At 63.2% G+C, this 57340-nt stretch carries 51 protein-coding genes and 1 pseudogene (1 of these 52 cut by a window edge); 31 read left to right on the top strand and 21 right to left on the bottom strand.

Translation table 11 applies throughout. The annotated features are described in order from the left end of the window. Positions 1-818 carry the 5' portion of a DUF72 domain-containing protein gene (locus V7773_RS16835; protein WP_072346380.1) on the bottom strand. 109 nt of this gene lie to the left of the window's left edge, so only the first 818 of its 927 coding nucleotides appear in the window; it begins with the start codon at positions 816-818; the stop codon falls past the left edge of the window. A 258-nt stretch (positions 819-1076) separates the two neighbouring features. Here V7773_RS16835 and V7773_RS16830 point away from each other — a divergent pair, with 258 nt between their 5' ends. Next, positions 1077-3149: a mechanosensitive ion channel family protein gene (locus V7773_RS16830; protein WP_092225543.1), complete on the top strand. Its 2073-nt coding sequence runs from the start codon at positions 1077-1079 to the stop codon at positions 3147-3149. Positions 3150-3304: 155 nt separating this feature from the next. On the opposite strand, the gene V7773_RS16825 is transcribed toward V7773_RS16830, so the two are convergent. Then, a complete protein-coding gene (locus tag V7773_RS16825) occupies positions 3305-7618 on the bottom strand; it encodes a DEAD/DEAH box helicase (protein WP_336074215.1) in 4314 nt (1437 codons plus the stop codon). Between the two features lie 329 nt (positions 7619-7947). Here V7773_RS16825 and V7773_RS16820 point away from each other — a divergent pair, with 329 nt between their 5' ends. Both V7773_RS16820 and V7773_RS16815 read left to right on the top strand, forming a co-directional pair. Beyond that, on the top strand, positions 7948-8832 hold the full coding sequence (locus V7773_RS16820; RefSeq protein WP_053188636.1) for a sugar nucleotide-binding protein: 885 nt from the start codon (positions 7948-7950) through the stop codon (positions 8830-8832). Then, positions 8825-9754 carry an NAD-dependent epimerase/dehydratase family protein gene (locus tag V7773_RS16815; RefSeq protein ID WP_063324158.1) on the top strand — a complete coding sequence of 310 codons (930 nt, stop codon included), beginning with the start codon at positions 8825-8827 and terminating at the stop codon, positions 9752-9754. The genes V7773_RS16820 and V7773_RS16815 overlap by 8 nt, the downstream gene beginning before the upstream one ends. A gap of 182 nt (positions 9755-9936) precedes the next feature. Here V7773_RS16815 and V7773_RS16810 read toward each other — a convergent pair whose 3' ends face one another. From V7773_RS16810 to V7773_RS16790, 5 genes are all read right to left on the bottom strand, one after another. Continuing rightward, complete coding sequence (locus tag V7773_RS16810; protein WP_063324159.1) at positions 9937-10635, bottom strand: OmpW/AlkL family protein; 699 nt, start codon at positions 10633-10635, stop codon at positions 9937-9939. Between the two features lie 260 nt (positions 10636-10895). Beyond that, positions 10896-11414 (bottom strand): DUF3299 domain-containing protein, encoded by a 519-nt coding sequence (locus V7773_RS16805; protein WP_013694320.1) that lies wholly within the window; start codon positions 11412-11414, stop codon positions 10896-10898. A gap of 11 nt (positions 11415-11425) precedes the next feature. Continuing rightward, the gene (locus V7773_RS16800; RefSeq protein ID WP_336074212.1) at positions 11426-12691 is read right to left on the bottom strand and encodes an ABC transporter permease; all 1266 of its coding nucleotides are present in this window, start codon (positions 12689-12691) and stop codon (positions 11426-11428) included. 1 nt (position 12692) lies between these two features. Further along, entirely contained in the window at positions 12693-13403 is a 711-nt protein-coding gene (locus V7773_RS16795; protein ID WP_336074211.1) for an ABC transporter ATP-binding protein, read from the bottom strand. Between the two features lie 157 nt (positions 13404-13560). After that, a complete protein-coding gene (locus V7773_RS16790) occupies positions 13561-14139 on the bottom strand; it encodes a DUF2796 domain-containing protein (RefSeq protein WP_063324162.1) in 579 nt (192 codons plus the stop codon). Positions 14140-14259: 120 nt separating this feature from the next. Here V7773_RS16790 and V7773_RS16785 point away from each other — a divergent pair, with 120 nt between their 5' ends. Then, the gene (locus V7773_RS16785) at positions 14260-14640 is read left to right on the top strand and encodes a hypothetical protein (protein ID WP_336074210.1); all 381 of its coding nucleotides are present in this window, start codon (positions 14260-14262) and stop codon (positions 14638-14640) included. Positions 14641-14675: 35 nt separating this feature from the next. Here V7773_RS16785 and trxA read toward each other — a convergent pair whose 3' ends face one another. The 3 genes from trxA to V7773_RS16770 all read right to left on the bottom strand — a co-directional run bounded on the left by trxA (position 14676) and on the right by V7773_RS16770 (position 16865). Next, entirely contained in the window at positions 14676-15548 is an 873-nt protein-coding gene (gene trxA / locus V7773_RS16780) for a thioredoxin (protein ID WP_072346362.1), read from the bottom strand. Between the two features lie 199 nt (positions 15549-15747). Beyond that, positions 15748-16404 (bottom strand): class I SAM-dependent methyltransferase, encoded by a 657-nt coding sequence (locus V7773_RS16775; protein ID WP_336074209.1) that lies wholly within the window; start codon positions 16402-16404, stop codon positions 15748-15750. Continuing rightward, positions 16401-16865: a YbaY family lipoprotein gene (locus V7773_RS16770; RefSeq protein WP_092225533.1), complete on the bottom strand. Its 465-nt coding sequence runs from the start codon at positions 16863-16865 to the stop codon at positions 16401-16403. The genes V7773_RS16775 and V7773_RS16770 overlap by 4 nt, the downstream gene beginning before the upstream one ends. Before the next feature lie 127 nt (positions 16866-16992). Here V7773_RS16770 and nrdR point away from each other — a divergent pair, with 127 nt between their 5' ends. From nrdR to V7773_RS16710, 12 genes are all read left to right on the top strand, one after another. Then, entirely contained in the window at positions 16993-17457 is a 465-nt protein-coding gene (gene nrdR / locus V7773_RS16765; RefSeq protein ID WP_013694316.1) for a transcriptional regulator NrdR, read from the top strand. Continuing rightward, the gene (ribD, locus tag V7773_RS16760) at positions 17454-18587 is read left to right on the top strand and encodes a bifunctional diaminohydroxyphosphoribosylaminopyrimidine deaminase/5-amino-6-(5-phosphoribosylamino)uracil reductase RibD (protein WP_063324167.1); all 1134 of its coding nucleotides are present in this window, start codon (positions 17454-17456) and stop codon (positions 18585-18587) included. The genes nrdR and ribD overlap by 4 nt, the downstream gene beginning before the upstream one ends. Positions 18588-18633: 46 nt before the next feature. Beyond that, complete coding sequence (locus V7773_RS16755) at positions 18634-19299, top strand: riboflavin synthase (RefSeq protein WP_041022468.1); 666 nt, start codon at positions 18634-18636, stop codon at positions 19297-19299. A 16-nt stretch (positions 19300-19315) separates the two neighbouring features. Then, positions 19316-20407 carry a bifunctional 3,4-dihydroxy-2-butanone-4-phosphate synthase/GTP cyclohydrolase II gene (gene ribBA, locus V7773_RS16750; protein ID WP_063324168.1) on the top strand — a complete coding sequence of 364 codons (1092 nt, stop codon included), beginning with the start codon at positions 19316-19318 and terminating at the stop codon, positions 20405-20407. A gap of 275 nt (positions 20408-20682) precedes the next feature. After that, positions 20683-21159, top strand: a complete 477-nt coding sequence (gene ribH / locus V7773_RS16745) for a 6,7-dimethyl-8-ribityllumazine synthase (RefSeq protein ID WP_003206025.1) — start codon at positions 20683-20685, stop codon at positions 21157-21159. After that, positions 21156-21656, top strand: coding sequence for a transcription antitermination factor NusB (nusB, locus tag V7773_RS16740; RefSeq protein WP_057713127.1), 501 nt, complete (start codon positions 21156-21158; stop codon positions 21654-21656). Before ribH ends, nusB begins: the two co-directional genes overlap by 4 nt. An 18-nt stretch (positions 21657-21674) precedes the next feature. Further along, the gene (gene thiL, locus V7773_RS16735; protein ID WP_336074207.1) at positions 21675-22640 is read left to right on the top strand and encodes a thiamine-phosphate kinase; all 966 of its coding nucleotides are present in this window, start codon (positions 21675-21677) and stop codon (positions 22638-22640) included. After that, positions 22637-23140, top strand: coding sequence for a phosphatidylglycerophosphatase A family protein (locus V7773_RS16730; RefSeq protein ID WP_003206020.1), 504 nt, complete (start codon positions 22637-22639; stop codon positions 23138-23140). The genes thiL and V7773_RS16730 overlap by 4 nt, the downstream gene beginning before the upstream one ends. Positions 23141-23151: 11 nt before the next feature. Continuing rightward, positions 23152-23910, top strand: coding sequence for a substrate-binding periplasmic protein (locus tag V7773_RS16725; protein ID WP_092225527.1), 759 nt, complete (start codon positions 23152-23154; stop codon positions 23908-23910). A gap of 110 nt (positions 23911-24020) precedes the next feature. Next, the gene (ribA, locus tag V7773_RS16720; RefSeq protein WP_030140454.1) at positions 24021-24638 is read left to right on the top strand and encodes a GTP cyclohydrolase II; all 618 of its coding nucleotides are present in this window, start codon (positions 24021-24023) and stop codon (positions 24636-24638) included. Then, on the top strand, positions 24635-25054 hold the full coding sequence (locus V7773_RS16715; protein WP_063324171.1) for a hypothetical protein: 420 nt from the start codon (positions 24635-24637) through the stop codon (positions 25052-25054). Before ribA ends, V7773_RS16715 begins: the two co-directional genes overlap by 4 nt. Then, positions 25054-25839 carry a cobalamin-binding protein gene (locus V7773_RS16710; RefSeq protein WP_442963490.1) on the top strand — a complete coding sequence of 262 codons (786 nt, stop codon included), beginning with the start codon at positions 25054-25056 and terminating at the stop codon, positions 25837-25839. The genes V7773_RS16715 and V7773_RS16710 overlap by 1 nt, the downstream gene beginning before the upstream one ends. A 65-nt stretch (positions 25840-25904) precedes the next feature. Here the strand turns inward: V7773_RS16710 and V7773_RS16705 are convergent, their stop codons facing one another. From V7773_RS16705 to V7773_RS16685, 5 genes are all read right to left on the bottom strand, one after another. Further along, positions 25905-27785, bottom strand: coding sequence for a TonB-dependent receptor domain-containing protein (locus V7773_RS16705; protein ID WP_336074205.1), 1881 nt, complete (start codon positions 27783-27785; stop codon positions 25905-25907). A gap of 146 nt (positions 27786-27931) precedes the next feature. Continuing rightward, positions 27932-29830, bottom strand: a complete 1899-nt coding sequence (dxs, locus tag V7773_RS16700) for a 1-deoxy-D-xylulose-5-phosphate synthase (protein ID WP_336074204.1) — start codon at positions 29828-29830, stop codon at positions 27932-27934. Between the two features lie 115 nt (positions 29831-29945). Next, positions 29946-30833, bottom strand: coding sequence for a (2E,6E)-farnesyl diphosphate synthase (gene ispA / locus V7773_RS16695; RefSeq protein ID WP_063324175.1), 888 nt, complete (start codon positions 30831-30833; stop codon positions 29946-29948). Beyond that, on the bottom strand, positions 30830-31072 hold the full coding sequence (locus V7773_RS16690; RefSeq protein WP_003185917.1) for an exodeoxyribonuclease VII small subunit: 243 nt from the start codon (positions 31070-31072) through the stop codon (positions 30830-30832). The genes ispA and V7773_RS16690 overlap by 4 nt, the downstream gene beginning before the upstream one ends. A 230-nt stretch (positions 31073-31302) precedes the next feature. Continuing rightward, the gene (locus tag V7773_RS16685; RefSeq protein ID WP_336074203.1) at positions 31303-32439 is read right to left on the bottom strand and encodes a Fic family protein; all 1137 of its coding nucleotides are present in this window, start codon (positions 32437-32439) and stop codon (positions 31303-31305) included. Between the two features lie 269 nt (positions 32440-32708). Between V7773_RS16685 and V7773_RS16680 the strand changes: the two genes are divergently transcribed. The 13 genes from V7773_RS16680 to V7773_RS16620 all read left to right on the top strand — a co-directional run bounded on the left by V7773_RS16680 (position 32709) and on the right by V7773_RS16620 (position 48896). Next, positions 32709-33497 carry a YfaP family protein gene (locus V7773_RS16680; protein ID WP_336074202.1) on the top strand — a complete coding sequence of 263 codons (789 nt, stop codon included), beginning with the start codon at positions 32709-32711 and terminating at the stop codon, positions 33495-33497. 30 nt (positions 33498-33527) lie between these two features. Beyond that, positions 33528-35237, top strand: coding sequence for a DUF2138 domain-containing protein (locus V7773_RS16675; protein WP_336074201.1), 1710 nt, complete (start codon positions 33528-33530; stop codon positions 35235-35237). After that, positions 35222-35917: a DUF1175 domain-containing protein gene (locus tag V7773_RS16670; protein ID WP_442963489.1), complete on the top strand. Its 696-nt coding sequence runs from the start codon at positions 35222-35224 to the stop codon at positions 35915-35917. The genes V7773_RS16675 and V7773_RS16670 overlap by 16 nt, the downstream gene beginning before the upstream one ends. Continuing rightward, positions 35914-40482 (top strand): alpha-2-macroglobulin family protein, encoded by a 4569-nt coding sequence (locus V7773_RS16665; RefSeq protein ID WP_336074230.1) that lies wholly within the window; start codon positions 35914-35916, stop codon positions 40480-40482. Before V7773_RS16670 ends, V7773_RS16665 begins: the two co-directional genes overlap by 4 nt. A gap of 1 nt (position 40483) precedes the next feature. Continuing rightward, positions 40484-42103, top strand: coding sequence for a DUF2300 domain-containing protein (locus tag V7773_RS16660; RefSeq protein ID WP_336074199.1), 1620 nt, complete (start codon positions 40484-40486; stop codon positions 42101-42103). Between the two features lie 3 nt (positions 42104-42106). Then, positions 42107-42937 carry a YfaP family protein gene (locus tag V7773_RS16655; RefSeq protein WP_336074198.1) on the top strand — a complete coding sequence of 277 codons (831 nt, stop codon included), beginning with the start codon at positions 42107-42109 and terminating at the stop codon, positions 42935-42937. A 369-nt stretch (positions 42938-43306) separates the two neighbouring features. Further along, positions 43307-43888: a YjfI family protein gene (locus V7773_RS16650; protein ID WP_086936714.1), complete on the top strand. Its 582-nt coding sequence runs from the start codon at positions 43307-43309 to the stop codon at positions 43886-43888. Between the two features lie 22 nt (positions 43889-43910). Then, positions 43911-44609, top strand: coding sequence for a PspA/IM30 family protein (locus V7773_RS16645; RefSeq protein ID WP_003205987.1), 699 nt, complete (start codon positions 43911-43913; stop codon positions 44607-44609). A gap of 265 nt (positions 44610-44874) precedes the next feature. Beyond that, positions 44875-45909 (top strand): ion channel, encoded by a 1035-nt coding sequence (locus V7773_RS16640; protein ID WP_092149766.1) that lies wholly within the window; start codon positions 44875-44877, stop codon positions 45907-45909. After that, on the top strand, positions 45896-46558 hold the full coding sequence (locus tag V7773_RS16635; protein WP_336074197.1) for a DUF2491 family protein: 663 nt from the start codon (positions 45896-45898) through the stop codon (positions 46556-46558). Before V7773_RS16640 ends, V7773_RS16635 begins: the two co-directional genes overlap by 14 nt. 15 nt (positions 46559-46573) lie before the next feature. Further along, the gene (locus V7773_RS16630; protein ID WP_063324186.1) at positions 46574-47002 is read left to right on the top strand and encodes a DUF350 domain-containing protein; all 429 of its coding nucleotides are present in this window, start codon (positions 46574-46576) and stop codon (positions 47000-47002) included. A 19-nt stretch (positions 47003-47021) separates the two neighbouring features. Beyond that, positions 47022-47726, top strand: coding sequence for a DUF1190 domain-containing protein (locus V7773_RS16625; protein ID WP_092225509.1), 705 nt, complete (start codon positions 47022-47024; stop codon positions 47724-47726). 12 nt (positions 47727-47738) lie between these two features. Beyond that, positions 47739-48896, top strand: a complete 1158-nt coding sequence (locus tag V7773_RS16620; RefSeq protein ID WP_336074196.1) for a glutathionylspermidine synthase family protein — start codon at positions 47739-47741, stop codon at positions 48894-48896. A gap of 211 nt (positions 48897-49107) precedes the next feature. Here V7773_RS16620 and V7773_RS16615 read toward each other — a convergent pair whose 3' ends face one another. The 6 genes from V7773_RS16615 to V7773_RS16590 form a co-directional block, all read right to left on the bottom strand. Next, on the bottom strand, positions 49108-50040 hold the full coding sequence (locus V7773_RS16615) for a phosphatidate cytidylyltransferase (protein WP_063324189.1): 933 nt from the start codon (positions 50038-50040) through the stop codon (positions 49108-49110). A 1-nt stretch (position 50041) separates the two neighbouring features. After that, positions 50042-50662, bottom strand: a complete 621-nt coding sequence (locus tag V7773_RS16610; protein ID WP_072346316.1) for a lysophospholipid acyltransferase family protein — start codon at positions 50660-50662, stop codon at positions 50042-50044. 202 nt (positions 50663-50864) lie between these two features. After that, positions 50865-51320, bottom strand: coding sequence for a hypothetical protein (locus tag V7773_RS16605; protein WP_336074193.1), 456 nt, complete (start codon positions 51318-51320; stop codon positions 50865-50867). Beyond that, positions 51310-52653, bottom strand: a complete 1344-nt coding sequence (locus V7773_RS16600) for a phosphatase PAP2/dual specificity phosphatase family protein (protein WP_336074192.1) — start codon at positions 52651-52653, stop codon at positions 51310-51312. Before V7773_RS16600 ends, V7773_RS16605 begins: the two co-directional genes overlap by 11 nt. After that, the gene (locus V7773_RS16595; RefSeq protein WP_336074191.1) at positions 52653-54410 is read right to left on the bottom strand and encodes a bifunctional alpha/beta hydrolase/class I SAM-dependent methyltransferase; all 1758 of its coding nucleotides are present in this window, start codon (positions 54408-54410) and stop codon (positions 52653-52655) included. The genes V7773_RS16600 and V7773_RS16595 overlap by 1 nt, the downstream gene beginning before the upstream one ends. Positions 54411-54421: 11 nt before the next feature. After that, positions 54422-55045, bottom strand: a complete 624-nt coding sequence (locus tag V7773_RS16590; RefSeq protein ID WP_063324194.1) for a CDP-alcohol phosphatidyltransferase family protein — start codon at positions 55043-55045, stop codon at positions 54422-54424. Between the two features lie 454 nt (positions 55046-55499). Here V7773_RS16590 and V7773_RS16585 point away from each other — a divergent pair, with 454 nt between their 5' ends. After that, the gene (locus V7773_RS16585) at positions 55500-55958 is read left to right on the top strand and encodes a GNAT family N-acetyltransferase (protein WP_336074190.1); all 459 of its coding nucleotides are present in this window, start codon (positions 55500-55502) and stop codon (positions 55956-55958) included. Positions 55959-56092: 134 nt separating this feature from the next. After that, positions 56093-57340, top strand: a pseudogene (locus V7773_RS16580) (type IV secretion protein Rhs); the annotation flags it as partial.

Genomic DNA, 57340 nt, shown 5'->3' with positions numbered 1-57340 from the left:
ATGTCGTTGTCGAAATAGCAGAACACTTCCCGGCTTTTACGGGCCCGGGGTTTCTTGTCGGGGTCGATCAGCTGGGCGTCGGTGGGTTGTTTGCCGTGGCTCCAGGCCTCGATCCGCGCGCCCCAGCGCTTCAACGCCTCGTCGGTGTAGCCGCTGGCGTACAGCTGCTCGGCGCCGTGCAGGCGCAGGTAGACGAAATCGCTGGTGACGTCTTCACGATAGGGCCATTTGCCGGCCGTGTCGGCGATCACCAGGGCCACGTCGTAGCGCTTGAGCAGCGTGACGAAGTGCGGGTCGATAAAGCTCTCATGGCGGATTTCCACGGCGTGGCGCAGTGGGCGCTTTTTATCAGTGGTGGTGCTGGCGTGGCCGTCCAGGCGCGGCTCGTGCTCGCGGGCCAGGGCGGCGGCACCTTCGGTGTCGTGGGGCAGTTGCTTGAGGAAGTCTTCGAACAGCTCGGGGTCGAACTTGAAGCTGGGCGGAAACTGCCAGAGGATCGCGCCCAGCTTCTCCTTGAGCTCCAGCACGCCGGAGGCGAAGAAATTGGCCAACGGCTTGCGGATGTCCCGCAGGCGCTTGATGTGGGTGATGAAACGCGGGGCCTTGACGCTGAATACGAAGCCGGGCGGTGTCTCGGCGTACCACTGGGCATACCGTTCGGGGCGTTGCAGGGCGTAGAACGATCCATTGATTTCGATGCTATTGACCGCTCGCGAGGCGAATTGCAGTTCCCGTTTCTGGGCCAGCCCCTTGGGGTAGAAATCCCCCCGCCAGGGCGTGTAGCGCCAACCGGAAATGCCAATGTGGATCGCCGTCATGTATCCCTCCCGTGCCAATGACCTCGTGCAGCCTGTGTCTTTTGATGACTGTTGCGCGGCTCGGAAAGTTTCGATGGGGTGCCCGGCGGCAGTGAACCTGTGCCGAGGGATGCGCAGTAAGTCCCAAAAACAGGGCCGCTGCGCGCCCCAGCGGGAGCAAGCTCCCTCGCCACAGGGGTTGTATTGGCCTTGCGAGCGAACTTGCCGGCCCAATATTGATCAGTTCCTTACCGATCCCGTGTGAAGGAGCCTCGCGTCTTGTCTCGATTGAGCACTGTATTGCTGTTGTTCTTGCTGGCGCTGACCGGTACCAGCGCCTACGGCACCGCCGCTGTCCCTGGCACCTCCAAGCCCGATGAACCGCCCGCCGAACCTGCGCCGCTGGTGCAGGGCGGTTTATTGGGGGCCATCAGTTCGAGCATCGACGACGTCCAGGACAAGCTCGATCTCAACCAGAGCCTGGTGGATGCCTGGCGCCTGCGGGCGGACCGGGCGGCGGATGAGGTGGACCGGCTGGTGGACCAGACGTCCCGTTCGTCCTGGCGCGTGGCGGGGGATTTCCTGTTGTTGTCGAGCGTCTGGATCGGCGCTTTTGCACTGATCTGGTCGGGCGCGCGGCTGCTGCTGCGCCATCTGGGCCGGCGCCGCTGGTTGCGCACCCGCCAGCGCCTGCGCGACCTGCTCGGTTATCTGCTGCCGTACACCGCTGCGGCGTTGATCTGCCTGCCGCTGACCCTGTACGTCAGCCACTTCCTGCAGGTGTCGGTCGGTCGCGCCCTGGCGCTGTGCTTCGCCTACGCCACCAGCAGCGGCATTTTCTCCACCTCGGTGTTGCTGTGCGTGATCGTGATGTTCAACGCGGGTCACAAACGCCGGGCGGTGGCGATGATCCGGCGCTTCAGCCCCCGGCCATTGTTCATGATCGGTTTTCTCGCCGCCCTCAGCGATGCCCTGACCAGCCCGCAGATCGCCCGGCAACTGGGCGGCAACATCACCAGCAGCATCGCAGTGTTCACCGGCTTGTTTGCCTCGGTGATCTTTGGCTGGCTGGTGATTCGCATGCGCAGGCCCGTGGCGCACCTGATCCGCAACCGCCCGCTGGCCCAGCGCTTGAAGCAACCGGCCTTGCAGGAGTCGCTGCGGATTTTCTCCGGGCTCTGGTATTGGCCGATCCTGTTGATGGTGCTGGTGTCGGCGGTGAGCCTGATCGGTGTCGGCGAGGACAACCAGAAAGCCCTGCGTTGTGCGCTGTTCACCACCATCCTGCTGATCGCCACGGTGTTCCTCAGCACCGTGTTCCAACACGTCTTCAAGTCGCCCAAGGCCGAGGCCATCCAGCGCAACAGCGCCTACAAGGGCCGCCTGTTGAGCCTGCTGCACGCGTTGCTGCGCATCGTCATGGCGGTGGTATTCATCGAAGTCCTCGGACGGATCTGGGGCATTTCCCTGTTCGAGTTCGCCTCGCGCAATGCCATAGGCCGGGCGATCAGCGATTCCTTGAGCCGCATCGGCCTGATCTTCCTGATGACCTGGCTCACGTGGGTGGTGCTCGACACGGCGATCCAGGAAGCCCTGAAACCGCCGCTGAACAAGCGCGGGGCCCGCCAGCCCAGCACCCGGGTCAAGACCATCCTGCCGCTGTTGCGCAACGCGGCGAAAATCATCCTGGTGGTGATTTGCGCAATCACCACCATGGCCAACCTGGGCATCAACGTCGCGCCGTTGCTGGCCGGTGCCGGGGTGGTGGGGCTGGCGATCGGTTTCGGTTCCCAGCAACTGGTGCAGGACGTCATCACTGGGCTGTTCATCATTATCGAAGACACGCTGTCCATCGGCGACTGGGTCGTGCTCAGCTCTGGCCACGCCGGCACCGTCGAAGGCCTGACCATCCGCACCCTGCGCCTGCGCGACGGCAAGGGCTTCGTGCATTCGGTGCCGTTCGGCCAGATCAAGGCGGTAACAAACCAGTCCCGGCAATTCGCCTTTGCGTTTTTCTCCGTGCAATTCACATACGACACCGATGTCGACCAGGCCATCGAGCTGATTCGCGAAGCCGGGCGTTCGATCGCCGAAGATCCGTTCCTCAAGTTCAACCTGCAAGGGCCGCTGGATGTGTTCGGCGTGGACAAGATGGACCTCAACGGCGTGGTGCTCACGGCGCAGTTCCGCACCGTGTCGGGTGGGCAATATGCGGTGAGCCGGGCGTTCAACCAGCAGTTGAAGAAGCTTGTGGATAACCACCCGGCGGTGCACTTTGCGCAGACTTATCCACAGCAGGTGATGTTGCCCAAGCGGTTCGTGGAGGAGCCGAAAGAATCGGGGGAGTCGTGAGCTAATCGGTAACCCTGTGGCGAGGGAGCTTGCTCCCGCTCGGCTGCGAAGCAGTCGTCGCTTTGGGCGGATATTGCCGCGCACGGATGTATTGTTTGGGGCTGCTACGCAGCCCAGCGGGAGCAAGCTCCCTCGCCACAGGTGTGATGTGTAGGCTAATGGTGTTGGATCAGCTTATTCCGGATATCAGCCATCCCTTGAGCATCCAACTCCATCCAAAGATGCTGCTTGCCAGCAATCTGCGCCGCCACCGGCAAACCATCGCGATACACCAGCCGATTGCCCGCCAGCGCCGGCACTTTCGCCCCCGGCAGCAGGGTGCCGGCCAGGTTCAGCGGGTCGACGCCGCACACCGCCACCAGGCTGCCGTCGGTGGGGCGGCGGCGTACTTCGCGCAGCAGCGGGATGGCTTCGGGCAGGGCGAATTGTTCACCTGCCAGGCCGCTGACGAACCGCCCGCCACGAATCTCGCCCCGTGCCTCCAACCGATGAAAGGTGCGCAGCAGCTCGCGCCAGCTCGGCAACCAATCGGCCTCCCGCTCCAGCAAGCGCCAGAACACCACGCCGTAGCGGCGCAGTAGGGTCATGGCGATGTGTTCCAGGGTCTCGGGCGGTGTCGGCGCCGGGCGGTTGCCTTCCACCGGCGCGGGTTGGCTACGGCGCAGCAAGGCCCAGCGTCCTGCGTCGTCCATGCCGCCGACAAACGCTCCGCGCCCGCGCCGACTGCTGCGGGCCTGGCGTTTGCTGGCGGGGGTGATCAGCGCGCGCAGGCCGGCGAAACTGTCGGCATTCACCAATCCGGCGCCCACCAGTTCCTGCAAGGCGATTTCCAGTTCGCTGCGCAGCAGATGAGCCTCGTGGGCCAGTTCGTCGAAAAACAGCGCGCCGTGTTCGGCGAGGGCCTGATGGACTTTTTGTGTCTTGGGCGACAGCTCATCAAGGGCCGTTTGCCCGGCCAGGCTGCTCCACAACGCCACCTGGCTGCGCGGCAGCAATACCACCGGCGTGCTGCGTAGGGCGCTGGCGGAAGGCTTCTGGTGCGCACTCAGGCGCGTCCATACCCACTTGCCGCTGCGGCACAACTCATCGAGCCAACTGGGCGAATAGTCTTTGATCCGCGCCGGCAGCAGGTCGCTGTCCCAGGCTGACGCGGCGGCTGGAAAGCCTTCGAACTGACCCAGGATCGACGGCAGCACGGCATTGCCCCGACCTTGGCTGGACGATGACAGGTGTTGCCAGTCGAACAGGAAACGCATGAAATCCTGCAACATCACCGGCTCGATTTCCCGGCGCAGGCGCTTGACCGTGTAGCGATGAATGCGCGCCAGCAAATGCCGCTCGCACCATTCCTCCTGGCCGGTGCCCGGCGTGAACCGCCCACGCAGCACATAGCCTTGCTGCTCGAGTTGCGCCAGGGCTTGGGTGAGCTGCGGTGTCGACAACCCCAGCGGGTAGGCAATGGCCTTCAACGGCAGCGGGCCAAAGGCGCTGAGTCGGGCGCGGAGCACTTCCACCAGGGCCTCGTCGCCGTCCCAGGCTTCATCGAAACCGGCCAAGGGCGTCAGCGCTGGTTGCCATTGGGCCTGTGGATAAACCGCTTGCAGACACGTCAGCCGTTCCAGCGCCACCCACAAGCCGCGTTCGGCGCTGATCTGCACATGGCTGGCGCGTCCGCCCTCGGCCAGCGTCTGCAACCAATCCAGCCACGACGCGTGGGCGCTGGCCTCGCTGTCGGCGATGCAGGCCAGGCTCATCAAGGCTTCGTGCATCTCATCGAGATTGGTCGGCGTCGGCCAGGCTTCATCCCGGACCGACTGGATGGCTTCGGCGTCCAGGGCGCCGAGGTCGTCGGTGGCCTGTGGATCGCTCCAGCGCCGGTTGATCACCGCCTGGGTGCGCCGTTCTTCCAGCGGCGCGTCGTCGAGAAAGGTGTAGGGCCGGGCGCTGAGGATTTCCGCCGCCAGCGGCGAGGGCGCCGGCAGGTCGCGGCTGATCAGGCGAATCTGGCCGGCTTCCATGCGCCGCAACAGCGTCAGCCAACCTTCGCTGTCCATGGCTTCGTGCAGGCAATCGTCGAGGGTCTGTTCCACCAGCGGATGGTCGGGGATTTCCCGCTCGCCGGCGAGGTTTTCCAGGCAGGCGATCTGGTCCGGAAACACGCTGGCAATCAGGTCCTCGCTTTTCATGCGCTGGATCTGCGGGGCGACTTTGCGCCCGCCGGCGTAGCGCGGCAAGGCCAGGGCCACGCCAGCGTTCCAGCGCCAGCGCACGCCGAACAGCGGCGCATCCAGCACCGCCTGGACCAGGATCTGCTCGGCGCTGTGGCTGTTGAGGTAGCGCCACACTTCGTCCAGTTCGAAGCTGTGGCTGGTGGACAGCGAGAGCACGATGGCGTCTTCACTGGCGGCGGCCTGCAATTCGAAGTTGAAGGTGCGGCAGAAGCGCTTGCGCAAGGCCAGGCCCCAGGCGCGGTTGATACGGCTGCCGAAAGGTGTGTGGATGATCAGTTGCGTGCCGCCGGACTCGTCGAAAAAACGCTCCATCAGCAGCGTGTCCTGGGACGGCAGGGCGCCAAAGGCCAGGCGCGCGGGGGCCAGGTAATCCACCAGTTGTTCGGCGCTGGCCAGGTTCAGTTGCAGGGTGCCGGTGAGCCAATCGAGGGCCGGTTGCAGGTTGCCCGGCGTGGCGCCGAGCAGGTGATCGAGCTGGGCTTGCAGGCGCGCCACGGCCAGGGACAATTCGGCGCTGCGCCCCGGTGCTTCGCCGAGCCAGAACGGAATGGTCGGCGGCTGGCCCTGGGCGTCTTCGACCCGCACGCGGCCAGTCTCGACGCGAATGATGCGATACGACGTATTGCCCAACTGGAACACATCGCCGGCAATGCTCTCCACCGCGAAGTCTTCGTTGACGCTGCCGATGTTCAGCCCTTGGGGTTCGAGCAGCACGCTGTAGTCGGCATTGTCTGGAATGGTGCCGCCGCTGGTCACCGCCGTCAGCTTGCTGCCCCGGCGCCCGCGCAGGGTCCGGGTCACGGCATCGCGGTGCAGGTAGGCGCTGCGCACGCCCTGGCGGCCATTGAGGCCTTCGGCGAGCATCTGCAACAGCGCCCGGTAATGCCCTTCGTCCAGCTCGGCGTAGGGCGAGGCGCGGCGGAAGGTCTCCAGCAGCGCCTGCTCCGGCCATTCCTGGCAACTGACCTCGGCGACAATCTGCTGGGCCAGCACATCCAGTGGCGCCTTGGGAATGTGCAGGATGTCGAGTTCGCCACGGCGCACGCAGTCGAGCAGGGCCGCGCATTCGATCAAGTCGTCGCGGGTGGTGGCGAACAGGCGGCCCTTGGGCGTGCCACCGACCTGGTGACCGGAACGACCGACCCGTTGCAGGAACGCCGAGATCGAACGGGGCGAGGCGATCTGGCAGACCAGGTCGACATCGCCGATATCAATGCCCAGCTCCAGGGACGCGGTGGCGATCAGCACCTTCAGTTCGCCGCGCTTGAGGCGTTGTTCGGCGTCGAGGCGAAACTCCTTGGCCAGGCTGCCGTGATGGGCCGCCACGGCGTCCTTGCCCAGGCGCTCGCTCAGATGACGGCTCAGGCGCTCGGCCAGGCGCCGGGTGTTGACGAACACCAGGGTGGTGCGGTGTTCCCGGGCCAGCTCGGCGAGGCGGTTGTAGACCAGTTCCCACACGTCATTGGCCATCACCGCCGACAGCGGTACTGGCGGCACCTCTATGTCCAGGTCCCGGGGGCGGGCGTGGCCGATGTCGACGATTTCGCAGCTACGTCCCTCACCGACGAGAAAACGCGACACCGCTTCGATGGGCTTTTGCGTGGCGGACAGGCCGATGCGCATCAACGGTTCGGCGCACAGGGCTTGCAGGCGTTCCAGGCTCAAGGCCAGGTGGCTGCCGCGCTTGCTGGCGGCGATGGCGTGGATTTCGTCGACGATCACCGTGCGGGTGCTGGCGAGCATCTGCCGGCCGGAATCGGAACCGAGCAGCACGTAGAGCGATTCGGGGGTGGTCACCAGGATGTGCGGCGCGGTCTTGCGCATCGCCGAGCGTTCTTTCTGCGGCGTGTCGCCGGTGCGTACGGCGGTGGTGATGTGCAGGGGGGGCAGGTCCATCCGCCGCAGCTGTTCGGTGATGCCGGCCAGCGGGTTTTGCAGGTTGATCTGGATGTCGTTGCTCAAGGCCTTGAGCGGCGAGACGTAGACCACCAGCGTTTGGTCCGGCAGGCCGCCTTGTTCCAGGCCGCGGTGCACCAGGTCATCGAGCACGGCGAGAAAAGCCGTCAAGGTCTTGCCCGAGCCGGTAGGCGCCGCCACCAGGGTCGAACGACGCTGGCCGATCAACGGCCACGCTTGGGCCTGGGCGGCCGTGACCGCCGGGAATGTCTGGCTGAACCAGGCGCGAACGGCGGGGTGAAAGCCTGCCATGGCGTGGTCGGCTGCAAGGGGCAGATTCATAGGATCAGTGTATGCGGGCGAGGTGGGGAGGATGCAAGTACTGATACTGTGCCTGTGGCGAGGGGATTTATCCCCGCTGGGCTGCGAAGCAGCCCCAAACAAGCAAATGGGATAGATCTGACCCACCCAGGTGGCAATTAAAGGGGCTGCTGCGCAGCCCAGCGGGGATGAATCCCCTCGCCACAAGTCAGCTACCAGCCTTGTAAGATGCGATCCACACTTTACGGATGACGGTTGCGCACTAAACCCGCAAAATGCAACGATTCCGACAACGCCTGCGGGCGTGGTCGACCAAATTCTTGTGCCAATAGACTGGGCCTGCTGACTTTATGCGAATGCGCCTTATGTTACTGGGCGGCGGAAATGCCCTTGGGCAGGCGCTGATTCGCCTCGGTGCAGAAGAAGACATCGGTTTTCTTGCCCCCCGCCCGCCCGAAGACGGTTGGGATGCCGCGAGCCTGACGCAACTGCTCGACGACACCCGTCCGGACGCCTTGATCAACCTGGCGTACTACTTCGACTGGTTCCAGGCCGAGGCTGTCAGCGAGCAGCGCCTGGCCAGCCAGGAGCGCGCTGTCGAGCGCCTGGCCGAGCTGTGCCAGCATCACAACATCGTCTTGCTGCAACCGTCGAGCTATCGCGTGTTCGATGGCTCCCGCGCCACGGCCTACAGCGAGAAAGACGAGCCCGTGCCCCTGGGCGTGCGCGGCCAGGCGCTGTGGCGGATCGAGCAAAGCGTGCGCGCCACTTGCCCGCAACACGTGCTGCTGCGGTTCGGCTGGCTGCTGGACGACAGCGCTGATGGCATCCTCGGGCGTTTCCTGGCCCGGGCCGAACAGCCCGAGGAGTTGCTGCTGGCCGACGACCGCCGCGGTAATCCGACGCCGGTGGACGATGCGGCACGGGTGATCATCTCGGTGCTCAAGCAACTCGATTGCGCGGCGCCGCTGTGGGGCACTTATCATTACGCCGGGCACGAGGCGACTACACCGCTGGCGCTGGGCCAGGCGATCCTCACCGAAGCCCGTGCCCTGCATCCGCTGGCCATCGAGTCGCCCACCCCCCAGGCCCACGCCGCACGGCCGGACGCCGCGGAAGAACCGCAGCACGCGGTGCTGGCCTGCAAGAAAATTCTGCACACTTTCGGGATCAAGCCCCGCGCCTGGCGCGCGGCACTCCCGGGCTTACTGGATAGGTTTTATCGCCATGGCTGAAGGCCCTGTTTTAATCACCGGCGGCGCGGGTTTCATTGGCTCGCACCTGACCGACGCTTTGCTTGCCAAGGGACATTCGGTACGCATCCTCGATGATCTGTCCACTGGCAAGCGCAGCAACCTGCCGCTGGACAACCCCGCTGTCGAACTGATCGAAGGCGACGTCGCCGATGCCGCGCTGGTGGCGCGGGTCATGGCCGGTTGCAGCGCCGTCGCGCACCTGGCGGCGGTGGCTTCGGTGCAAGCTTCGGTGGACGACCCGGTGCGCACGCACCAGAGCAATTTCATCGGCACCCTGAATGTCTGCGAAGCCATGCGCCAGAGCGGTGTGAAACGGGTGCTGTTCGCCTCCAGCGCAGCGGTCTACGGCAACAACGGCGAAGGCGAGTCGATCGACGAAGAAACCCCCAAGGCGCCGCTCACGCCGTATGCCTCGGACAAACTGGCCAGCGAGTTCTACTTCGACTTCTATCGCCGCCAGCATGATCTGGAGCCGGTGGTGTTCCGCTTCTTCAACATCTACGGCCCGCGCCAGGATCCGTCCTCGCCGTATTCCGGGGTCATCAGCATCTTCAGCGAACGGGCACAGAAAGGCCTGCCGATCACCGTGTTCGGTGATGGCGAGCAGACCCGGGATTTTGTCTACGTCGAAGACTTGGTGGACTTGCTGGTGCAGGCCATCGAGAAGCCAGAGGTGGAAGTGGGGGCAGTGAACGTCGGCTGGAACCAGGCCACGACCCTCAAGCAGATGCTCCAGGCCCTGGCCGCCGTGGTGGGTGATCTGCCGCCGATCAGCTACGGCCCGGCGCGCTCCGGCGATATCCGCCATTCCCGGGCCGACAATCGCCGGCTGGGGCAGCGCTTCAGCTTTCCCCAGCAAACGCCGCTGAGTGTGGGGCTGGCGCGGCTGTTGGGCCGCTGAACGAAAAAGGCGCCTTTCGAGGCGCCTTTTTCATGAACTTGCTGGAGTGAACACTGTGGCGAGGGAGCTTGCTCCCGCTGGGCTGCGAAGCAGACCCAAAGTATTTGCGACCGCTTCGCGCTCGAGCGGGAGCAAGCTCCCTCGCCACAGGATGTGTTGTCAGCTGTTCATTGCGTTGCCATTTAGAACTTGTAACCCAACCCCACCATGTAGATCCATGGGTCCACGTCGACATTCACCTTGGCCCGGGTACCGCCGGCCACGGCGTTGTTGTCCACATAGGCGGTGGTGTCGATGTCGATGTAGCGAATCTGGCCGTTGATCATCACGTTGTCGGTCAGCATGTAGTCAGCGCCCACTTGCCACGCCATGCCCCAACTGTTGCTCGCGCGGAAATTGCTGAAGCCGTTGGCGCTGGCTTCGCTGCCGACGTGTTCGTCGTAGATCCAGGTGTAGTTGATACCGGCGCCGACATAAGGCTGGAACGTCGACTTGGCGTCGAGTGGGTAGTAGACCAGGCTCAGGGTTGGCGGCAGGTGCTTGAGGGTGCCGAGCTTGTTGTTGGCCGCGCCCAGGGCGGTGCCTTTGATTTTCACGTCGTGCTCGAACGGCGAGGCCGCCAGCAGTTCGATCCCCAGGTTGTTGGTGATCATGTAGGCGAAGTTCAAACCCAACTGCGTGTCGCTGCTCATGGTCGCCTTGCCGCCCAGGTCGGCGCCGGCCAGCGGGCCACGGTCGACCTTGACGCTGGAGCTGTCGGCTTCCGGATTGACGGTGATGGCACCGGCGCGAACGATAATATCGCCGGCTGTGTGGGCCTGGGCGAGTGGGGCGGCGAGCGCGAGGGCGGCGAGGGAAGCGCAGAGCAAGGACTTGTTCATGAGGGCTCCAGAGGGCATCGAAATTTGATGTCTCATGGTACGAAGCCGTCTGGCCCGGTCTTTTGACCCAGCTCAATGAGTCAGGGGGTGTTTAATTGACTCAGCTCAATAAAAGCGCTGATGAGAAAATTTGAGGGAACCATCGCGAGCAAGCTCGCTCCCACATCATTCGACCGCATGCTTTCTGAAGAAACACGATCAACTGTTGGAGCAAGCTTGCTCGCGATAGCTATCTGACTGACCGCACATCACGACCGGATTCACTCCGGCAGCTCATACACATAAATCTTCTCGGCCTCCATCTGATACCCGGCATCGGCCAGTTCACTGGTGGACGGCTTGACCTGCATCGGCCCTTCGACCCAGTACGGTTGATACAACTCGTCGAGCTTGACCCCGACTTCACTTTTCACATGCACGATCTGGTTGGACGGCGGTGGTGGTACGTGGATACAGGCGCCGAAATACGGCACCAGCAAAAAGTCGGTGGTGCGACCTTCCTCGCTGACTTCCAGCGGCACGATATAGCCCGGCAAACGAATCTGCTGGCCATCGAGGGCCTTGACCACCGGGGCGTTGGGCAAGTCCTGCTTGGCCGCAGGGGCGGACTCGGCGGCCAGGGCGTCGCTCATCTTCGACAAGTCGTGCAGCGGGGTCATGTTCGGCACTTCTGGCGGGGCGTCCGGCGGGATCATTTCCGACCAGGCCAGGTCCCTCGGCTCGGCCGCCCACAGCGGCAGGGCGACCATCATCAACAGCGCAAGCAGGGCGCGGGGCATTTTCAAGGTCCTCATAGACGGATCGACAGGCCGTCGGCCAACGATTGGCGATAGGCGCGCCAGGCCGGCACGCTGCCCATCAGCAGGGCGGCGACCAGGATGCCAGCCAGCAGCGTCCATTCATATTCGCTCGGCCAGCCCAGCGGCAAGTACAAGCCGTAGGCCGATTGCACGTAACCCTGGGCGGCGGCGATGCCGATGTACAGCAAGGCCAGCCCGGCGATGACCCCGGCCAGCGCCAGGGCGAAGGCTTCGAGCACCAGCAGCGTTGCGATGTGCCACGGCCGCGCACCCACCGAGCGCAGGATCGCCATTTCCCGGCGGCGCTCGTTGAGGCTGGTGAGGATCGCCGTAAGCATGCCGATCAACCCGGTCAGGACCACGAACAGCGAAATCACGAACAAGGCTTTTTCCGCGGTGCCCATCAGGCTCCACAACTCCTGCAGCGCCACGCCGGGCAGGATCGCCAGCAGGGGTTCGCCGCGGAACTCGTTGATCTCGCGCTGCAAGGCAAAGGTGGAAATCTTGCTGTTGAGGCCGAGCATGAACGCGGTGATCGCTTGGGGCGTGAGGTCCATGTTGCGGGCCTGGTCGGCGCTGATGCGGCCATTGCCCTGGGCCGGCACGCCGTTCTTCCAGTCGATGTGGATCGCCTCCATGCCACCGAGGCTGATGTGCAGCGTGCGGTCCACCGGGGTGCCGGTGCGCTTGAGAATCCCGACCACGGTGAAGGGCTTGTCGTCGTGCTTGACCAGGCTGATCGCCGCCACGCCATGGGTCAACACCAGTTTGTCGCCGAGCTTGTAGTGCAGCGCCTCGGCCACTTCGGCACCGAGCACCACTTCGAACGGATCGGTTGCGAAAGCCCGGCCGTCGGCCAGTTCCAAGTGCTGCTGGCGCCCGTACTGGTAATGCTCGAAGTAGGCCTCGGTGGTGCCCATCACCCGATAACCACGGTGGGAATCGCCCAGGGACATGGGGATCGCCCACTTCACTTTCGGGTTACTGGCGAAGTGTTCAAAGCTGTCCCAGCGGATATTGTTGGTGGCGTTGCCGATGCGAAACACCGAATACAGCAGCAGGTTCACGGAGCCGGAGCGGGCGCCGACGATCAGGTCGGTGCCACTGATGGTGCTGGCGAAACTGGCTCGCGCCTCGGTACGTACCCGCTCCACTGCCAGCAACAAACAAACAGAAAGGGCGATGGCAAACGCGGTGAGGATCGCGGTGAAGCGGCGGTTCGCCAGGCTGGCCATGGCTAGACGGAACAAATACATCTCAAACCTCGAGTGGCGTGGCGGCGCGATTGAGATCGGCCAGCGACAGGTTGCGGTCGAACAGCGGCGCCAGGCTCTGGTCGTGGCTGACGAACAACAGGCTCGAGCCGGCCTCGCGGCATTCGGCGAACAGCAGTCGCAGGAAGTTTTCCCGGGCGTCGTAGTCCAGGGCCGAAGTCGGCTCGTCGGCGATCACCAGCTCCGGCTGGCCGATCAGCGCCCGGGCGGCGGCGACCCGTTGCTGTTGGCCGATGGACAGCGAGTCGGCGCGCCGCCCCAACAGGTTCGGGTCGGTCAAGCCCAGGTGGGCCAGCAGCGTGGCGGCGGCTTGATCGACGCTGCCGTGGCGCTGGATCGCCCGTTGCGCACGCAGCTTGGAAAAGTGACAGGGCAGCTCGACGTTTTCGCGCACCGAGAGAAACGGCAGCAGGTTGAATTGCTGGAAGATATAGCCGGTGTGGTCGACGCGAAAGCGGTCGCGACTGCCTGCGCCCAGTTCGCTGAGTTCCTGGCCAAGCAGGCGGATGCTGCCGCGGTCCGGTGTCTGCACCCCGCCCAGCAGCCCCAGCAAGGTGGTCTTGCCGCTGCCGCTCGGGCCCTTGAGAAACAGCGTCTCACCAGCCTCCAGGCGGAACGCCGGGATATCCAGCAACGGCGGATGCCCGGGCCAACTGAAGCCCAGGTCGGAGAGTTCGATGAGTGCTTGGGTCATGTTTGTCGCTTCAAAATGGAACCTGCGGGAGACCTGTGGGAGCTGAGCTTGCTCGCGATGAGGCCATCACATTCAACTTGGATCTTGACTATCGGACCGCTATCGCGAGCAAGCTTTGCTCCCACCAAGCTCGCTCCCACATGGGGTTTGCAGTGAATCAGAATTTCAGGCTGGCCGCCTTGGCCGTCACTTCCACGCCTTGCTGGCCGCTCGGGCTGATCAGTTGTACCTGAATTTTCTGGGTGGCCGGGAAGGTTTTGAACAGGGTCGCCAGGTCCAGGTTCTTCAGTGCACCCGGGGCGGCGCAGGTGAATTGGTAGTGGGCATGAATCTCACTGTGCTCGCCGTGGTGCTCGTCGCCGTCTTCATCATGGTCTTCGTGGTCCGGTTCATCACCGAACAATGGGCTTTCCAGTTCCTGTTGGGCCACGGTGCATTTGGCGGCGGCCGGCAAGTTGAACAACGCCAATGGTTTGTCCAACTGCGCGCGTACGGCGGCGACCTTGGCCTTGTCGGCATCGCTGGTGGCGGCGTGTTCGAAGCCCACCAGGTTCATCGCCGGGCTTTCCAGTTCCAGCTCCAGGGTCTGGCCGTCCAGGGCGGCGTTCAACCGGCCCACACCGTGTTCATGGGCACCCAGGCTGCCGTGCTCGTGGTCATGATCATGCTCGACCGCCCCATGAGCGACGGCCAATGGCAGCAGGGCGAACGGCAAAGCGAGAAGCAGACGACGCATGACGAGTCTCCGAAAAGGTTATGTAATCTTATAACGAAAGTGCGGAGAGTTTGACCGTCTGCTTGGCGTCGCGCAAGGGCCATGGGAGCATGCGAACATGAAATATTCAGGAGCACGGTGATGTTGCGGATACGCGGAACCGTCGGCGATTGGCCGGTGGACTTGTCGATCGAAATGGATGAGAGCGACTGGGCGCAGCTCGGCGCGCAATTGCAGGCGGCCAAGCCCGACGCGGCGACAGCGCCTGCGGTCAGGCCGGCGAATCAGGACGATGCGTTGTGGCAGATCGCCAAGGAACTGCTGCGCAAGGCCGGGCAATTGAGCGGCCCGGACTTGCTGGAACAGCTCGAAGGCCTGACCGGCAGCGCCTCGGCGGGCAAGCGCCTGTTGGTGCGCTTGCGCCACTGTGCCGAGGTCAAGGTACTGAGCGGCGCCGATACGCCGCTCTACAGTTGGGTGGGAGAAGAAGCGGCAAGCTACAAGCCGCAAGCTTCAAGCTGAAGCAATCTTGCAGCTTGCAGCTTGCCGCTGCCCCCCTAATACAACGCCGCGAACAGCTTGCGACGATAGCTCGTCACCAGCGGATGATCGTTGCCCAGCAGTTCGAACACTTGCAGCAAGGTCTTGTGGGGCAAGCCTTCGCTGTAGCTGCGGTTACGCATGAACAGCTTGAGCAGTGCATCGAGGGCCGCTTCGTACTGCTGGCGCGCCAGTTGCTGGATCGCCAGTTGGTACACCGCTTCATCGTCCTGCGGGTCTTTTGCCAGTCGGGCCTTGAGGTCGGCGGCGTCCGGCAGGTGCTTGGCCAGGCCGAGGAACTGGATTTGCGCCTTGGCGCCCGCGAGCGCGGCTTTGTGCTCGTCGCTTTTTACCGCATCGAGCACGGTCTGCGCTTCGTCCAGCTCGCCGCGTTCAGTCAGGCAACGGGCGTACAGGATCAGCGCCTTGGCATTGGTGTTGTCTTCACCCAGCAACACCGTGAGCAGGGCTTCAGCGTCGGCGAAACGACCGTCGTCGAACAGCGCCTGGGCTTGTTCGAACGGGTCGGCGGCGGCTGGCGGTGGCATCTGCACGTGGGGTTCGAGCATCGCCCGCACCGCCGATTCCGGCTGGGCCCCGGCAAAGCCATCGACCGGCTGGCCATCCTTGAACAGCACCACGGTGGGCAGGCTGCGGATGCCGAAGCGGGCGACGATATCCTGCTCGATGTCGCAGTTGACCTTGGCCAGCAGCAGTTCGCCCTGATAGCTCTCGGCAATTGTTTGCAGCATCGGCATCAGGGCCTTGCACGGCGCACACCACTCGGCCCAGAAATCCACCAGCACCGGTTTGTGGAAAGAGTTCGCGATCACCGACTGGTCGAAATCGGCGGTGGTGGCGTCGAAGATGTAGGGCGTTTCCTGAGTCATGGGCAATCTCGTAGAGCGCTTGAATGGGGCAACTATACGGCTTGGTGGGGGGTGGCTGAAAGCGGGGTGGTCTTTCGCCCTGTGGTGTCTGACAGGACGCCATCGCGGGCAAGCCCGCTCCCACAGTTGATCTTCAGTGGGTACAACATTCGCGTTCACTCTAGATCCCGTGTGGGAGCAGGCTTGCTCGCGAAGCTTTTCAGGCGCGCCGCGCGTGATACAGGCTCACATGCCGAAACTCTTCAGGCTCGGCCAGGTCCGGCAAGGTCATGGCCTGGAGCATGTCGATGCGTCGGTACAGCGGATGCTGGAAGTCCCGCACCCGGGAGTCGGCCACCAACGCCTCTCGGCCACGGCTGAGGAATTGATCGAGCAGCGGCAGATTGGCCCGGTCGTAGAGCACATCGGCGACCAGGATCAGGTCGAAGCGATCGGCCTCGGCGAAGAAATCCGTTGAATACCCCAGCTCCACGTCATTGAGCGCGGCATTGGCCCGGCACGCGGCAATCGCCAGTGGGTCCAGGTCGCAGGCCACCACCTCCAGCGCTCCAGCCTTGACCGCCGCGATGCCCGCCACGCCGGAACCGGCGCCAAAATCCAATATGCGCTTGCCCTTGACCCACTGCGGCTGTTCGGCCAGGTAGCGCGCCATCGCCAGGCCGCTGGCCCAGCAGAAACTCCAATAGGGCGGCTCGTGGAGAATGCGCCGGGTTTCTTCCGGGCTGAAGGCGCGGTCCATGTTGTCGCCGTCGATCAGCCACAACTTCAAGTCGGTGCCAGGTAGCGGGCAGGCCACCAGGCGCGCGTCACCCAGCAATTCACTCAACGCCCGTTGCAGGTCCTGCGGTGCACTCATGGCGCTTTGACGAATTGCAGGGCGCCCAGGGCCTGGGTGGTTGGTTGGCTGATGCGTTGCTCCGGCAGGTGCAGGATCAACTGGCCGGACTGGCTGGCGCGGCCACGCAGTTCCACCCGGGCGCCGACCGGGAAGGCGTCGGGGTTGAAGCGCAGGCGGAAGGGCAGGGCCTGGTTGGTGCCGATCAGGCTGGAGCTGGCGAGTAATTGCTGTGGGCGGTCCTTGTCATCGATCACCAGCAACGCCAGTTCGACCTCGGCCCCGGCCGGCACGCCTTGCAAGGTGCCGCTCAATTCGCGCTGATACGCCGGCAGTGGCCCGAGCTCGGCCGCCTGGCGGGCTTTTTCCTGGGCCTGTTTCGGCGCTGGTGCCGGGGCGGGGGCCGCGGGCTTGGGGGCGTCGCTGCTGCACGCCATCAGCAGGCTGAAAAGACTGAGCAAAACGAGCGATCGTAGCGGCATGTGTGGCTCCAGCAAGGTGAATTCCATGGATCTGACGGTAAGCCCGTCTGTATACCGTAAACCCTATGGCTTGTCTTGCCAGTGGGATGCGCTACCATGGCCCTCCCTTTTTTTGTTGCCTGCCACCATGCACTGTCCCTTCTGCGGTGCCAACGACACCAAGGTCATCGACTCGCGACTGGTCGCCGAGGGCGAACAAGTCCGCCGCCGCCGCGAATGCCTGGCTTGCGGCGAACGTTTCACGACGTTCGAGACCGCTGAACTGGTGTTGCCGCGCCTGATCAAAACCGACGGCAGCCGCCAGCCGTTCGATGAAGAAAAACTGCGCGCCGGCATGCAGCGCGCCCTGGAAAAACGCCCGGTGAGCGTCGAGCGCCTGGAAGCGGCGCTGGTGCACATCAAGCACAAGCTGCGGGCGACCGGCGAGCGCGAGGTCAAATCCCTGGTAGTCGGTGAGTTGGTGATGGCCGAGTTGCAGAAGCTCGATGAAGTCGCCTACATCCGTTTCGCCTCGGTGTACCGGCGCTTCCAGGACCTGAACGAGTTCCGCGAAGAAATCGACCGCCTGGCCCGCGAACCGGTGAAAGAATGACCGGCTCGGCGCAGCAGGCCGTCCTCGACGCCCACTACATGGCCCGTGCCCTGGAGTTGGCGCGACGCGGTCACTACACCACCCACCCCAATCCCCGGGTCGGTTGCGTGATCGTGCGTGACGGGCAGATTGTCGGCGAAGGCTGGCATATCCGTGCCGGCGAGCCCCATGCCGAAGTCCATGCCCTGCGCGCCGCTGGCGAACAAGCCCGCGGCGCCACGGCTTACGTGACCCTTGAGCCGTGCAGCCATCACGGGCGTACGCCGCCGTGTGCCGATGCGCTGGTCAACGCCGGTGTGGCGCGGGTGGTGGCGGCGATGCAGGACCCCAACCCGGAAGTCGCCGGGCGTGGCCTGCAACGGCTGGCCCAGGCCGGCATCGCCACCGAAAGTGGCGTGCTGGAAGGCGAGGCGCGCAAGCTCAATGAAGGTTTTCTCAAACGCATGGAGCAGGGGCTGCCGTTCGTGCGGGTCAAGCTCGCCATGAGCCTCGATGGCCGCACCGCCATGGAAAGCGGCGAAAGCCAGTGGATCACTGGCCCGGCTGCACGTTCAGCGGTGCAACGCCTGCGTGCCCAGGCCAGCGTGGTATTGACGGGTGCCGATACGGTGCTGGCGGACAACGCCCGGCTGACCGTGCGCGCCGATGAACTCGGGCTCGATGCCGAGCAGACGGCGTTGGTCATGAGCCGCCCGCCGCTGCGGGTGTTGGTGGACGGTCGTCTGCGGGTGCCGCTGGATGCCGCGTTTTTCAAGGCCGGTCCGGCGCTGGTCGCTACCTGCATGGCGGTGGAAGAACAATACGCCAACGGTCCCGAATGCATGATCGTGGCAGGCGATGACGGCCAGGTCGATCTGCGTCGGCTGCTGGTGGCGCTGGCTGCCCGGGATGTCAATGAAGTGCTGGTGGAGGCTGGTCCGCGCCTGGCGGGCGCTTTTGCCCGGCAAGGGCTGGTGGACGAGTTCCAGATTTTCATCGCCGGCAAGTTCCTCGGTTCTTCGGCGCGGCCGCTGTTGGACTGGCCGCTGGCGCAGATGAAGGACGCTCCCCAGCTGAAAATCACCGAAATCCGCGCCGTGGGCGATGACTGGCGAGTCATCGCCGTTCCCGTTCCACCGGCCAGCGTATAATTCCCGGCTTTCGCGCAAGCGGCGGCCTGTTCTCGAGGAGGACTCCATGTTTACCGGCATCATCGAATCCATCGGCAGCATCCGTGCACTCACCCCCAAGGGCGGCGATGTGCGGGTCTACGTCGAAACCGGCAAGCTCGACCTGAGCGACGTCAAGCTGGGCGACAGCATCGCGGTGAACGGCGTGTGCCTGACCGCCGTTGAACTGCCCGGCAACGGCTTCCTGGCGGACGTGAGCCGTGAAACCCTCGACTGCACGGCCATGAACGACCTCAAGAGCGGCAGCCCGGTCAACCTGGAAAAAGCCCTGACCCCCACCACTCGCTTGGGCGGGCATCTGGTCAGCGGCCACGTGGACGGCGTCGGCGAAGTGGTCTCGCGTACCGATAACGCCCGGGCCGTGGAGTTTCGCATCCGCGCCCCGAAAGAACTCGCCAAATACATCGCCCATAAAGGCTCGATCACCGTCGACGGCACCAGCCTGACGGTCAACGCGGTGGATGGTGCCGAATTCCTGCTGACGATCATTCCCCACACCCTGAGCGAAACCATCATGGCCTCGTACCGGCCAGGTCGCCGGGTCAACCTGGAAGTCGACTTGCTGGCCCGTTACCTGGAGCGCCTGCTGCTCGGTGACAAGGCCGCGGAGCCTGCATCCGGCAGCAACATCACCGAAAGCTTCCTGGCCGCCAACGGCTACCTCAAATCCTGACCCAAGGGGGTGCCGCGTGGCGCTCAATAGCATCGAAGAACTGGTTGAAGACATCCGCCAAGGCAAGATGGTCATCCTCATGGATGACGAAGACCGCGAGAACGAAGGCGACCTGATCATGGCCGCCGAATGCTGCAAGGCCGAGCACATCAACTTCATGGCCAAGCATGCTCGTGGGCTGATCTGCATGCCGATGACCCGCGAGCGCTGCGAGCTGCTGAAGCTGCCGCTGATGGCACCGCGCAACGGCTCGGGCTTCGGCACCAAGTTCACCGTGTCCATCGAGGCTGCCGAGGGCGTGACCACCGGTATTTCCGCGGCTGACCGCGCGCGCACCGTCCAGGCGGCTGCCGCGAAAGACGCCAAGGCCGAAGACATCGTCAGCCCCGGCCACATCTTCCCGCTGATGGCCCAGGCTGGCGGCACCCTGGCCCGCGCCGGCCACACCGAAGCGGCCTGCGACCTGGCGCGCATGGCCGGCTTCGAGCCCAGCGGCGTGATTTGCGAAGTGATGAACGACGACGGCACCATGTCCCGTCGTGCGGAGCTGGAAACCTTCGCCGCCGAACACAACATCAAGATCGGCACCATCGCCGACCTGATCCACTACCGGATGATCCACGAACGTACCGTTCAGCGGATTGCCGAGCAGCCGCTGGACAGCGAACTGGGCCAGTTCAACCTGGTGACCTACCGCGACTCGGTGGAAGGCGACGTGCACATGGCGCTGACCCTGGGCACCGTGTGCGCCGAAGAGCCGACCCTGGTACGGGTGCACAACATGGACCCATTGCGCGACCTGTTGATGGTCAAGCAACCCGGCCGCTGGAGCCTGCGGGCTGCCATGGCCGCGGTGGCGGAGGCCGGCAGCGGCGTGGTGCTGCTGCTCGGTCACCCTCTCGATGGCGACGTGCTGCTGGCGCACATCCGCGAAACCGCGGATCAAGCCGCCGTGAAAAAACCGACCACCTACAGCATAGTCGGTGCCGGTTCGCAGATCCTTCGGGACCTGGGCGTGCGTAAAATGCGCCTGATGAGCGCACCGATGAAATTTAATGCGATATCCGGTTTCGATCTGGAAGTTGTAGAATACGTGCCCTCCGAATAATGGCCTGCGGATTCCGGCATTATTGTTCACTTGAGGCTTGTTAGATTCATTGTGGCGAGGGAGCTTGCTCCCGCTTGGGTGCGCAGCACCCACAATAGGGCCGCTGCGCAGCACCCACAATCGGGGCCGCTTCGCAGCCCAGCGGGAGCAAGCTCCCTCGCCACAAAAGCTTGAAATGGACAGCATGACGGGATCTGCGGGGGCTGTAGATTCGAGACTAATATCACTGAGGAGCGCGTATAGAACGCGCTCCGGCTCTTTAAGAGATCTGACGAATGACCCTGAAGACCATCGAAGGTACCTTCATCGCCCCCAAAGGCCGCTACGCTCTGGTAGTGGGCCGTTTCAACAGTTTCGTGGTCGAGAGCCTGGTTGGCGGTGCGGTCGATGCCCTGGTTCGCCATGGCGTGAGCGAAAGCGACATCACCATCATCCGTGCCCCTGGCGCCTTCGAAATTCCGCTGGTTGCGCAGAAAGTCGCTCAAAAGGGCGAATATGCGGCGATCATCGCCCTGGGCGCGGTCATTCGTGGCGGTACTCCGCACTTCGAATACGTGGCCGGCGAATGCACCAAGGGCCTGGCCCAGGTCTCCATGGAATTCGGCGTGCCAGTCGCTTTTGGCGTACTGACCGTTGACTCCATCGAGCAAGCCATCGAGCGTTCCGGCACCAAGGCCGGTAACAAAGGTGCCGAAGCGGCACTGTCCGCCCTGGAAATGGTCAGCCTGCTGGCGCAGTTGGAGGCCAAGTGATTAGCGACGAAAGCGATCGTTTCAACCCGCGCGATCCAAAGCCTGCGGATGCCGGCAAGCCGTCGAAAAGTGCCAAGCGCCGCGAAGCCCGTCAGCTCGCGACCCAGGCGCTGTATCAATGGCACATGGCCAAGCAATCGCTGAACGAGATCGAAGCGCAGTTTCGGGTCGACAACGATTTCAGTGATGTTGATGGCGCTTACTTCCGCGAGATCCTGCATGGGGTCCCGCAGTTCAAGACTGAAATCGACACCGCGCTCACGCCTTGCCTGGACCTGACCATCGAAGAGCTGGATCCGGTTGAACTGGCGGTGCTGCGCTTGTCCACCTGGGAGCTGCTCAAGCGCGTCGACGTACCGTACCGCGTGGTGATCAACGAAGGGATCGAGCTGGCGAAAGTCTTCGGCTCCACCGATGGCCACAAGTTCGTCAACGGTGTGCTCGACAAACTTGCCCCGCGCTTGCGTGAAGCCGAAGTGAAGGCGTTCAAGCGCTGATTGGCGTTTGCAGCGGCTATGGGCGAATTTGAGCTGATCCGTCACTACTTCGCCGCCGCGCCTTGTGCGCAGGGCGGCGAGGGCGTTGCGCTGGGGATCGGCGACGACTGCGCCCTGCTGGCCGTTCCTTCCGGGGAACAGCTGGCGGTGTCCACCGACACGCTCGTGGCCGGTGTGCATTTTCCAGACCCTTGCGAGCCGTTCCTGCTCGGCCAGCGCTCGCTGGCCGTGGCGGTCAGTGACCTGGCCGCCATGGGCGCCAACCCTTTCGCCTTTACCCTTGCCCTGACCTTGCCGACGGTGACCGCCGATTGGCTGCAAGCCTATGCCCGTGGCTTGAACCACATGGCCCAGGCCTGTGGCGTGGCGCTGGTGGGGGGGGACACCACACGTGGGCCCCTGAGCCTGACCATGACGGTGTTTGGCCACGTGCCGTCCGGCCAGGCCCTGACCCGTAGCGGCGCGCGGCCCGGCGACCTGCTGTGTGTGGGCGGCGAATTGGGCAATGCCGCCGGCGCATTGCCGCTGGTGCTCGGCCAGCGCAGCGCCGAACCTGCGATTGCCGAGCCGTTGCTGGCCCATTACTGGTCGCCACGTCCGCAGATCGACCTGGGCCTGGCGTTGCGGGGCAAGGCCAGCGCGGCGATGGATATTTCCGATGGCCTGCTGGCCGATTGCGGGCATATCGCCCAAGCGTGCGGGGTGGCCTTGCAGGTTGAACGGGACCGACTGCCGCTGTCCAACGCTCTGGTAGCGTTTCTTGGCCGGGCGGATGCCGAGCAGGCCGCCCTGAGCGGCGGTGACGATTACGTGCTGTTGTTCGCCGTGCCACCAAGCCGATTGTCGGCGTTGCAGGCCGCCGGCTGGCCGATCCACGTGATCGGCCGTGTACTGGCCGGGCAAGGCGTCACGCTGGTCGACAGCCTCGGGCACGACATCACCCCGCCAGTGCGGGGCTATCAACATTTTCGGGAGACACCGTGACAGATCATCCCAACCAGGTCCCGGCAGAGTTCGTTCCGCCTTCGGTCTGGCGCAATCCCTGGCATTTCCTGGCATTTGGCTTCGGTTCGGGTACTTTGCCCAAAGCCCCGGGCACCTGGGGCTCGCTGGTTGCGCTACCCTTCATACCGTTGTGGCAGATGTTGCCGGACTGGGGCTACTGGTTGATGCTGGGCATCACCATGCTGTTTGGCTTCTGGCTGTGTGGCAAAGTGGCGGATGACCTTCGGGTGCACGATCATGAAGGCATCGTCTGGGACGAAATGGTCGGCATGTGGATCACCTTGTGGCTGGTACCGGAAGGCTGGTATTGGTTGCTGGCGGGTTTCCTGGTGTTCCGTTTCTTCGATATCCTCAAGCCGTGGCCGATCCGCTGGATCGACAGGCATGTACACGGCGGTGTCGGTATCATGCTCGATGATGTGTTGGCCGGGGTTTTCGCCTGGCTGGCAATGCAGGGATTGGTGTGGTGTTTCACCTGAGGGAGTCAGGCATGGGCGTAAGCCGCGCACTACTGCTGTTGCTGTGTTTAGGAGCCTGTTTGGGTGCAAGGGCGGTCGAGTCGACGCCGCTGCCTGACAAGATCCGTGCGGCCAGCGAAGAGTGGGCCGATTACACCCAGGCCGATGGCCAGGGCATGGGCTGGGATATCTTGCGCGCGGTCTTCGAGCCTGAAGGCGTCAAGCTGGAGATCCGCAGCGTGCCCTACACCCGCTCGATCGGGTTGGTGCAGCGCGGCGAGGTCGACGTGCAGGTTGGCGCCTATCGGGATGAATCCGAAGGCGTGCTCTACCCGCATTGGCACTACGACGTCGATCATATCTATGCCTTGGGGCTGGCCTCCAAGCCTTCACCGACGCTGGCGACGATTGGCAACTATCGACTGGTGTGGATGCGCGGGTACGAATACAACAACTACCTGCCCAACATCCGGCGTTTCAATGAGATTCACCGCGCCGTAGGTATCTTGCCGATGCTGGCCCATGATCGTGCCGATTTTTATATCGATGCGTTGATGGAAATCCAGGATGTGCTTGCCAAGGCCGACGATCCCAAGCAATTCAAGCTTTCGCCCCTGATCAATTTGCCGCTGTACCTGGGTTTCGCCAACAACGAAAACGGCCGTACGTTGCGGGCGCTGTTCGACCGACGCATGGAAGTGCTGGTGAAGAGCGGCGAGTTGAAACCGATTTTCGAACGCTGGAAGCAACCCTATCCTTTCGACGAGAAAGGCAAGCCGCCGAAGCCATGATCAATCTTATCGATGTTCATTAGCGATAATTCAGCCTAAGCGTCTGTCGGATCGTGCTGTTACAATGCCCGCCTCTGCGAATCTCCAGTACTAGAATCAGGAGCACACCGGTGCCTGTCGTTTTTGTTGCCGCTTCCAAGCTGCCAACGCCCTTTGCGCAATTCACCATGCATGGTTTTCTCGATGAAGCCACCGGCCGCGAGCACGTTGTGCTGAGCCTGGGTGATTTCGCCGACGGTGCGCCGGTGCTGGGCCGCCTGCATTCCGAATGCCTGACAGGCGACGCCCTGTTCAGCCAGCGCTGCGATTGCGGTTCGCAACTCGAGGCCGCGCTGCAAGCCATTGCCCGTGAAGGCCGTGGTGTATTGTTGTACCTGCGCCAGGAAGGACGTGGTATCGGCTTGTTGAACAAGATCCGCGCCTATGAACTGCAAGATGGCGGCGCCGATACCGTGGAAGCCAACGAGCGCCTGGGCTTTGCCGCCGACCTGCGTGACTACAGCATTTGCTTGCCGATGCTCGAACACCTGGGTATCAAGTCCCTGCGGCTGATGACCAACAACCCACGCAAGGTCAAGGCCTTGACCGACATGGGCATCGTGGTGGCCGAGCGTGTGCCGCTGCACACCGGTCACAACCCCCACAACAAACTCTACCTGGCAACCAAGGCCAGCAAGCTCGACCACATGATGGGTAACGAGCACCAAGGCGAGGTTGACCGGGCGTGACGCGCGGTCAGGTTCGGCGGCGGCTATCGGTCAGTTGGTGGAAATACCTGGCCCTGGCCTTGCTGCCGCTGTTCGTGATCAACGCGGTGTTCGGCCAGGGCGAAGCGATTCTGCCGGTGCTGGCGATGCCGCTGTTCATTGCCGGCGTGGCGTCGATGTTTGTCAGCCTGCGATTCTTCGGGCCGTACAAGCAAGCCCTGATCGCCACCCAGAAAGCGCTCGACACGCCCGAAGAACCCCAGGCCTGGATTGACCTGGCGGCCCGTCGCCGCTCAGCCTTCCTGGTGGCCGGGCTACCGGCCTGGGTCGGTGCCCTTGCGGTGTTCGTGGGCCTGGAAGCGGTGCCGTTGATGCTGCTGGCCTTGTCGACCGCCGTGTTGTTCTACCTGTACCGCATCCCGCGCCAACTCGGCTGATGAACCGCTGGCTGGCGGTCTTGCTGCTGGCCGCCAGCGCCTCGACGATGGCCGCCTCGCGAGTTGTCAGCCTGGCGCCGTCGTTGTCGGAAATCGTCGTTGAACTGGGCTCCGCCGACCTCTTGGTGGGTGTACTGGATGGCGGTGACCGTCCGCCAATCCTTAAAGACCTGCCTTCCGTAGGGCGTTACGGCCAACTGGACATGGAACGCTTGCTCAGCCTCCAGCCCGACCTGCTCCTGCTCTGGCCCGGCAGTGTCGGCCCGGCGCAGCGCGAGCAACTCAAGGGCTTGGGTATTCCCGTTTATGTCGCCGAGCCCCGCAGCCTCGACCAACTAATCGCGCAAATTGAAGACATTGCCATGCAACTCGGCCGCCCGGAGCGGGGCGCGCCGTGGGCGGCGCAGTTGCGTGTGCGTCTGGAGGCGTTACGCCAGCGCTATCGAGGGGACCCGCCGTTGCCGGTGTTCTATCAGGTCTGGGACCGGCCGCTGTACACCGTCGGGGGCGGGCAGATCATCAGTGATGCGCTGGCGGTGTGCGGCGCTCGCAACGTCTTCGCTGACCTGAGCGTGCCGGCCCCGCAGGTGAGTGTGGAAGCGGTGCTGCAACGCAATCCGCAGGTCATCCTGGCCACGGAGCAGGCGCAGCTCGATGCCTGGAAAACCTGGCCGGTGGCGCAGGGGCGGTTGTTGCTGGTCAATGACAAGGGGCTGGAGCGGCCCAGTGGGCAGATGATCGAGGCGACGGCGCGGCTATGTGAGTTGATTGCGCCAGACAGATAGATTGCGGCGGGCCCAATCGCGAGCAAGCTCGCGATGAGGCCCGCCCAAACACCACAAATTCCAGATCAGAGGGCGGGGGTCCAAGTCACCCCAAGCAACCAGGTCCGACCTTCCTCCCGATACCCATACTGGCCTCCATCATGGCTATACAGCGCTCGGCTGTAACCCTTGTCCAGCAGGTTATCCACCTTCATCTCCAGCTTGACCTCCCGGGTCAACGCCCAGCTGCCGCGCAGCCCGAGCAAGGCATAGCCACCCAGGGCATTGCGGTTGTTTTCATCGTCATAGCTGCCACTCACCGCTTGCCAGGTGGCGCCCAGGCCCAGACGGTCGAATTGCCGGTCCAGGTCCAGGCTCAAGGTCCGCCGGGCGCGGCGTGCCAGAGTGTGGCCGCTGTCGCGGTCACGTGGGTCGATGATGGCCAGGCCCAGGTTGCCCTGCCAGCCGAACACATCCTGCAGGTAGGCCATCTCAAAACCGTTGATCCGCGCCGAGGCAACGTTCTGTGGGCGTGAGTTACTGCCAAAGATGATCGCGTCTTCCAGGTCCGTGCGGTAAAGCGAGGTCTCCAGGCGGGCGCTGTCGCTCAGTTGGCTGCGCCATTGCAGCTCGTAGCTTTTCGCCGTTTCAGGTTTCAGGTCAGGATTGCTGAAGTCCGGGTAGTACAGGTCGTTGAAGGTCGGCGCGCGGAAGCTTTCGCTGTAGGTCAGCAACAGGTCGTTGTCCGGGTTGATCGGCAGGGTAAGCGTGCCGCTCCAACTGTTCTGGCCGCCAAACTGCTGATTCTGGTCGCGACGCAGGCCCAGTTCGGTGGAGAACGTTTCGGCCTGGAAGCGGTGCTGGATGAACGCGGCACGGTTCCAGCGGCTGTCTTCGTCGAACGGCGTGCTGCTGTTGACCCGGTCCTGATACCAGTCGCCGCCGACGATCAGGCTGTTGCGCTCGTTCAGCGTCACGTCGTTCTGCCAGGTCACGGAATCGCGGTAGGTGTTGAACACTTCGCGGACATCGCTGAGCTTGTCGAAGGTTTTTTCACGGTTCTCGCTGTGGCCCAGTTCCAGGCGTGACTTCCAGGCCTCGTTGATTCGCCCGTCCACATAGGTGCTGAAGCTGCTCACCGCAAACTCACTGTAGGGTTGCTGGGGCAGGGACTCGAACGTGGCCGGATCGAAGCGGCCGAATGGGTTGTCGTATTCGCTTTTGCCGCGGTTATCCAGCAGGTTCAGGCCAACTTCCAGGTCATCGCTGGCCGCATGGCTCAGGCTCAGGCTGAAGGACTGGTTGCGATTGGCATCGTCGTCGCGATCGCTGGCGTAGGACTCGTGGGTCCGATTGCTTCCGGCGCTGTCGTCGAGGCTGGCGCCGAGGTTGAAACGGGTCTGCTCGTCGCCGCCGGACAGGCCCAGGCTGCGCTCCCAGGTCTGGTGGCTGCCGACCCCCATATGCAGGCGCGGTTGCAGGCCCTGGGTGTTGCCGCGCCGGGTGAAAATCTGGATCACCCCACCCACCGCATCGGCACCGTAGATCACCGAACGCGAACCGCGCAGCACTTCCACGCGCTCGATCTGGTTGATGTTCAAGCGCTGCAGGTTACTGTCGCCGGAGGTGGCATTGCCGATGCGCTGGCCGTCCACCAATACCAGGCTCTGGGCCGATTTGGTGCCGCGGATGTAAACCCCCGGCAGGCTGCCGCGCCCACCCAGCGGAGCCACCTGCACGCCTGGCACACGGCTGAGCAAGTCAGTGACACTGGCCGGCTGCAAGCGATCGATGTCGTCGCGGGTGAACACGGTATTGGCGGCGCTGCTGTCGTTGCGGGCCTCGACCTGGCGGTTGGCGCTGATCACGATGTCGGGCAGCTTCAGGGCCTGGTCGCGCTCAAAGGTGTCGGCCAGCAGTTCGGGGGTTGGCAGCAGGGTAAGGGTGAGGGCGAGGCGCAGTTTCATGGGGTTCCGGACATTTCTGGTCTGCACAAACCCCTTGTGGGAGCGAGCTTGCTCGCGATGGCGCAAGATCAGTCAAGTCATCCATTGGCTGACACACCGCTATCGCTAGCAAGCTCGCTCCCACAGGGAGTTTGTGTTGGCTGAACTTACAGGCCCAACAACTGCAACCGCTGGCGCACCGCCGCTTCGATCCCCACCTCGTCCAATCCACATTCGGCCAGCATCTGCGCCGGCTTGGCGTGTTCGACATAGAGGTCCGGCAAGCCCAGGTGCAACACCGACTTGAGGATGTTGTCCCGGGCCAGGAATTCGCTGACTGCCGCGCCGGCACCGCCCATGATGGCGTTTTCCTCGAGGGTCACCAGCAGGTCATGGCTGCCGGCCATCTCGCGCACCAGGGCTTCGTCCAGAGGTTTGACGAAGCGCATGTCCACCACGGTGGCATCCAGGGTTTCTGCGACTTTCAAGGCCTCGGCCAGTTGCACGCCGAACACCAGCAGGGCGGTTTGCTTGCCCTGGCGGCGAATCACGCCCTTGCCGATCTCGATGGGCTCAAGGTCGGGCGAGATCGTCGCGTTCGGGCCGGTGCCACGCGGGTAACGCACTGCCGCCGGGCCATTGAACAGGTGGCCGGTGGTGAGCATCTTGCGCAGCTCGTTTTCATCGCTCGGGGTCATCACCAGCATGCCGGGGATGCAGCGCAGGAACGACAGGTCGAAGCTGCCGGCGTGGGTCGGGCCGTCTTCGCCCACCAGGCCGGCGCGGTCGATGGCGAACAGCACGTCGAGGTTCTGTACGGCGACGTCATGAATCAGTTGGTCGTAGGCCCGTTGCAGGAACGTCGAATAGATCGCCACCACCGGTTTGGCGCCTTCACAGGCCATGCCGGCGGCGAGGGTCACGGCGTGCTGCTCGGCAATCGCCACGTCGAAATAGCGTTGCGGGTAGCGTTCGCTGAAGGCCACCAGGTCCGAGCCTTCTTTCATCGCCGGGGTGATGCCCACCAGGCGCGGGTCGGCGGCGGCCATGTCGCACAGCCATTGGCCGAAGACACCGGAGTACTTTGGTCCGCCGGCCTTTTTCGGCGCGGCCGCCGGAGCGTCCAGGGGTTCGAGCTTGGTGATGGCGTGGTAGCCGATCGGGTCGACTTCCGCTGGGGCGAAGCCTTTGCCTTTCTTGGTGACCACGTGCAGGAACTGCGGGCCCTTGAGGTCGCGCATGTTGCGCAGGGTGGCGATCAGCGTGGGCAGGTCATGGCCGTCGATGGGGCCGATGTAGTTCCAGCCCAGTTCTTCGAACAGCGTGCCGGGGACCAGCATGCCCTTGGCGTATTCTTCGGTGCGGCGGGCGATTTCCCAGGCGCCGGGCAGGCGCGACAGCACTTTCTTGCTGCCTTCGCGCATGCTGGCGTAGGTGCGGCTGGAGAGGATCTTGGCCAGGTAGTTGGACAAACCGCCAACGTTGCGCGAGATCGACATGTCGTTGTCGTTGAGGATCACCAGCATGTTGGCGTCGACTTCCGGCGCGTGGTTCAGCGCCTCGAAGGCCATGCCCGCGGTCAGTGCGCCGTCGCCGATCACGGCAATGGCCTTGCGCTCGCTGTTTTGCAGACGGGCGGCAATCGCCATGCCCAGGGCGGCGCTGATGGAGGTGCTGGAGTGACCGACGCCAAAGGTGTCGTATTCGCTCTCGGAGCGACGCGGGAAGGCGGCGATACCGTCCTTCTGACGCAGCGTGCCCATGCGCTCGCGACGACCGGTGAGGATCTTGTGCGGGTAGGCCTGGTGCCCGACGTCCCACACCAGCCGGTCGTCCGGGGTGTCGAACACGTAATGCAGCGCGATCGTCAGCTCGATGACGCCCAGGCCCGCGCCGAAGTGCCCACCGGTCTGGCCGACCGTGTAGAGCAGTTCCAGGCGCAACTCATCGGCCAGGGTTTCCAGCTCGGCTTCACCCAGGCGACGCAGGCCGTCCGGCGTGTTGGCGCGGTCCAGCAGGGGCGTGGTCGGGCGCTTGCGGGGAATCTCTTGAAACGTCGTGGGCATCAGGCGAATCGTTATAGGTATAGAAAGAGGCGGCAGTTTACCTTATGGATCGCAAGCTGCCCACGCGTTGGCCGGAACTTGGCCGATACGCACTTATGAATGGGTTGACCCTGTATCAGCTGCGTCGTTCGACGATATAGCGCGCCAAGTCGCGCAACGGCTCGGCCGCCGCGTCAAAGGGTCGCAGCGCGGCCAGGGCCTGGTCGCGCAGCTCCAGGGCGTAGGCCTTGGCGGCGTCGAGGCCGAGCAGGGCCGGATAGGTCGGTTTATCGCGGGCGATGTCGGCACCCTGGCGCTTGCCCAGGGTCTGGGTATCGCTTTCGACGTCGAGGATGTCGTCCTGCACCTGGAACGCCAGGCCGATGGCTCGGGCGTAGGTCTGCAAGGCTTGCAACTGGGCGGGCGTGGCCCGGCCGCTGGCCAGGGCGCCGAGCCGGACGCTGGCCTCGATCAAGGCGCCGGTCTTGTGCCGGTGCATGTATTCCAGGGCGCTCTGGTCCAGCTTCAGGCCCACCGAGCCCAAATCGATGGCCTGGCCGCCGACCATTCCCGCAGGGCCTGCCGCCAGCGCCAGGGCACTGACCATGTCCAGGCGAACCTGCGCCGGGCAATCGCTCAGGGCCGGATCCAGCAGGGCGCTGAACGCCAGGCTCTGCAGGCCGTCGCCGGCCAGGATCGCGCAGGCTTCGTCGAATTGCTTGTGGGTGGTGGGCTGGCCGCGACGCAGGTCGTCGTCGTCCATGGCCGGCAAATCGTCATGCACCAGCGAATACGCGTGGATCAACTCCACCGCACAGGCGGCGCCGTTGGCTTGCTCGGCCTGGCCGCCCAAGGCTTCGCACGCGGCGTAGGCCAACAGCGGCCGTACACGCTTGCCGCCGTTCATCACGCTGTAGCGCATGGCTTCGTACAGGCGCGCCAGCTCCGGGCTCGGGGCGCTGAACAAGCTATCCAATGCAGCATTGACCCGGGCCTGGCTGCTGGCCTGATAGGCGCCGATCATTCAGGCTGTTCCGCGTCGAAAGGCTCTTCGGTCAGCTCGCCGTCGCGCTCGAGCAGCAATTGCACCTTCTGCTCGGCCTGGGCCAGCGCCGCCTGGCAGTCGCGAGTCAAGCCGATACCCTGCTCGAAGGCGGTCAGCGAGTCTTCCAGCGACAATTCGCCGTTCTCCAGCCGTTCCACCAGCGTTTGCAGGTCGGCCAGAGATTGTTCGAAATCCAGTGCAGCTTTTTTGCGGGCCATGGCGGCTATTCCGGTTGACTGTTAAACCGGCGCGACACTAGCAGACATGGGGTGTTGGGGCAAATCAGGGCAGGCGGGATCGACGCGGGACAACGGGCTTGCACCGACCTGCTTTTGTGGCGAGGGAGCTTGCTCCCGCTCGGCTGCGCAGCAGTCGCAATCCGGTTCAGCCCCCGCAGGTTGGGGCCGCTTCGCAGCCCAGCGGGAGCAAGCTCCCTCGCCACGGAATTTCAGCGGGCCGGATAACTGACCCGATACCGCGTACTGCGCCCACCGCCGGGCATTCGCTCCAGGCAGCCTTTCTCCAGCAGTTCGGCGAGATGGCGGGTTGCCGTCGCCTTGGAAACCTTCGCCACTGCTTGGTATTGGGCTGCGCCGATTCCGCCCTCGAAGCCTTTTTCACCGCCATCGAGCATTCGGTTGAGTACCTTGATCTGCTCAGGCGTAAGCGCGCTGTTGCGATGAACTTGCCAGAATCTCGCTTTGCAAAACACGCTGTCGATCCGCTTCATCGCCTGCTGGAGGCTGCGCAACAACGTCTGCAGAAACCAGGTCAGCCAGGCGGTGATATCCAGTGTGGCCTTCTGGCTGTTCTCCAGAATCCGGTAATAACCGGCGCGGTCGTCGAGGATGCTCACGGACATGGCGTAGAAACGGATTGCCTGGGCCTCGCCCTGGGCCAGTGCCAGGTCGGTCAGGGTGCGGGTCAGGCGGCCATTGCCATCGTCGAATGGATGCAGGGTGACGAACCAGAAATGAGCGATGCCAGCACGCAACAATGGATCGAGGTCGGCCTGATGACGACTGGTCTCGAACCAGTCGATGAACGTTTGCAATTGCTGTTCAAGACCCTGGCGGGGAGGAGCCTCGAAGTGAACGGTGGGGCGGTCCAACCTGCCAGAGACTACCTGCATCGGTTCGTCACCGCGCAGCGTGCCTACGCGGATCTGTCGGTGGGCAAAGTCGCTGGTTTGATCAGGAAACAACCACTCATGCCATTCCAGCAAGCGTTCGACAGTCAGGGGCTGGTTGAAATGCCGGGTAGCGTCCAGCAAGAGGTTCGCCAAGCCTTCGCTGCGTTGGCTGACCGGCGTGTCGTCGCCTTGTTCCAGGCCGAGGCGGCGGGCCAGGGACGAGCGCACCGAGCCGACATTCAGTTGCTCTCCTTCGATAGCCGAGGAGGTCACGATGTTTTGCAGCAAGGTATCCAGTTCGCTCTGGGCACTGAGCGAAGCCGCGACCGCGCCCGTCATGCCGAGCAACTGGCCTTGGGTCTGCACGCATTCGCGAAGCAGCGGTGCCAGTGCTTCAGCTTGCCAGCGGAAACCGGGCCAGTCGGGCTGTTGCCAGATCCAATGGGGTGCCATGCGCCTGTCCAAAGATGAGTGAGCCGAATAATAGCGCTATTCGGCTCATTTCGTGAGCCGAATACGCCTGCTATTCGGCTCACGCACCTCTCAGTACGTGATTTCCCACACAGAATCGCGCGTTCCCCGATTGTTAATAATTCGCCGAATCGCTAACCTTCGCGCCATCTACAGCCCCGTTGCGACGGGGCCTTCAGACGAAGCCCGAATAATGACAAGCAGCGCTGAGGATCAGCGCCGGGTTGCGTCGTGCATGGCAGGAGGCATACGTGCGTTTTCTTTCTTTATTGATCGTGTTGCTCGGCGCGCCGTTGGCGTGGGCGCAGCCTTCTGCCGAGATGTCGGAGCCGGTGGGCGGTTGGCGCTACAGCGGCTTGCTCGATCGCACTGAAAACCCGCAGGTCGCCTATCCCACGCCGCCCATCGACCGGGGCGTGCAGCGCAACCGCACGATGATCGAGGGCCGGCTCAAGGCCATGGGCACGGCTCGCCAGCCCCATAGCCTGGCGGTCAACGGCAATCCACTGAATCTCTACACCGACGACGAGGGGCGTTTCGCCCGGCCGTATGCGTTCGGCGCCGGCTCCAACAGCGTCGAGGTGCGCAGCTCCGAAGGCCAGTCCCTCAAGCGCGTGCAATTCTATGAAGCCAACAACCTGCGCACGCCCGCGCAGATCCGCGTGGTGCTGGGCTGGGACGACCCCAAGGCCGAACTCGATCTGCATATCGTCACACCCGACGGCCAGCATGCGTTCTTCGGCCGGCCGGCGCTGACCAATGGTGGCGGCCTCGACCCGGATGGCGTCGATGGCCCGGGCCCTGAAATGTTCACCATGACCGCGCGGATGCACGGCACCTACCTGGTCTACGTGAACTACTGGGGCAACTACGGCAGCGGTGGCTACAACTTTGACGAGACCAGCAACGACAACGAGGTGATCACCTCGCAGATCAACCTGGTGCTCAATGAAAACACCGTCGATGAAAAACGCGAGACCTTTGTCGTGCCCCTGCGCGCCATTGGCGATCTGCTGCTGGTCAAGACTTTCAACTACTAACGCTCCACGGATGAACAGGCCCTTGTGAATATGAGCGACAACACTGCTTCCCCGACCACGCCGACACCTGTCGCTAAACCTGTGCGCCGTTGGCCGGCGATACTGATCGGGCTGTGCCTGGTAGCAGGTGTGGCCGCCGGGTTGGGCTGGTTCATGACCAAGCCCAAGGCGCCGCCCATGGCGTTGGCGTTGGAAAAGCTCGGCCTGAGCCGCCCCGACGGCTTGCTCGAGGCGCATTCCCTGAGCCAGTTGCCCAAGGACCTGTTGGCTGTGCCGTTCCTCAAGGCCACGCTCACCGAAGACTTCGTCTTCTATTACGAGGCCCACGCCGACCGCCTCGGGCTGATGGGCAGCCTGCGCCGGATCATCTACGAGCATGACCTCAAGTTGCAGGACAGCCTGATCGAGGAGCTTTTAGACCAGCCAGCCGATGTGGCGCTGTGGCGCGGTGCCGACGGTCGCCTCAAGGATTTTCTGTTGGTAATGGATCGCGGCGGGTTGGCCAAGGTGCTGGAGCCATTGGCCAAGGTCGCCCTGGATGATACGCAACTGAGCAAGCTCAGCGACCTGAAAGTCGGCGGTGATGACGTCGCGCTGTACCAGCTCAGCTACAACGCCAGCAAATCCCTGCTCTTCGCTTCCCATGGCGACAAGCTGGTGGTGTTGTCCAACCCGGCGAAACTCTATGACCCGGCCAACGGCCCGTCGGATGAGCGCGGCAGCGTGTCGACGACTGCCCTGGCCGCCTTGCTCAATGGCGACAAACTGTTTCCCGAAGCCTTCGGCCTGCCGCCCAAGGCGCCGGAGGTCAAGCAACGTATTTCGGTCAATGCCAATGTGCTGGCCATGGGTTACCAGCGTTTCATTCCGAACTTCGCCGGGCTGCGCTTCGACATGGACGACAAGGGCTGGCACAGCTTCCTGGCCATGGACGAGCTGGAAAACCAGCCGGACTTCGACTTCAAGCCGATCTGGCAAGCCATGCCCATGGGCGCCAGCGCCTGCGTTGCCTTGCCGTTGGCCGCAGAACCGCAGAAGCCGCTATTGGTGAAACTTGGCGCCGACGAAAAAGCTGCCCAGGCCATGGTCGACCATGTGGCCGGCGCGGCAGGCCTGTGCTGGTACGCCGATTCGCGGTTGTATACACCGCTGCTGGTGGCGAGCTTGAACGAAGACGACGGCAAGCTCGACGCGGATTTGGGCAAACTGTTTGGCTCGATGGTGGGCGCCTATGAGAACAATGCCGCCGAGCACGTGTTCCCGGTCGTCGAGAAACAGGGAGGCGCGATGCATCAATGGCAGCGCCAGGTCAGCTCCAACTTCGGCCCTTACCTGGCCAAGGACTCGCTGCAACCGGACGCCATCACCGGCAAGGCATTCCTGCGCGTCAGCCTGGCGCGTCATGGTTCGACCCTGCTGTTCTCCCTCGACGACAAGCTGGTGGACAAGGCCCTCGGCACCCTCGACAAGCGCTTCCCACCCATGGCCGACGTGGTGCCCAAGGATGTGCTGATGCCGATTTATTTCGGCCCGGATTCCATGGCGCAACTGATGCAGCGTGAAACCCTCGACAGCTTGCCCCAGGACATGGAACCGGTGTTCTACAACGCCGCGCAAACCTACCTCATCCCGAAACTGCGCACCCTGGGCGGCTATGGCAAGTACGCCCTGACGTTGCCTGCCGGCAGCGAGCCGGACGGGCACTGGCAGTGGCTGCCACTGGAATGGAAAGCGCTGTGACAGGACTGATCCGCAACCCCGGATGGGCGCTGCTGCTGGCACTGCTGTGGGGTGGGCCGGCGCTGGCCGTCGAGACGCCGCTTTCCGTCGCGGCGCGGCCTTCCGTTGAGGCGCCGCCGCTGGATGTGCAGCAATCCCAGGTGTTTCGTGCCTGGTTCGTGCGCATCGCCGAGGAGCAGTTGACCAAAGGCCCGAGCCCGCGCTGGTACCAGCAAGACTGCGCCGGCCTGGTGCGGTTCGCCGCCAACGAGGCGCTGAAGGTCCACAACGATAAGTGGCTGCGCAGCAATGGCCTGTCCAACCGCTACCTGCCGCCGGAGCTCGAACTCAGTGACGCCCAGCGGCGCCTGGCCCAGCAATGGCAGCAGGGCGGCGGCAAGGTCGGGCCCTACGTCAACGCCATCAAGCTGATCCAGTTCAACAGTCGCCTGGTGGGCCGCGATGTCGCCCAGGCCCGTCCCGGCGACCTGATGTTCTTCGATCAGGGCGACGACCAGCACCTGATGATCTGGATGGGCCGCTACATCGCCTATCACACCGGCACCACAACCCCTACCGACAACGGCATGCGCTCCGCAAGCCTGCAACAACTCATGAACTGGAAGGACACCCGATGGATACCCGACGCAGCCAACCCCAACTTCATCGGCGTCTATCGACTCAACTTTCTCTCCCAATGACCGGTGCTCGCATGCTGCGCTTGTGTTCAAAATTGCCCCTGCTGTTTGCCTTGTTGCTGGCCCCCCTCGTGAACGCCGAAGACACGGTGGCGCCCAGCGGCTACACGCCGGTGGCCGGTGAAAGTTTCTTCCTGCTGGCCGACAGCAGCTTTGCCAGCGATGAGCAGGCCATGGTCCGCCTCGAAGCGCCGGGCCGCGACTACCGCCGGTTCCGCATGGAGCCCTACGGCGGCGCCGATATCCGCGTCTACCGCATCGACAAGCCGCTGGATTTCCTCAAGCGCCAGAAGAACCTGCACCGCGTGGTCAGCGACGGCCAGTTCAAGGGCGAAGGCCTGTCGAACACCCTCGCGTACCTGTGGGACAACTGGTACCGCAAGTCTCGTCGAGTGATGCAACGGGCGTTTTCCTACGAGTCCCGCCAGCAAGTCACCGAAGAAGTGCCGGAACTGAAGATCGGTGACGCCCTGGTCGCGCCGACACCGTATGAAGCACCGCCACAATTCGCCTTGATCCCGGGCTTGCCGGTGGTCAGCCAGTTCCGTTATCCGCTCTGGGAAGCCAAGCCGATCCAGCCGCCTGCGGGCGTCAACCTGGCCGGTTCGTCCAGTGAGTTCGTCAGCGTTGCGCCGGGCAACGTCTACGTGCCGCTGGGCCAGTTGAAGCCGGGTCTGTACCTGGTGGAAGCGCTGATCGGCAAATACCGCGCGACCACCATGGTCTTCGTCTCCAACACCGTGGCAGTGAGCAAGATTGCTGGCGATGAGTTGCTGGTCTGGGCCGCACGCAAGCATGAAGGGCGTTCGGTGCCCAAGGTCAACGTGCTGTGGACCGACGGCCTGGGCGTAATGAGCAGCGGTGCCACCGATGAAAACGGCCTGCTGCGCCTCAAACACGTCAGCCCGGAGCGTTCGTTCGTCATCGGTGAAGACGAGGAGGGCGGGGTATTCGTCTCGGAAAACTTCTACTACGACAGCGAAATCTACGACACCAAGCTCTATGCCTTCACCGACCGGCCGCTGTACCGGCCAGGGGATTGGGTATCGCTGAAAATCGTTGGTCGTGAGTTCAAGAACGCCCGTGATTCGGTGCAACCGAGCGCCGCCGACGTCAATGTCAGCGTGCTGGACGCCACCGGCACCGAGCTGCAAACCCTGGCCCTGAAGCTCGATTCCAAGGCCGGCACCCAAGGCCGTTTCCAACTGCCGGAAAACGCTGTGGCCGGTGGCTATGAACTGCGCTTGCGCTACAAGGACCAGCTCTACAGCAGCGCCTTTCGTGTAGCCGAATACATCAAGCCGCACTTCGAGATCGCCCTGAACCTGGCCAAGCAGGACTACCGCACCGGCGAACCGGTCAAGGGTAACCTCGTGCTGCTGTACCCGGACGGCAAACCGGTGGTGAATGCCACGGTGAGCCTGAGTCTGCGCGCCCAGCAACTGTCGATGGTCGATAACGAACTGCAATACCTGGGGCAATTCCCGGTCGAGCTGACCAGCAGCGAAGTGACCACCGATGCCAAGGGCAACGCGACCCTCGACCTGCCGGCCGCCGACAAACCGAGCCGCTACACCCTCACCGTGTTCGCCAGTGATGGCGCGGCGTATCGGGTCAAGACCACCAAGGAAATCCTCATCGACCGTGGCGCGGCGAATTTCCGCCTGAGTGCTCCCCAGCGGTTCAGCGCCGTCGGCCAGAAGGTGTCGTTCAGCTATGCCAACGAAGGCGGCAACGAACAAGCCAAGGCTGTGACGCCAGGCAGCTACGCCTGGGTGCGCCTGGAAGACCAGAGCACTGGCGAAGGCAAGCTGGCGGCCAAGGACAAGGGCTTCAGCCTGACCTTCGACCGTCCTGGCACCTACAACCTGACGCTCAAGGACGACCACGGCCGGGTCATTGGCGCCGCCGCCCATGCAGTGACGGGTGAAGGCATCAAGGCCGTGCCGGGCACGGTCGAGATCGTCTTCGACAAGCCTGAATACAAGACCGGTGACGAAGCGCTGGCGCTGATTACCTTCCCGGAACCGGTCAGCGATGCGCTGCTGTCGCTTGAGCGGGACAAAGTCGAGGCCACGGCGCTGCTGTCCAAGGGCGGCGACTGGCTGAAGATGGAAAAACTCAGCGACACCCAATACCGTGCGCGCATTGCCGTGAAGGATAACTTTGCGCCCAACCTGACCTTCTCGGTGCTGTACACCAAGGGCGGCCAGTACAGCTTCCAGAACGCCGGTATCAAGGTGATCACGCCGCAGATCGACGTTGCCGTCGTCACCGACAAAGCCACCTACCGCCCGGGTGACACGGTGACCGTGGACCTGAGTACCCAGTTCGCCGGTAAGGCGATCCCCGCGCACCTGACGGTCAGCGTGGTGGACGAAATGGTCTACGCCTTGCAACCGGAAGTGGCGCCGACCATCGATCAGTTCTTCTATCACCCGCGTCGCAACAACGTGCGCACCAGTGCCAGCCTGTCGTTCATCAGCTACGACGTGGCACTGCCAGGCAGTCCTGGCGCGCCGGGCAAGGCCAACCGCAGCGAACGCGGGGTCAAGGTGCTGGAGCGGCCGCGTCGTGAAGACGTCGACACCGCTGCATGGCAACCGGAACTGGTCACCGACGCCAACGGCAAGGCCCGCTTCACCTTCAAGATGCCGGACTCCCTGACCCGCTGGCGCATCACGGCCAAGGCAATTGCCGACGACGGCCAAGTGGGCCAGAAGAAGCAGTTCATCGCCTCGGAAAAACCGCTGTACCTGAAATGGAGCGGCCCGACCCGTTTCCGCACGGGCGACAAGCCACAACTGGGTCTGTTCGCGTTCAGCCAGTCTGAAAAACCACTGAAGGCCGAGCTGCTGATCCGCTACGCCGGCGCCGAACAGCGCATGGTGGTGGACCTGAAAAACGGCATCAACTACGTGGCGCTGCCGGCCCTGGAGCTGAGCAGTGGCGACTTGAACGTGCAGTTGCAATTGAACGGCGAAACCCAGGACGCCCTGGCCATGCGCTTGAACGCCAGCGGCAATGGCTGGCAAGTCACCCAGAGCCAGCGCCTCGATGTGGCGAGCGGCGACACCCCGCTGACCCTGCCGGCCGACGCCAGCGATATTCGCCTGCGCCTGGACGACAGCCCGCAAGCGTTGTTCCGTTCGGCCCTGGATGACCTGCTCAGCTACCCATACGGTGGCGTCGAGCAGACCGCCAGCCGCCTGTTGCCGTTGAGCATTGCCTATCCAACCCTGGCGTCGAACCCGCAGATCCGCGACCGCTTGCGGTTGATCATGCAAAACAGCCGCTTGCGCCTGGTGCAGATGGCCGGCCCCTCGGCGAGCTTTACCTGGTGGGGCCAGGACGGTGAGCCGGATGCATTCCTCACCGCCTATGCCTATTACGCCGACTGGCACGCCAGCAAGGCCCTGGACCTGAGCCTGCCGCCGGAACACTGGCAACGGGTGCTGGAGGTCTACGCCAAGCAGGCCGGTGATACGCCGCTGCTGCAACGGGCGTTGATCCTGTCGTTCGCCAAGCAGATGCAATTGCCGGTGAACACCTTGCTCAGCGGTCTGATGGACGACCTGGCCAAGGCCAGCGAAGACAGTAGCGAGAGCGTGCTGGACAGCGGTGAAGACAGCCTGGTCATGTACGCGCCGGATTCGGCCCTTGGCTTGGCCAGCGCCCGTGTCCTGACCGCGTCCCTGGCGAAACAGGCGAAGGTGCCGTTGCCGGCGGCCTTCAGCCGTCAAGCCGATGCGGCGCAACAGCAACTGGAGCTCAGTTCGCAGCCGTTCATCGAGGCCCTGGTGTTGTCGTTGCAGGGCTTCGATCAGGCTCGCGCCACTGCATTGCTGGAGCGTGTGTTGCCGCAGCAGTCCACCTTGGAGCGGGCCCTGGCCTTGACCTGGTTGCAGCGCAGCATCGAACAGGCAGCGCCGGCCGTGGCCCTGGCACCGGGCGAAGGCTGGGCAGCCAAGCAGGGCGCGACCGGTGAAACCTACTGGCAATGGCAGGGCGCGCAGCTTCCAACGATGCTGACCCTGACCGGCGCCCAGGAGCGTCCATTGCAAGCGGCACTGAGCTTCCAGAGCCAGCAACCGCCGGTAGCACCGATGGCCGTGTCCATCACCCGGCGCCTGTCGCGCCTGGTGCCGGGCGATGAGGCTTTCACCTTCAAGCTCGAAGCCGTGGGCAACAAACCGTTGTCCAGCGACAGCCTCTACCTGGATGAAGTGATCATCAACAGCAAGGCTGCGACGCCACTGCGCTACGGCATGCTCGAAGTGCCGCTGCCACCGGGCGCCGATGTGGAGCGCACCACCTGGGGTATCCAGTTGATGGGCAAGGCTGACAGCGAACCGATGTCCCTGGAAAAAGCCCGCTTCGAGCCCGGCCAGATGGCGTATGCGGTGCCGGTGGATGCCCTCAGTGGCGAGCTGCGCCTGCGGCACTTGGTGCGCTTCTCCCAGAAGGGCCAGTTCACCTTGCCGCCGGTGCGCTTCACCCAGGTCTACGCGCCGCAACATCAGGCGCGGGAGCAGAAACCGGCGCTTGGTCAGATCACGGTCAACTGATATGCGTTGGCCGCTGGTTGGGTGGTTGCTGTGCTTGATCCCTGCGCTGGTAACAGCGCAGGACGAGCCGTTGCGCCTGGCCTTCGACGGTCAATTGCTGCGCGTGAGCCAGACCCAGGTGCTGGATCGCCAGCCGCTGCCCGAGACCTTGCAGGCGCCGCTGGGCAGTCTGTGGAAGATCTTTGTCTACGCTTGGCTGGTGGACACCGACGCCCGTGAACCGGTGTATGAATGCCGGGGGGAGTCGAAGGAAGAGGTCTATTGCTGCACTGCCGGGCAGAGCATCGGTCGCGATCAAGCCTTGGTGAAATCTTGCGGCTTGTATTTCGAACCGCAGCGGCTCGGGCTTTCGGCCTCGGACTGGCGCGCCTATTGGCAGGCTCGTCAGGCACCGGCCTGGTTATTGGACCTGTCCATGTTGCAACCCCAGACTCAGGTGCCTGTCGCCGGACTGCTCAAGACCCTGGCCACGCTGCCGGCCCAGGACCAGGCCCGGCGGGTGTTGCTGGACGTGGTGCTCAACGCGGCGGACGGGCGACTGGTCGGTGAGTTGGGCAGCCGTCTGCGGGTCAAGACCTGGAGTTGGCTGAGCGATCAGGGGCCCTCGTCCCGTCAGGGCGGTTTCGCCGGTTGGCTGGCGGATGGCACCCCGGTATGGGCCGGTGGTCGCGGCACCAGCCAGCAGGTCTTGAAGGTCTACGGCGAAGGCTTGGCGGCGGCATTGCCATCGCGCTGGCCGGCGGAAACCGGGCGTTGCGTGGAAGTCGGCCTGTTTGCCCGTTATCCGTTGCAACGGGTAATGGCGGGCGACCGTCCAGCCTCGCCGGGCCAACTGCGCGGCGATTACCGCGTCGAATTCAGCAACGGCAATCAATTGGACATCCACAGCGATGGCGAGCTGTTCCTGATGCCCGGCAAGCTGGTGGCGCGTCTGGACCGGGAGGAGTACGTCGCCCGGGTCCTGCAACGCGAAGCCAAGGCCGAGCCTGCCGAAGCCGCCAAGGCACTGGCGGTGGCGATCCGCACCTATTTGCTGCAGAACGCCCAACGCAACGGTGATTGCCTGAGCATCGACGACAGCAGCCATCGCCAGCGTGTCGCGCCACGCCCGGCGGCGCCCGAAACCCGCGCCATTGCCGCCTGGACCAGCGACCTGGTCCTGGCCGGCACCGATGTCACCTACCACTCTGACCAGCCTGGCCCGGACAAACTGTCCTGGGCGCAAGCGGTGGAGCAAGCCAACGCCGGCCAACGCTACGACGCCATCCTGCTGCACGCCTACCCGCGCGCCAGCCTCAGCCGCTGGGACAACCCGGTGGCATCCTGCGAAGCGCTGCCCGCCGCCCAGGACTGGCTGCTGAAGCAACGGCGGGGCTGGCGTGAGCGGCTGGAAAGTGAAGTGGGCTACAACGAGATCAGCGCTTTCGCCGTCTGCCGCGTCGCCTTTGGCCGGCCTTACGTCGACCGCGAGCGCCAGCGCATCTATGTGCGCGGCGTGCTGTCGCTGCAAGACCGCCTCGACCTGACCCATGAATATCTGCACCTGGCCTTTGAAGCTCATCCCAATGGCCAGGACGAAAACTATATCGAAGGGCTCGCCCGTCACCTCTTGCTGGAATAGACCATGACACTCCGTTATCCACAGGTCTTGTTGTTGCTTTGCGCCTTGACCGCGTTGCCTCCGGCCATCGGCGCCGAGAACATCAAGCTCGACACGCCGGCCGGCGGTTGGCGCAACGGTGCGCCGGGCGGCGAGGATGAAAACTTCAGCCAGACCGTCAACTACCCGGCCTCGTCGGTCAATACGCCCCAGGGCCAAGCCAATACCGCTCGCATCACTGGCCAGATCCAAGGCGCGCCCAAGGGCAATGCGCCGGGCCAACTCATCGTCAACGGCGTGAGCCTGCCGTTGAAGCTCGATGAGCAAGGCCGCTTCGACCGGCCATTTTCATTCCCCAACGGCAGCAACAGTGTGGAAGTACGCAGCCCCGACGGCCAACAGCGTCACCGCACGCAATTTCTCAACACCAGCGGCGGCGCCACGCCGGCCAAGCTGCGGGTGTTGCTGACCTGGGACAGTGACGGCACCGATCTGGACCTGCACCTGGTCACCCCCGATGGTGCGCACATCTGGTACGGCGACCGTGCCGTCGCCAACGGCGCCGCCCTCGACGTCGACGTCACCACCGGCTACGGCCCGGAAATCTTCGCCATGCCGGCGCCGATCAAAGGCCAGTACCTGGTGTATGTGAACTACTACGGCGGCGGTTATCGCTATCAGGACGACGGCGAGGAAGGTGAGGGCGGTGGAGAACAAGCGCAACAAGCCCTGACCACCGCACAAGTCACAGTGATCACCGAAGAAGGCACGCCGAATGAGAAGATGGAAACCTTCGTGGTGCCGATGCGGGCGGTGGGCGAGCTGACGTTGGTCAAGAGTTTCAGTTACCCATAAGGCCATCCCCGGTCCCCTGTGGCGAGGGAGCTTGCTCCCGCTGGGCTGCGCAGCAGCCCCATCTGAAGCTGACTGCACTTTTACCTGACATACCGCGGCGCCTGCTTGGGGGGGCTTCGCGCCCCAGCGGGAGCAAGCTCCCTCGCCACAAGAGCGGTCGGTGCTTGTGATCAATAAAATCTCACGCGTGAGCTATTGTGGGCTTGCGAAACTACCTGTAGTGTTTCTCACGCGTGAGTTTTTCACAGTGGGGTCAGTACCATGTCAACCAGCTCTCCATCAGATCCGCCAGACGGGTCTGTAACCGATTCAGCGAGCCGCACGGGAGAGCGCGCCAAACCCTCCGCGAAAAAGCCGTCGAGCTTCTACATGAAGCAGATGCGCGCGGGCCTGAGTGCCGCCGGGTATGTGAAACACGAGACTTGGGTGCTTCCTGAAAACCGAAGCCTGCTCAAGCAAATGGAGAAACAGCTACGCCAACCGATTCTGGCTGGCTCATTCATGTCGGAGAATTACATGAGCGCAGGTAATAACTGGAACATCGACCGCCTCTACAGCGCCCTTCAGGCCCTGGACGAAGTGGTCGCGAACGACATCACTCTCTCCCTCGTCCAAGGCTCCGAGTCCAGCATCAAGCTGGAAATGAATGATTTTGGTGGCCTGCCGATCTACATCGCGGTGGTGGGTGACCAGATCATCGTCGATACCGTCCTGGTGGACGTCGAGTCGATCAACGATGTCGCGGCATTCAATGACGCCGTGCTGCGCAGCCGGGAAATGTTCCCGCTGTCGTCCATCGGCATCGAGACCATGCCCAACGGGCAAGTCGTCTACAACATCTTCGGTGCGTTGAGCGCCGACTCCAGCCTGACCAACGTCGTGACCGAGGTCAAAACCCTCGTCGACAACGTCCAGCGCGCCAGCGAAGCCTTCGAACGCTTCTTCATTTAATTCACCGAACAGGAACTATCCAATGACTCAGTCCATCTGGAGCAAATTGTTCACCGCACTGCGTGGCGGTGCCAGCGAAGTCGGTGAATCGATCGTCGACCAACAGGCCCTGCGCATCCTCGACCAGGAAATCCGTGATGCCGACAGCGCGCTGGCCAACGCCAAGCGTGAGCTGGTCACCATCATGGCCAAGCACAAGCTGGCGACTGATCGCGTCGGCGAATACAACGCCAAGATCAAGGACCTGGAAGCCAAGGCCCTGGCCGCGATCCAGGCCAACCGCGAAGACCTGGCGCTGGAAGTGGCCGAAGCCATTTCGACCCTGACCAACGAACTGGACGCCGAGCAGAAGCACGCGACCGAATTCGGTGGTTATGCGGACAACATGCGCAAGGACATCACCAAGGCCGAAAGCCGGATCAAGAGCCTGCGCCAGCAAGTGGACATGGCCAAGGCCCGCGAAAGCGTGCAGAAGGCCCAGGTCAGTGCTTCGATCGCCAGCGGCGGCGCCAATGGCAAGCTGGAAACCGCCGTCGGTACGCTCAACCGCTTGCAGGCCAAGCAACAGCAACGTGCCGCTGAGCTGCAAGCCCAGGACGAACTGGCCGAAGCTTCGACTGGCTCCGACCTGGAGCGCAAGCTGCGCGACGCCGGCATCACGCCGAACGAAGGCAGCGCCAATGCGATCCTGGAACGCCTGAAGAAAAAATCGGCTGAGTAATCGCTGAGCGCCCCGAACCCGTGGCGAGGGAGCTTGCTCCCGCTGAGGCGCGAAGCGGCTCCAAAAAAAGGGGCCTGCTGCGCAGTCCAGCGGGAGCAAGCTCCCTCGCCACAATAATGTCCGGCGCTCCTGGATTTAATTGTGACGCAGGTACTTTTATCCAACCCCCGTAACAGGTTTAATGCTGTCCGGCCATTACGCTCGAGCCCTTAGACGCCAGAGCGATGATCCCGCCAGGAACGAAGCCCCACGGAGTCAGGGACGAATGTCGATTTTTCTTTTGTTGCGCACGTACGCGTCGTCCTTCTTCCATCGGTTCGGCTGGGCGGGCCTGGCCATTGCGTTGGGCGTGCACCTGTCCACGGCCTGGATCGGCCTGGTGCTGCTGGGCGAGCAACACCTCATCGCCGCCGCCACGTTTATCTACTTCTATCTCACCACTACGCTCACCGTCGGCTATGGCGATCTGTTGCCACAGACATCCGCCGGGCGAATTTTTGTGGCGACCTGGATCATGCTCGGGGGTATTGCCCTGTTGACGACGGTCATCGGCAAAACCACCAGCAGCGTCATCGATGTATGGAGAAAAGGCATGAAGGGCAAAGGCGATTTCACCGGCAAGGTCGGCCACACGGTTCTCATCGGTTGGGAGGGCGCCTCCAGTGAGCGGGTCATTGAATTGCTGCTGCAGGACGAAACCTCCAACGACAACCTGATCGTCATCTGCGATTGCGATCTCGAAGAAAACCCCATGCCCGGCAAGACATCGTTCATCAAAGGCGACAGCCTGTCCTCCGTCGCGCTGTTGCAGCGTGCTGGCGTGCCGGGTGCCGAACGCGTGCTGGTGCGCACCCACTCCGACGACCTGACCCTGGCCACCGTGCTGGCGGTCAATCAATTGGGCCCTGCCGGGCATGTGGTCGCGCACTTCAATGACAGCGAAATCGCCGCCCTTGCCAGCGCCTATGCGCCGAGCCTGGAATGCACCTCCAGCATGGCCATCGAAATGTTGGTGCGTGCCTCCCAGGACCCGGGCTCGTCCGTGGTCATCAATGAATTGCTCTGTGTCGGCCAAGGCGCCACTCAGTACCTGATGAAACTACCCGAGGCGTTTGAAGCGACGTTCGGCGAGCTTTATGCCCGATTGAAAGAGCAGCACAACGCTACGCTGATTGGTTACCGCGCCAAGGGCGCCCGACACCCATCGATCAACCCGCCCGGCGCCACCCGCGTCGTGGGCGGGGAACTCTTCTACATCGCCTCCACGCGTCTCAAGGAAATTTCCCATGGGGTGGTTTAAACAGTTGATGGGGCTTGAGGCCCCGAACGCGAACACGACAGCCAGCAATAACGCGCCTGTCACCGGGCCGCTGGGCCTGGCCTCCGGCAAGCAGGTCATGTTCGACTCCACGCTCAAGTTGCTGCTCGACGGCAACAGCACGGTGGTCATTCCGGGCTCCCAACAGATCTGGAGCCTGGGCATCGTCGACCTCGGGCAGTCGAACTGGCTGTCGCGCTGCTACATGAACGACGAAGACTACTGGCTGCAAGTGCACACCAGTGGCGATATCGCCGGGCAGGTCGAGTCGGTGATCCTGTTCAACTACCTCAGCTACGTCACGATCAGCAGTGAAGCGGAGTTACGTCGCCTGGCCGGCCCTGAAAGCCTGATCGGCCTGCCGACCTACACCCATGACGGCGTCGAGTACACCCGCGAATGGGGCACCGAGGCTGGCCAGACAGAACTGGTGACGTTGAGCGAGCGCGTGAGCAATCCGGATGAGTCCTACAGCGTCGAACACCGTTCGATGCTGTACGCCCGCGACACCGGCCTGACGGATCGTCGCGAGTTCCTGCTGTTCTCCGTTGAAGAGGACGCCGAAGGCACCGTCAGCCTGAGCACTTCACTGGGTATTTCGCTGTACACCACTGACCTGAACACTCTTTGAATAAGGAACAAGTCCATGCTTGAAGCGCTCTCCATTTCCCTGAACAAAGCCGCCGTGCTTGGCTTTGTCATGTACATCCTCGGCGCCGCCGTGCTGTTCGCGCTGTTCCAGTTCATCTACACCCGCGTCACGCCGCACAAAGAGTTCGAGCTGATCCGTTCGGGCAACGTGGCTGCGGCCATCGCCCTGGGCGGTGCCGTCATCGGTTTCGCGATTCCGGCCAGCAACGTGATTGCCTATTCGATCAGCATGCTGGATTTCGTTGTCTGGGCAGTGATCGCCGCTGTCGTCCAGTTGTTGGCGTTCCTGGTGACCAGCCTGGTGCTCAAGGGCGCTTCCGCGCGGATCAGGAACGGTGAAATCGCCGCGGGTATCTATATCGCCGCCGTGGCCATCAGCGTCGGCATGTTGAACGCCGCGTGCATGACGCCTTCCACAAACTGATTGCGCCACGGAGAACCCGATGAAACGAAGCAAGTACGTCCAGCTTTCGCTGGCCGCGTCGGTCGCCATGGCGATATCCGGCTGCGGGCCGACGGAAAAAACCTACGAGTTGAAAAAGAAGTACAACTTCCAGTCCGTGCAGCAATGTGTCGATGAAAAGCTGCCGGTAGACATTTGTGCTGACGCCTACATGACTGCCATGACGGAGCATCGCCGGATTGCGCCGGTGTACGACAACCAGGCCGATTGCGATGCCGACTTCGTTCCCGATTGGTGCCAGCAGGACTCCGCCGGCAAGTTCATCCCCAAGCTGGGTGGCTTCGAACTGAGTGCCGAGGGCGAGGTTACGCAATCGGAAGTGGACGCCGCCAAGGCCCAATTGCCGGCCTCGGAAGCGATGAATACCGGTGGAGGTTTCAGCAACCTGCTGACCGGGCTGCTGATCGGCAACATGCTGAGCAGCAACCGCAACAGCTACTTCTCCGAGCCGGTCTACCGCTACCGCGATGATCGTGGCAGCTTCGGCTCCTCCACGCTCAGCCAGCGGGTGTCGACAGGCTCGACATTCACCAAGTCCAACCAGGCGCGATACGGCAGCTACACCGACTCCATCAAGTCCACCAGCAAGCCGATGTCCGTTGCCTCATCCACCTCCCGTGGCGGCTTCGGCAGCAAGTCCAGTGCCCGCAGCGGTTGGGGCGGTTCGAGCAGCTCCGGCGGTTGAGGAACCAGCGCCATGAAGAAGATCCATTGCGCAGAACGTCATGACTGGAAACAGACCGCCGAGCAGCTCGGCTTTCTGTTCCACACCATCGACGACGAACCCTATTGGGACGAAAGCGCGTACTACCAGTTCACCCTCAAGCAGATCGAGGACGACCTGGAAGACCCGACCACCGAGATCCATGATATGTGCATGGACCTCGTGGCCCGCGTGGTCCAGAGCGAAGAATTGCTGGAACGCCTGAGCATTCCCGCGCCGTTCTTCGACCTGGTGCGCACTTCATGGCTCGAAGGCCACCCACACTTGTATGGGCGCATGGATTTCTCCTACAACGGCACCGGCCCCGCCAAGCTGTTGGAGCTCAACTACGACACGCCGACCAGCCTCTATGAGGCGGCGGCGTTTCAGTGGGGCTGGCTGGAGCAATGCATCGAGCGCGGCTTGCTGCCGGCCCATGCCGACCAGTTCAACAGCATCGACACCAAGCTGCACCAGGCTTTTGCCCAGTTGCAGATCAAAGAGCCGTTTTATTTCGCCTCGATGAAAGGTTCGGTGGAAGACAAGGGCACCACGGACTATTTGCGCCTGATCGCGGAAAAAGTCGGCATTGAATCACGGCACATCGATATCGAAGACATCGGCCTCAACGGTGACGGGCGTTTCGTCGACCTGGAAGAGCGCTGGATTGCCCACCTGTTCAAGCTGCATGCCTGGGAGTTCATCTTCCACGAGCCGTTTGGTGAAGCGATCGCCCAGTGTGATACACAGTTTTTCGAGCCGGCCTGGAAGTCGATCATCTCCAACAAAGGCATCCTGCCGCTGCTGTGGGAGTTCAACAAAGGCCACCCGAACCTGCTCGCGGCCCACCTGGATACCGACACGAGCAAAGCGGTGCCCAAGGGCTGGGTGCGCAAGCCGTTCTTTTCCCGGGAAGGCGCCAACATCGAGCTGCAAACCGCTGATGGCCTGATCGTAAAAGAAGACGGCCCCTACACGGACGCCCCGTTCATCCTCCAGGAGTTCGCGCCACTGCCACGCTTTGGCGACAGCTACACCCTGATCGGCTCCTGGGTCATCGGCGACCAGGCCGCCGGCATTGGCGTGCGGGAAGACAACAGCCTGATCACCAAGGATTCCAGCCGGTTCCTGCCGCATCTGATCCTTGACTGAGCGATGCCCCCGCTTTTGTGGCGAGGGAGCTTGCTCCCGCTGGGGCGCGTAGCGGCCCCAAATCCAAGCACCGCGCAGTATCAGACAGATTGCATAGGCTTTCAGAGGGGGGCGCTGCGCACTGGAGCGCCAGCCCGGCCCAGCGGGAGCAAGCTCCCTCGCCACAGGAGCTTTGTGTTCCCACAGGGTCAGGTGTTCGCCGCAGGCTTTTTCAGGTCCACCAGTACCGCACCAAATGAAAGAAGATCGGCGCGGCGAAGCACACCGAGTCCAACCGGTCGAGCATGCCGCCGTGGCCTTCGATCATGTGGCCCCAATCCTTCACGCCGCGGTCGCGCTTGATCGCTGACATGACGATGCCGCCGGCAAACCCCAGCAGGTTGATCAGCAAGGCGATGAGGAACGACTGCCACGGATTGAACGGCGTGATCCACCACAGCGCGCCACCGATCAGCGAGGCCAGGAAAATGCCGCCGACAAACCCCTCCACGGTTTTCGAGGGCGACAGGTTCGGTGCGATCTTGTGTTTGCCGAACAGCTTGCCGCACACGTACTGCAACACGTCCGAGAGCTGCACCACGATCACCAGGTAGGCGATCAGCAACAGGTTGCGCCCTTCGAAACCGGCGATGTCCAGCGTCAGCAGGGCCGGGACGAAGGAGATGCAGAACACCGCGATCATCAAGCCCCACTGGACCTTGGAAGCACGCTCCAAAAAGTGCGTGCTGTCGCCGCCCAGGGACGCCAGGATCGGCAGCAGCAGGAATACATACACTGGGATAAAGATCGAAAACAGCCCGTACCAGTCGTAATAGATTAACAGGTACTGCAGCGGCAGCGCCAGGTAGAACGCGGCCACCAACGCTGGATAATCGCTGCGGCGGGTCGGTGTCAGGGTCAGGAATTCCCGCAGGGCGTAGAACGACACCGCGTAGAACAACAGGATCACTGCGGCGTTGCCGAGCCAGAACGCGATGCCGATCACCAGCACCATGATCCACCAGGCGTTGATCCGCGCGTTGAGGTTGTCGATGACGGAGTTCGGCGCGCCGCGGGTTTTCAGCTTGAGAATGAAACCGATCAACGAAGCCAGCACCAGAATGGCGCCGATCCCGCCAAACAACATCAGGGTATATCGATCCATGTCAGACGTGCTCCGGGGCCAGTGCCAGCAGCGCGGCGCGGCTGCGTTCAAGAAATTGCTCTTTGCTTTCACCTTCTTCGATGCACAGCGGCGCGCCGAAACTGGTGGTGCATAACAGCGGCAGCGGCAGTACCCGGCCCTTGGGCATGACGCGGTTGAGGTTGGCGATCCACACCGGGATCACCTCGACCTCGGGGTGTTTTTTCATCAAGTGATAGATCCCGCTCTTGAAGGGCAACAGGCCTTCCTCCGGATTGCGTGTGCCTTCCGGAAAGATGATCAGTGAGTCGCCGTTTTCCAGCGCATCAAGCATCGGCTGCAATGGGCTGTAGGAAGGATCCTTGCGTTCGCGGTCCACCAGCACACCGTTGAACACCCGGTTGATGATGTAGCGTCGCACCGGGCTGGTTTGCCAATAATCGGCCCCCGCCACCGGGCGGGTGAGCTTGCGCAGCGCCGGCGGCAGCGAGGCCCAGAGCAACACGAAGTCACCGTGGCTGCTGTGGTTGGCGAAGTAGATCCGCTGCACCGGCGTCGGCGCGCAGCCGAGCCACAGGCTGCGAGCGCCGGTGACCATGCGAGCGGCGGAGGTGATGAGGTTGGCGACCACGGGTTCGAACATGAAGATTCCTTGTCCTGAGAAGCTCGGGTAGTGACGCAATCGTTAACAGCTGACCATTAACTGTGGCGAGGGAGCTTGCTCCCGCTGGGCTGCGCAGCAGCCCCCAAGAGGCTGAACACAATTCATCTGATACACCACAGTGCCTGGTTTTGGGGCTGCTTTGCAGCCCAGCGGGAGCAAGCTCCCTTGCCACCAAAACTATCTAGATACTTGAAGCTAGCCAGGGGCTGGCCAGGATGAAGCCCAGCACCAGGACGACTTGTACGGCCAATAATCGTGACTGCCGACGCAGCAGCAACAACGCGCCGTGCCGGCGTTCAGTCCAGAGACGCCCTGCACGTGCGGCCGGTTGCAGGCCCAGGGAGGTGAGGGCTTGATCCAAGGTATAGGTGCGCTCGGCCAGGGACTGGGTGCTGTCAGCCATGCGCTGGAACAGATCGGCATCGAATGCCACGCGCAGTGCCCAGTATTTTTCCAGCATGCCGAGCACCAGTAGCGCCGCACTCAACAGCAGCAACCACGGATCGATGACGCCCACCCACCATTGCCCCAACCCCAGCAGAGCCCCAAGCAGCGTCAACCCGGTGGAAAACTGGTCCAGCGAATGCCCCCGGCGCAACAGGCTCGCCACGGTGTGGAGCTCCGTATCAGTGATCATGGACATTCCCCTGTGCTGTGGATAACTGCTCCAACGCGCGACGGTGTGCCGCGTGCAAGACGATACGCGGTCGAGCGCGCTGGATTTGCACGATCGCCGCATCAACGCTCGCTGCCCGCCCGCTGTGCAACAACCAGGCAACCACCGCCGTGGCGCTGCGCGAATAACCCAGGGCGCAGCAGACCAGCACCGGCCCGTGCTGGCGCAGGCTTTCGATGGCCTCTGCCGCTTGCAGGCATTGCTCGGCGGTCGGCGCTGTCAGGTCGAGCACTGGCAATGAGCGATAGGCGACGCCCGTGCTGTCCATGGACAGTTCCGCGCAGAGGTCGAGCACGCCGGTAAACGCACTGTCTTTCAGCTCCATCGGCGTGGGGATACGTCCCAGCCACACGTTATCCGCTATCAGGTCCGGTTGCGGATGCTTGCGCGTCCAGCCGCGCGAATTGATCCACGCCGCCGCCAGGTAAGGCGCCAGCAACCAACGCGCTGCCGGGCTCAAACGACCATCGGCACGCTTCTGGAAACCGTCGGCACCGAACACCAGGTAATTCAGCGCCACCATGAGCACCGCGACCGCCGGCCAGATCAGCCAGAGCCACGCGCCGCCCAAGGCAAACGCCGGGATGAACAACGCCGCCGCGCCCAGACCATAGCGCAAGGCCAAGCGTCGGCGGGCAGGATCCGTCGCCAGTCGCGCACTCAGCAGCGGACTCGGACGGTCCAGCGGCCACAGCCAGACACACAGCCAACCGGCCAACGCGCCCGTGGGCAGGTCAATGAAGTGATGTTGATACGTGGTCAGCACCGACACGCCGATCAACGCGAACCAACCGTGCATCACCCAGCGCCAGAAGCCCTGCAGATGCCGCTGATAGCAGACCCACAGCACCACCAGCAACGCGATGTGCAGCGACGGCGCCTGATTGAACGGCTTGTCGAAACCCGCCAGCACTTCGAACAACCAACCAAACACCCCGTCCATTTCCGGGCGGGGGAAAGTGAAGCGCAACGGCCAGAGCAAAAAGCAACTGACAGCAATCACCTGCGCCGTCAGCAGGCGCAAGGCGTGGCGCTTGAGTTCTTCGCGGCTGGTGGGCAATAGCAAGGACAGGCCGTACAACAGATCGATCGACCAGTAAGGCACGATGGTCCAGGCCATGAACGGCATGTGGCTTTCCCAGGCGAACACCAACGTGCCGACATCGTCACGCTGGGAGGTGACCCAGGTGGCGAAGCCGTAAGTGGTGAAGAACAGCGGCGCCAACAACAGCAACCACAGCACCGCCGGTTTCAGCAGTGCGGGCTCGCGGGCCGGCGCGATGACGGCGCTCATTACTGCACTCGCTGGGCCAGCGAAACGCTGAAAATGCCCCATTCATCGACCCGCAGGGTGATCTTGCGAAAGCCCGCCGCCTCAACCAATTGATCCATTTCCGCCTGAGTGCGTCGGCGCATCACCCAGGCTTGCCCGGCGCGGTGGCTGGTGAGGGCGCGGGCGATCAGTTCCAGTTGCGGGTGCCATGGCTGGCCGGTGTAGACCAGGAAACCGCCAGGCTCCACGGCTTCGGCCAGGCCCGCGAGGGAACCGCCGACCAGTTGGTTGTCGGCAAACAGCTCGTACAGGCCCGACACCACGGCGAGGGTTGGTTTCGGCTCCAGCGCCGCCAGATCCTGGCGGTCGAAGGCATCGCCCTTGACGAATCGGGCGATGTCGCCCAAGCCTTTTTCCACGATCAGCGCGCTGCCGTCACGCACGTTGATGTCGCTGTAGTCGCGCAGCAGGATCGACTCGGGCAACGGGCTGACGCCTTGCAGCGCTTCGAGAATGTAGCGGCCATGGCCGGCGGCGATGTCGACGATGCGCACCTCGCGGTCTTGCGCACGCAACTCGCCCATCGCCAGGCGCAGCAGCTCCTCGACGTGCAGCTTGCGCTGGCGAATGCCGCGCCAGCCGATGGAGTTCAGGTAATTCTGGTCAATCATCTTGCCCAGCGCCGAGGTGCCGGTGGGGCGGTTGCGGTAGACGTAATCCAGAGTACTGCCAGAGTCGAACCCAGTGTCGAAACCCAGCTTCACCCCGGCGGACAACTTGCTGCCAAAGCGCATGCTGGCGCGGGTCATGCGCCAGTAGAGGTCGCGCAGCGAGTTGTGCGGCAGCGGCGTGGCCAGGGTTTCGGCTTCGGCGCAGGTCGCGCCCAGGCGATCGGCGTCGAGCAGGGAAGGGCGGTCCAGCGCTCGGGCAAAATTTTGCAGGATGAAGCGGCGGGCACTGGCAATGGCCGGGGCACGGTTCTTCTCGCCGAGGGTGTCGTGGAAGAACCCCGGCAGGATGTGTTTCTCCTTGTGCAAACTGCCCAGGCGCTCGAAGAACTGCTCCTGGGGTTTGCGGTGCACCACGAAGTCCGAGCCGGAGATCAACAGCTGCGTCGGCACCTGGATCGCCTGGGCATCGGCCACCACGCGGTCGGCGGCTTCGTACAGGCCCAGCAGCACGTTCACCGAAATGGCCTTGGTGATCAATGGATCGCTGTCGTAGGACGCCACTCGCTCCGGGTCATGGCTGAGGAACTTCGCCTTGACGTAACTGTTGACGAAAAAGTTGCCGCGAAACTTGCGCATCAACGCCAGGCCCGGACGAGCGAAGGGCACGTAGAGCTTGACCTTGAATGCCGGCGAGGCCAGCACCAGCGAGCGAATGCGCGGCGCGTAGTCGTGGACCCAGGTGGACGCGATCACCGCGCCGACGCTTTGCGCCACTACCGCGATGTTCGCCTCGTCGATCTGGTGCGTGGCGCCGATGTGATCGCAGAAGGTCTGCACATCCCGCGCACTGGTGGCAAAACTCGGGCTGTCGCCCCGTTCGCCCGGCGACTGGCCATGGCCACGGGCGTCCCAGGCAAAGAAGTCGAACCCGGGCAGGTCCAGTTCATCCACCAGGTGCGCAATGCGCCCGGAGTGTTCATGACCACGATGAAACAACAACACAGCCTGGCGGGGTTCACCCGCCGCCGCGTCGACAGCCGGCCAATGCCGGTAGAACAATTCCACGCCGTCGTGGGTAGTGAACGTCAGTTCCTGGGCTTCGCGCATTGCAAGTTCCTTTATGCTGAGGGAGCGTTTTCCTTCACTTGGCCCAGGCCATGACGGACCCGGTTGACCAAGGTATACACCAGCAGGGCGGCAACCACCGCCATCACACCATCGACCCAGAGCGCCCCGAGCCAACCCAGGGCAATGCCGGTCGCCAACACGCCCAACACAAAGGCGCGATCACTCTTGCCCATCGGCCCGTCATACCGCCGCGAAGCTCCCACCATGGCCCCGAGCACGCCGGCATATTCGCTGAACAACGCCAACAGCGTGACGAGCAACACGAGCAACAGACTGGCATCGGGAATCAGGGCAAAAGGCAGGATCAAGGCAGCGTCGGCGATGATATCGCATAGCTCATTGAGGTAGGCGCCCAGATGCGATTGCTGGCCAAACTCCCGCGCCAACATGCCATCCACGGCATTCAACGCCATGCGCAGGAACATCCAGATCGGCACAAGCACGAAGATCCACGGATGATTGGCAAACCAGGCGATGACCGCACCGACCAATACCGAAACGATGCCGGCGAGCACGGTGACCTGGTTGGCGGTGACGCCGTTGTTGTAGAGGCGTTGAACCATGGGGCGCAGCAGGTTTTGAAAGGCGGGCTTGAGTTGGTAGATGGAGGGCATCGGGGTGAGATCTCGGCCGGTTGCGGGGCTGGGCTTATACAGGTGCGAGATTACGATAGGTTGAGGGGTTGCTGGCGGGTATTTCTCGAGAATGCGCGCGGGTAGGCATCTAAAACGCAATTTGCGGGTGTAAACCCCGGTGTGAGCGGGCTCAACCGGTAGAGATTGGCCTATGCCAACCCTGTGGCGAGGGAGCTTGCTCCCGCTGGGCTGCGCAGCAGCCCCCAAAGAAGACAACTCAATTTGCCTGGCTCACCGAGTCATGGGATCCAGGGCTGCTGCGCAGCCCAACGGGAGCAAGCTCCCTCGCCACAGGAGCGGTGGTGTGTCAGTTAAGGATCAAACGACGAAAATCCTGTGGGAGCTTGCTCGCGATAGCGGTGGGCCAGAACAGGTCAGCAATCTGCTAGCCTCCAATCCTCCCTCCAGGACCGCATACAAAGGAGTGTTTCAAATGCCGCGAGTGGATTGGCTCGATAGCCACATGGAGAAATGCGACCAGATGGCCGAATGGCTTTATCGGGAATTCAATCATGAGTATGCCGAGCAATCCCTCGACAGTTGGCAGCAGGAGTTCGCGGCGGGGCAGCGTGATGGGAGTTGGAAGTGCCTGATCGCCACGGAGCACGGCCAGTTGCTCGGTGGCGCTTCACTGGCCAGTCACGACCTGGCTGACCGGCCTGAACTGGGACCGTGGCTGGCGTGTGTGTTCATCACCCCCGAGGCTCGACGCAGAGGGCTTGCAGCGCAGTTGATCGAAGGCATCTGCAGTCATGCGCGAGAGGCTGGAATCATCACCTTGTTCCTGCACACCCACAGCCAGCGTGATTACTACGCCAGGCTCGGCTGGGAGGTGTTGGAGCGTTTCGAGGCTTGGGGCAAAGAGCAATGGCTTATGTCTCGACAGTTATAGCCGCCGCCGGGAGTTGCACGCCTAACGTTTAAATTTAGCGAATCGCCCTACGTCCACCGCTTCTTTCACTGACTTAATTCCTCAGCCATCGTCGGCAAAGTCTCGCGTTCGTCCCTGTCCCGCGAGACTCCCGCATGTTTGCCCCTGACAAACTCCTGGCTTTGAACAACACCATCGGCTCTTTGGTGGTGGCGGCCATGGACCCCGATCAGCCGGATGTCGAAGCGGTACTGGCGGACTTCCGCGCCTGCCTCAACGACTACGACGCCTGGGCTGAAAGCTTTTGGGCCGGCTGGGCGCTGGATCTTGAACAAGTGTTCAAGGTCGGCAACGAGGTGTCCCTGGCGGCGCCGAAGAATCTTGATCAACCCATCAGTGCCACGGTGGCCGCATGTCCGGCGAGTGGTCCGCTGACGTTGGTGCACATGTTCCAGGCGGCGCGCTTTGTGCCGATTGGCGATACCCCGGTGATGCTGGAGCCCGTCACCGGAGGCGAGCCCGGGAAGGAAACGTTTGGCGAGCCAGTGCATCACGTCATTGGCCCAAGCGGCGTCCTGGAGATCCCCGAATGCTGGCGTGGCGGGCGCTACCGCATCACTTTTTTCCCCCATGTGACGGCCGATCACGTCAAGGCGCTGTATGCGTCCTATCAAGGGGTGATGGACGAACTTGAGGGGTGGCTGAAGGCTGAGTGGGACGAGTTTCAACCCCTGTGGGCGGCGTTTTCCGACGCCGGGTTTCGCGAACGTTATGACCTGGTGCAGCAGGCCGATTGGCGCGGTTTCGAAAACGCCCTGCATCAGCTATGGGATGACGTTAAACAGGTTTTCCAGCTGTTGGCCGATCTGCAGGCCAACAGCGAAAAGCTCCTGGAGTATCTGACCCAGGTAGAACTTGAGCAGTTACTGAGCGCTTCATCCGAGGCCATCGCCAAAGGACTGATGGTGTTGAGTGACGAGCCGTTGCTCTTCGTTCACATGGCGGCGTTCGTCAGCTGGCTGCGGATGTTGCCGCCCCAATACATGGCTGAAGTCGCGGGCGAGATGCGCGCCTCGGTGCTGATCAATTTCCTGTTGATGCGCTTGACCGGCGCCCTGGGCATGGGCGTGCGGATGAGCGGAAAGGTACTTGGCCAGCTCCGCTCGGCACGGGCTCGGGAGTGGTTAACCGCATCAAGCCTGAGGCTGGCCCAACGTTCCACCGATCGGCTCGACCGGCATCCCGATGTGCTCAAACCGTTGGTGGTCAGCGCCCAGCGTGCGCCATTGAAGCCGGCGCCTGTCGGACCTCTGCACATCACTCCCGAGCATTCCCCACCCCTGGCGGTCAGCAATCCGGCCGCTGTGGCGCGGGAAAAATCCCACGGTTCAACCCGGCTAAGC

Source organism: Pseudomonas sp. 3JA, assembly GCF_036961705.1.
GTDB lineage: Bacteria > Pseudomonadota > Gammaproteobacteria > Pseudomonadales > Pseudomonadaceae > Aquipseudomonas > Aquipseudomonas fluorescens_Q.
This window is presented reverse-complemented; position numbering and strand designations above follow the sequence as displayed.

Bases quoted from the DNA above. Each gene is read 5' to 3' on its own strand.
- V7773_RS16825 (WP_336074215.1), bottom strand. From the start codon at position 7,618: ATGAATCTGCCCCTTGCAGCCGACCACGCCATGGCAGGCTTTCACCCC.
- V7773_RS16820 (WP_053188636.1), top strand. From the start codon at position 7,948: ATGCGAATGCGCCTTATGTTACTGGGCGGCGGAAATGCCCTTGGGCAG.
- V7773_RS16815 (WP_063324158.1), top strand. From the start codon at position 8,825: ATGGCTGAAGGCCCTGTTTTAATCACCGGCGGCGCGGGTTTCATTGGC.
- V7773_RS16810 (WP_063324159.1), bottom strand. From the start codon at position 10,635: ATGAACAAGTCCTTGCTCTGCGCTTCCCTCGCCGCCCTCGCGCTCGCC.
- V7773_RS16805 (WP_013694320.1), bottom strand. From the start codon at position 11,414: ATGCCCCGCGCCCTGCTTGCGCTGTTGATGATGGTCGCCCTGCCGCTG.
- V7773_RS16800 (WP_336074212.1), bottom strand. From the start codon at position 12,691: ATGTATTTGTTCCGTCTAGCCATGGCCAGCCTGGCGAACCGCCGCTTC.
- V7773_RS16795 (WP_336074211.1), bottom strand. From the start codon at position 13,403: ATGACCCAAGCACTCATCGAACTCTCCGACCTGGGCTTCAGTTGGCCC.
- V7773_RS16790 (WP_063324162.1), bottom strand. From the start codon at position 14,139: ATGCGTCGTCTGCTTCTCGCTTTGCCGTTCGCCCTGCTGCCATTGGCC.
- V7773_RS16785 (WP_336074210.1), top strand. From the start codon at position 14,260: ATGTTGCGGATACGCGGAACCGTCGGCGATTGGCCGGTGGACTTGTCG.
- trxA (WP_072346362.1), bottom strand. From the start codon at position 15,548: ATGACTCAGGAAACGCCCTACATCTTCGACGCCACCACCGCCGATTTC.
- V7773_RS16775 (WP_336074209.1), bottom strand. From the start codon at position 16,404: ATGAGTGCACCGCAGGACCTGCAACGGGCGTTGAGTGAATTGCTGGGT.
- V7773_RS16770 (WP_092225533.1), bottom strand. From the start codon at position 16,865: ATGCCGCTACGATCGCTCGTTTTGCTCAGTCTTTTCAGCCTGCTGATG.
- nrdR (WP_013694316.1), top strand. From the start codon at position 16,993: ATGCACTGTCCCTTCTGCGGTGCCAACGACACCAAGGTCATCGACTCG.
- ribD (WP_063324167.1), top strand. From the start codon at position 17,454: ATGACCGGCTCGGCGCAGCAGGCCGTCCTCGACGCCCACTACATGGCC.
- V7773_RS16755 (WP_041022468.1), top strand. From the start codon at position 18,634: ATGTTTACCGGCATCATCGAATCCATCGGCAGCATCCGTGCACTCACC.
- ribH (WP_003206025.1), top strand. From the start codon at position 20,683: ATGACCCTGAAGACCATCGAAGGTACCTTCATCGCCCCCAAAGGCCGC.
- thiL (WP_336074207.1), top strand. From the start codon at position 21,675: ATGGGCGAATTTGAGCTGATCCGTCACTACTTCGCCGCCGCGCCTTGT.
- V7773_RS16725 (WP_092225527.1), top strand. From the start codon at position 23,152: ATGGGCGTAAGCCGCGCACTACTGCTGTTGCTGTGTTTAGGAGCCTGT.
- V7773_RS16710 (WP_442963490.1), top strand. From the start codon at position 25,054: ATGAACCGCTGGCTGGCGGTCTTGCTGCTGGCCGCCAGCGCCTCGACG.
- V7773_RS16705 (WP_336074205.1), bottom strand. From the start codon at position 27,785: ATGAAACTGCGCCTCGCCCTCACCCTTACCCTGCTGCCAACCCCCGAA.
- dxs (WP_336074204.1), bottom strand. From the start codon at position 29,830: ATGCCCACGACGTTTCAAGAGATTCCCCGCAAGCGCCCGACCACGCCC.
- ispA (WP_063324175.1), bottom strand. From the start codon at position 30,833: ATGATCGGCGCCTATCAGGCCAGCAGCCAGGCCCGGGTCAATGCTGCA.
- V7773_RS16690 (WP_003185917.1), bottom strand. From the start codon at position 31,072: ATGGCCCGCAAAAAAGCTGCACTGGATTTCGAACAATCTCTGGCCGAC.
- V7773_RS16685 (WP_336074203.1), bottom strand. From the start codon at position 32,439: ATGGCACCCCATTGGATCTGGCAACAGCCCGACTGGCCCGGTTTCCGC.
- V7773_RS16675 (WP_336074201.1), top strand. From the start codon at position 33,528: ATGAGCGACAACACTGCTTCCCCGACCACGCCGACACCTGTCGCTAAA.
- V7773_RS16670 (WP_442963489.1), top strand. From the start codon at position 35,222: ATGGAAAGCGCTGTGACAGGACTGATCCGCAACCCCGGATGGGCGCTG.
- V7773_RS16665 (WP_336074230.1), top strand. From the start codon at position 35,914: ATGACCGGTGCTCGCATGCTGCGCTTGTGTTCAAAATTGCCCCTGCTG.
- V7773_RS16660 (WP_336074199.1), top strand. From the start codon at position 40,484: ATGCGTTGGCCGCTGGTTGGGTGGTTGCTGTGCTTGATCCCTGCGCTG.
- V7773_RS16655 (WP_336074198.1), top strand. From the start codon at position 42,107: ATGACACTCCGTTATCCACAGGTCTTGTTGTTGCTTTGCGCCTTGACC.
- V7773_RS16650 (WP_086936714.1), top strand. From the start codon at position 43,307: ATGAAGCAGATGCGCGCGGGCCTGAGTGCCGCCGGGTATGTGAAACAC.
- V7773_RS16645 (WP_003205987.1), top strand. From the start codon at position 43,911: ATGACTCAGTCCATCTGGAGCAAATTGTTCACCGCACTGCGTGGCGGT.
- V7773_RS16640 (WP_092149766.1), top strand. From the start codon at position 44,875: ATGTCGATTTTTCTTTTGTTGCGCACGTACGCGTCGTCCTTCTTCCAT.
- V7773_RS16635 (WP_336074197.1), top strand. From the start codon at position 45,896: ATGGGGTGGTTTAAACAGTTGATGGGGCTTGAGGCCCCGAACGCGAAC.
- V7773_RS16630 (WP_063324186.1), top strand. From the start codon at position 46,574: ATGCTTGAAGCGCTCTCCATTTCCCTGAACAAAGCCGCCGTGCTTGGC.
- V7773_RS16625 (WP_092225509.1), top strand. From the start codon at position 47,022: ATGAAACGAAGCAAGTACGTCCAGCTTTCGCTGGCCGCGTCGGTCGCC.
- V7773_RS16620 (WP_336074196.1), top strand. From the start codon at position 47,739: ATGAAGAAGATCCATTGCGCAGAACGTCATGACTGGAAACAGACCGCC.
- V7773_RS16615 (WP_063324189.1), bottom strand. From the start codon at position 50,040: ATGGATCGATATACCCTGATGTTGTTTGGCGGGATCGGCGCCATTCTG.
- V7773_RS16610 (WP_072346316.1), bottom strand. From the start codon at position 50,662: ATGTTCGAACCCGTGGTCGCCAACCTCATCACCTCCGCCGCTCGCATG.
- V7773_RS16605 (WP_336074193.1), bottom strand. From the start codon at position 51,320: ATGATCACTGATACGGAGCTCCACACCGTGGCGAGCCTGTTGCGCCGG.
- V7773_RS16600 (WP_336074192.1), bottom strand. From the start codon at position 52,653: ATGAGCGCCGTCATCGCGCCGGCCCGCGAGCCCGCACTGCTGAAACCG.
- V7773_RS16595 (WP_336074191.1), bottom strand. From the start codon at position 54,410: ATGCGCGAAGCCCAGGAACTGACGTTCACTACCCACGACGGCGTGGAA.
- V7773_RS16590 (WP_063324194.1), bottom strand. From the start codon at position 55,045: ATGCCCTCCATCTACCAACTCAAGCCCGCCTTTCAAAACCTGCTGCGC.
- V7773_RS16585 (WP_336074190.1), top strand. From the start codon at position 55,500: ATGCCGCGAGTGGATTGGCTCGATAGCCACATGGAGAAATGCGACCAG.